At 57.9% G+C, this 57671-nt stretch carries 48 protein-coding genes and 1 tRNA gene (1 of these 49 running past the window's edge); 21 read left to right on the plus strand and 28 right to left on the minus strand.

What is annotated here, in order from left to right; genetic code table 11:
• Positions 1-248: 248 nt before the first annotated feature.
• Both fis and dusB read right to left on the minus strand, forming a co-directional pair.
• Positions 249-548 (minus strand): DNA-binding transcriptional regulator Fis, encoded by a 300-nt coding sequence (gene fis / locus ACFOSS_RS14735; protein ID WP_377153964.1) that lies wholly within the window; start codon positions 546-548, stop codon positions 249-251.
• Complete coding sequence (gene dusB / locus ACFOSS_RS14740; RefSeq protein WP_377154760.1) at positions 541-1533, minus strand: tRNA dihydrouridine synthase DusB; 993 nt, start codon at positions 1531-1533, stop codon at positions 541-543. Before dusB ends, fis begins: the two co-directional genes overlap by 8 nt.
• A gap of 356 nt (positions 1534-1889) precedes the next feature.
• On the opposite strand from dusB, the gene ACFOSS_RS14745 reads away from it, so the two are divergent.
• Genes ACFOSS_RS14745 through ACFOSS_RS14760 form a run of 4 tightly spaced genes read left to right on the plus strand, consistent with a single transcriptional unit; the run spans position 1890 to position 6489 of the window.
• Complete coding sequence (locus ACFOSS_RS14745) at positions 1890-3266, plus strand: TolC family protein (protein ID WP_377153966.1); 1377 nt, start codon at positions 1890-1892, stop codon at positions 3264-3266.
• Positions 3263-4249, plus strand: a complete 987-nt coding sequence (locus ACFOSS_RS14750; protein ID WP_377153968.1) for an HlyD family secretion protein — start codon at positions 3263-3265, stop codon at positions 4247-4249. The genes ACFOSS_RS14745 and ACFOSS_RS14750 overlap by 4 nt, the downstream gene beginning before the upstream one ends.
• Positions 4242-5372 (plus strand): ABC transporter permease, encoded by a 1131-nt coding sequence (locus ACFOSS_RS14755; RefSeq protein ID WP_377153971.1) that lies wholly within the window; start codon positions 4242-4244, stop codon positions 5370-5372. Before ACFOSS_RS14750 ends, ACFOSS_RS14755 begins: the two co-directional genes overlap by 8 nt.
• A complete protein-coding gene (locus ACFOSS_RS14760; RefSeq protein WP_377153973.1) occupies positions 5365-6489 on the plus strand; it encodes an ABC transporter permease in 1125 nt (374 codons plus the stop codon). The genes ACFOSS_RS14755 and ACFOSS_RS14760 overlap by 8 nt, the downstream gene beginning before the upstream one ends.
• A 19-nt stretch (positions 6490-6508) precedes the next feature.
• Here the strand turns inward: ACFOSS_RS14760 and prmA are convergent, their stop codons facing one another.
• From prmA to ACFOSS_RS14775, 3 genes are all read right to left on the minus strand, one after another.
• Positions 6509-7384 (minus strand): 50S ribosomal protein L11 methyltransferase, encoded by an 876-nt coding sequence (gene prmA / locus ACFOSS_RS14765; RefSeq protein WP_377153976.1) that lies wholly within the window; start codon positions 7382-7384, stop codon positions 6509-6511.
• A gap of 59 nt (positions 7385-7443) precedes the next feature.
• Positions 7444-8829, minus strand: a complete 1386-nt coding sequence (locus ACFOSS_RS14770) for a PTS transporter subunit EIIC (RefSeq protein ID WP_377153978.1) — start codon at positions 8827-8829, stop codon at positions 7444-7446.
• A 101-nt stretch (positions 8830-8930) separates the two neighbouring features.
• Entirely contained in the window at positions 8931-9713 is a 783-nt protein-coding gene (locus ACFOSS_RS14775; RefSeq protein WP_377153980.1) for a hypothetical protein, read from the minus strand.
• A 195-nt stretch (positions 9714-9908) separates the two neighbouring features.
• Between ACFOSS_RS14775 and recJ the strand changes: the two genes are divergently transcribed.
• Entirely contained in the window at positions 9909-11630 is a 1722-nt protein-coding gene (gene recJ, locus ACFOSS_RS14780; RefSeq protein WP_377153983.1) for a single-stranded-DNA-specific exonuclease RecJ, read from the plus strand.
• A gap of 44 nt (positions 11631-11674) precedes the next feature.
• Here recJ and ACFOSS_RS14785 read toward each other — a convergent pair whose 3' ends face one another.
• Positions 11675-13540: a methyl-accepting chemotaxis protein gene (locus ACFOSS_RS14785; protein ID WP_377153985.1), complete on the minus strand. Its 1866-nt coding sequence runs from the start codon at positions 13538-13540 to the stop codon at positions 11675-11677.
• A gap of 484 nt (positions 13541-14024) precedes the next feature.
• Between ACFOSS_RS14785 and prfB the strand changes: the two genes are divergently transcribed.
• Positions 14025-15123, plus strand: a protein-coding gene (gene prfB, locus ACFOSS_RS14790) for a peptide chain release factor 2 (protein WP_377153988.1) whose coding sequence is annotated in 2 segments (ribosomal slippage) — positions 14025-14099 and positions 14101-15123 — 1098 coding nt in all. Because the reading frame shifts where the segments join, the coding sequence is not laid out codon by codon here.
• Positions 15124-15141: 18 nt separating this feature from the next.
• Positions 15142-16674 (plus strand): lysine--tRNA ligase, encoded by a 1533-nt coding sequence (lysS, locus tag ACFOSS_RS14795; RefSeq protein ID WP_377153990.1) that lies wholly within the window; start codon positions 15142-15144, stop codon positions 16672-16674.
• A gap of 71 nt (positions 16675-16745) precedes the next feature.
• Here the strand turns inward: lysS and ACFOSS_RS14800 are convergent, their stop codons facing one another.
• Complete coding sequence (locus tag ACFOSS_RS14800) at positions 16746-18608, minus strand: amidohydrolase (protein WP_377153992.1); 1863 nt, start codon at positions 18606-18608, stop codon at positions 16746-16748.
• Between the two features lie 32 nt (positions 18609-18640).
• Positions 18641-20050: an APC family permease gene (locus tag ACFOSS_RS14805; protein ID WP_377153994.1), complete on the minus strand. Its 1410-nt coding sequence runs from the start codon at positions 20048-20050 to the stop codon at positions 18641-18643.
• 118 nt (positions 20051-20168) lie between these two features.
• On the opposite strand from ACFOSS_RS14805, the gene ACFOSS_RS14810 reads away from it, so the two are divergent.
• Positions 20169-21059 (plus strand): LysR family transcriptional regulator, encoded by an 891-nt coding sequence (locus tag ACFOSS_RS14810; RefSeq protein WP_377153996.1) that lies wholly within the window; start codon positions 20169-20171, stop codon positions 21057-21059.
• A gap of 10 nt (positions 21060-21069) precedes the next feature.
• Here the strand turns inward: ACFOSS_RS14810 and ACFOSS_RS14815 are convergent, their stop codons facing one another.
• On the minus strand, positions 21070-22596 hold the full coding sequence (locus ACFOSS_RS14815) for a methyl-accepting chemotaxis protein (RefSeq protein ID WP_377153999.1): 1527 nt from the start codon (positions 22594-22596) through the stop codon (positions 21070-21072).
• Positions 22597-22808: 212 nt separating this feature from the next.
• Between ACFOSS_RS14815 and ACFOSS_RS14820 the strand changes: the two genes are divergently transcribed.
• Positions 22809-23324, plus strand: a complete 516-nt coding sequence (locus tag ACFOSS_RS14820) for a cupin domain-containing protein (RefSeq protein ID WP_377154001.1) — start codon at positions 22809-22811, stop codon at positions 23322-23324.
• Positions 23321-24226 carry a Gfo/Idh/MocA family protein gene (locus tag ACFOSS_RS14825; RefSeq protein ID WP_377154003.1) on the plus strand — a complete coding sequence of 302 codons (906 nt, stop codon included), beginning with the start codon at positions 23321-23323 and terminating at the stop codon, positions 24224-24226. The genes ACFOSS_RS14820 and ACFOSS_RS14825 overlap by 4 nt, the downstream gene beginning before the upstream one ends.
• A gap of 7 nt (positions 24227-24233) precedes the next feature.
• Here ACFOSS_RS14825 and ACFOSS_RS14830 read toward each other — a convergent pair whose 3' ends face one another.
• The 8 genes from ACFOSS_RS14830 to rpsU all read right to left on the minus strand — a co-directional run bounded on the left by ACFOSS_RS14830 (position 24234) and on the right by rpsU (position 33041).
• A complete protein-coding gene (locus ACFOSS_RS14830; RefSeq protein ID WP_449301182.1) occupies positions 24234-24629 on the minus strand; it encodes an NUDIX hydrolase in 396 nt (131 codons plus the stop codon).
• A gap of 135 nt (positions 24630-24764) precedes the next feature.
• The gene (locus ACFOSS_RS14835; protein ID WP_377154006.1) at positions 24765-25379 is read right to left on the minus strand and encodes a DVUA0089 family protein; all 615 of its coding nucleotides are present in this window, start codon (positions 25377-25379) and stop codon (positions 24765-24767) included.
• A 355-nt stretch (positions 25380-25734) separates the two neighbouring features.
• Positions 25735-27618, minus strand: a complete 1884-nt coding sequence (locus ACFOSS_RS14840) for an alpha-amylase C-terminal beta-sheet domain-containing protein (RefSeq protein ID WP_377154008.1) — start codon at positions 27616-27618, stop codon at positions 25735-25737.
• 605 nt (positions 27619-28223) lie between these two features.
• Positions 28224-28299 (minus strand) — tRNA-Ile (locus tag ACFOSS_RS14845).
• Positions 28300-28389: 90 nt separating this feature from the next.
• Positions 28390-30375 (minus strand): RNA polymerase sigma factor RpoD, encoded by a 1986-nt coding sequence (gene rpoD, locus ACFOSS_RS14850; protein WP_377154010.1) that lies wholly within the window; start codon positions 30373-30375, stop codon positions 28390-28392.
• A 121-nt stretch (positions 30376-30496) separates the two neighbouring features.
• Positions 30497-32278, minus strand: coding sequence for a DNA primase (gene dnaG, locus ACFOSS_RS14855; protein WP_377154012.1), 1782 nt, complete (start codon positions 32276-32278; stop codon positions 30497-30499).
• A gap of 79 nt (positions 32279-32357) precedes the next feature.
• Positions 32358-32801, minus strand: a complete 444-nt coding sequence (locus tag ACFOSS_RS14860) for a GatB/YqeY domain-containing protein (protein WP_377154014.1) — start codon at positions 32799-32801, stop codon at positions 32358-32360.
• 24 nt (positions 32802-32825) lie between these two features.
• Positions 32826-33041, minus strand: coding sequence for a 30S ribosomal protein S21 (rpsU, locus tag ACFOSS_RS14865; protein WP_377154016.1), 216 nt, complete (start codon positions 33039-33041; stop codon positions 32826-32828).
• A 178-nt stretch (positions 33042-33219) separates the two neighbouring features.
• Between rpsU and tsaD the strand changes: the two genes are divergently transcribed.
• Positions 33220-34233 carry a tRNA (adenosine(37)-N6)-threonylcarbamoyltransferase complex transferase subunit TsaD gene (tsaD, locus tag ACFOSS_RS14870; protein WP_377154018.1) on the plus strand — a complete coding sequence of 338 codons (1014 nt, stop codon included), beginning with the start codon at positions 33220-33222 and terminating at the stop codon, positions 34231-34233.
• A gap of 28 nt (positions 34234-34261) precedes the next feature.
• Here tsaD and plsY read toward each other — a convergent pair whose 3' ends face one another.
• On the minus strand, positions 34262-34867 hold the full coding sequence (gene plsY, locus ACFOSS_RS14875) for a glycerol-3-phosphate 1-O-acyltransferase PlsY (protein WP_377154020.1): 606 nt from the start codon (positions 34865-34867) through the stop codon (positions 34262-34264).
• A 125-nt stretch (positions 34868-34992) separates the two neighbouring features.
• Here plsY and folB point away from each other — a divergent pair, with 125 nt between their 5' ends.
• The 3 genes from folB to ACFOSS_RS14890 are packed head-to-tail and all read left to right on the plus strand — an operon-like array spanning position 34993 to position 36654.
• Positions 34993-35346, plus strand: coding sequence for a dihydroneopterin aldolase (gene folB, locus ACFOSS_RS14880; protein WP_377154022.1), 354 nt, complete (start codon positions 34993-34995; stop codon positions 35344-35346).
• Positions 35346-35852 carry a 2-amino-4-hydroxy-6-hydroxymethyldihydropteridine diphosphokinase gene (folK, locus tag ACFOSS_RS14885; RefSeq protein WP_377154024.1) on the plus strand — a complete coding sequence of 169 codons (507 nt, stop codon included), beginning with the start codon at positions 35346-35348 and terminating at the stop codon, positions 35850-35852. Before folB ends, folK begins: the two co-directional genes overlap by 1 nt.
• Complete coding sequence (locus ACFOSS_RS14890; RefSeq protein ID WP_377154026.1) at positions 35845-36654, plus strand: undecaprenyl-diphosphate phosphatase; 810 nt, start codon at positions 35845-35847, stop codon at positions 36652-36654. The genes folK and ACFOSS_RS14890 overlap by 8 nt, the downstream gene beginning before the upstream one ends.
• A 172-nt stretch (positions 36655-36826) precedes the next feature.
• Here the strand turns inward: ACFOSS_RS14890 and ACFOSS_RS14895 are convergent, their stop codons facing one another.
• Entirely contained in the window at positions 36827-38059 is a 1233-nt protein-coding gene (locus ACFOSS_RS14895; RefSeq protein WP_377154028.1) for a multifunctional CCA addition/repair protein, read from the minus strand.
• Positions 38060-38241: 182 nt separating this feature from the next.
• On the opposite strand from ACFOSS_RS14895, the gene ACFOSS_RS14900 reads away from it, so the two are divergent.
• Positions 38242-39864 carry an ExeA family protein gene (locus ACFOSS_RS14900; RefSeq protein WP_377154029.1) on the plus strand — a complete coding sequence of 541 codons (1623 nt, stop codon included), beginning with the start codon at positions 38242-38244 and terminating at the stop codon, positions 39862-39864.
• The gene (gspB, locus tag ACFOSS_RS14905; protein WP_377154031.1) at positions 39864-40583 is read left to right on the plus strand and encodes a type II secretion system assembly factor GspB; all 720 of its coding nucleotides are present in this window, start codon (positions 39864-39866) and stop codon (positions 40581-40583) included. The genes ACFOSS_RS14900 and gspB overlap by 1 nt, the downstream gene beginning before the upstream one ends.
• Positions 40584-40802: 219 nt before the next feature.
• Here the strand turns inward: gspB and ACFOSS_RS14910 are convergent, their stop codons facing one another.
• The 3 genes from ACFOSS_RS14910 to ACFOSS_RS14920 form a co-directional block, all read right to left on the minus strand.
• On the minus strand, positions 40803-41462 hold the full coding sequence (locus ACFOSS_RS14910; protein ID WP_377154033.1) for a TIGR04211 family SH3 domain-containing protein: 660 nt from the start codon (positions 41460-41462) through the stop codon (positions 40803-40805).
• Between the two features lie 98 nt (positions 41463-41560).
• The gene (locus tag ACFOSS_RS14915) at positions 41561-42826 is read right to left on the minus strand and encodes an inorganic phosphate transporter (protein ID WP_377154035.1); all 1266 of its coding nucleotides are present in this window, start codon (positions 42824-42826) and stop codon (positions 41561-41563) included.
• Positions 42827-42843: 17 nt separating this feature from the next.
• Positions 42844-43524, minus strand: a complete 681-nt coding sequence (locus tag ACFOSS_RS14920; RefSeq protein ID WP_377154038.1) for a TIGR00153 family protein — start codon at positions 43522-43524, stop codon at positions 42844-42846.
• A 162-nt stretch (positions 43525-43686) separates the two neighbouring features.
• On the opposite strand from ACFOSS_RS14920, the gene ACFOSS_RS14925 reads away from it, so the two are divergent.
• Together ACFOSS_RS14925 and glnE are read left to right on the plus strand one after the other, a co-directional pair.
• Positions 43687-45222: a CYTH and CHAD domain-containing protein gene (locus ACFOSS_RS14925; RefSeq protein WP_377154040.1), complete on the plus strand. Its 1536-nt coding sequence runs from the start codon at positions 43687-43689 to the stop codon at positions 45220-45222.
• A gap of 108 nt (positions 45223-45330) precedes the next feature.
• Entirely contained in the window at positions 45331-48192 is a 2862-nt protein-coding gene (glnE, locus tag ACFOSS_RS14930) for a bifunctional [glutamate--ammonia ligase]-adenylyl-L-tyrosine phosphorylase/[glutamate--ammonia-ligase] adenylyltransferase (RefSeq protein ID WP_377154042.1), read from the plus strand.
• Between the two features lie 65 nt (positions 48193-48257).
• On the opposite strand, the gene dsbD is transcribed toward glnE, so the two are convergent.
• The 3 genes from dsbD to aspA form a co-directional block, all read right to left on the minus strand.
• Positions 48258-50111, minus strand: coding sequence for a protein-disulfide reductase DsbD (dsbD, locus tag ACFOSS_RS14935; protein ID WP_377154044.1), 1854 nt, complete (start codon positions 50109-50111; stop codon positions 48258-48260).
• Positions 50092-50424: a divalent-cation tolerance protein CutA gene (cutA, locus tag ACFOSS_RS14940; protein ID WP_377154046.1), complete on the minus strand. Its 333-nt coding sequence runs from the start codon at positions 50422-50424 to the stop codon at positions 50092-50094. The genes dsbD and cutA overlap by 20 nt, the downstream gene beginning before the upstream one ends.
• A gap of 100 nt (positions 50425-50524) precedes the next feature.
• Positions 50525-52009 carry an aspartate ammonia-lyase gene (gene aspA, locus ACFOSS_RS14945; RefSeq protein WP_377154048.1) on the minus strand — a complete coding sequence of 495 codons (1485 nt, stop codon included), beginning with the start codon at positions 52007-52009 and terminating at the stop codon, positions 50525-50527.
• A gap of 266 nt (positions 52010-52275) precedes the next feature.
• On the opposite strand from aspA, the gene ACFOSS_RS14950 reads away from it, so the two are divergent.
• From ACFOSS_RS14950 to groL, 3 genes are all read left to right on the plus strand, one after another.
• Positions 52276-52782, plus strand: a complete 507-nt coding sequence (locus tag ACFOSS_RS14950) for an FxsA family protein (RefSeq protein WP_377154050.1) — start codon at positions 52276-52278, stop codon at positions 52780-52782.
• Between the two features lie 137 nt (positions 52783-52919).
• Positions 52920-53213: a co-chaperone GroES gene (locus ACFOSS_RS14955; protein ID WP_377154052.1), complete on the plus strand. Its 294-nt coding sequence runs from the start codon at positions 52920-52922 to the stop codon at positions 53211-53213.
• A 55-nt stretch (positions 53214-53268) separates the two neighbouring features.
• Positions 53269-54906 carry a chaperonin GroEL gene (groL, locus tag ACFOSS_RS14960; RefSeq protein WP_377154054.1) on the plus strand — a complete coding sequence of 546 codons (1638 nt, stop codon included), beginning with the start codon at positions 53269-53271 and terminating at the stop codon, positions 54904-54906.
• Between the two features lie 370 nt (positions 54907-55276).
• On the opposite strand, the gene ACFOSS_RS14965 is transcribed toward groL, so the two are convergent.
• The 3 genes in view from ACFOSS_RS14965 to ACFOSS_RS14975 are tightly spaced (at most 56 nt apart) and all read right to left on the minus strand, a layout consistent with a single transcriptional unit that may run on beyond the window.
• Positions 55277-56014 (minus strand): hypothetical protein, encoded by a 738-nt coding sequence (locus tag ACFOSS_RS14965; RefSeq protein WP_377154056.1) that lies wholly within the window; start codon positions 56012-56014, stop codon positions 55277-55279.
• A 56-nt stretch (positions 56015-56070) separates the two neighbouring features.
• Positions 56071-57450, minus strand: coding sequence for an alkaline phosphatase (locus ACFOSS_RS14970; protein ID WP_377154058.1), 1380 nt, complete (start codon positions 57448-57450; stop codon positions 56071-56073).
• A 23-nt stretch (positions 57451-57473) separates the two neighbouring features.
• Positions 57474-57671, minus strand: the end of a protein-coding gene (locus tag ACFOSS_RS14975) for an alkaline phosphatase (RefSeq protein WP_377154059.1). The gene runs 1209 nt beyond the window's last position; the window shows 198 of its 1407 coding nt (coding positions 1210-1407); the start codon falls outside the window, past its right edge; it ends in the stop codon at positions 57474-57476.

The raw sequence follows: 57671 nt of genomic DNA on the forward strand, positions 1-57671 counted from the left end.
ATACCTGCCTGTCACGCAGGGGGTCGCGGGTTCGAGTCCCGTCCGTTCCGCCACTACACAGCAAAGCCCAGACTTTCGTCTGGGCTTTTTGCTTTGCGTTTCCTGGGGCTGTGAATATTCGCGCTAATTGTCAGCATCTTCGTCGTTGTTGGATGCGACAGAATAGGGTGTCTTGGGCGCGGGTTGTACTTAATAGCAGGACAAAAAAAGACGCCATCAGGCGTCTTTTTTATTTTTTGGCATAGTAATCAATTCATGCCGTATTTCTTCAGCTTCTTGCGCAGCGTGCCGCGGTTAATGCCCATCATGATGGCGGCGCGAGTTTGATTACCACGAGTATATTGCATGATGATATCCAGCATTGGCGCTTCGACTTCGCTCAGTACCATTTCATAGAGTTCAGCGACATCCTGGCCATTGAGCTGGGAGAGGTAATTACGCAGTGCCTGTTGGACAGACTCGCGCAGCGGACGCTGCATGGGTTCGTGAGTGTGAGCATGAGTGGTCGTGGTAACCAATGCGTCAGAAGTCAGGTTTTGTTCAAACATATGCTGTCTGCTCTTCGTTATGCTGTTGCGTGTCAAAAAAATACTTCAATGCATCTATTTGGGCGTTTGCCTTCTCTAATGCATTGAAACCTCTACGAAAATCTTGATTTTTTGCTATCCGCTCCAGATACCAGGCAACATGCTTGCGAGCAAATCGAACACCCTGATATTCACCATAGAAGTGATGCAGCGCGTCAATATGCTCTAGCACCAAGGCACGAACCTCTCCCAGGGAAGGGCTGGTTGTGGCCAGGTTCTGCTCCAGATAATGGCGGATTTGGCGAAAAATCCATGGCTGCCCCTGTGCGGCGCGTCCGACCATGATGGCGTCAGCGCCAGTGTAATCCAGCACATCACGTGCCTTCTTGGCTGAGTCGATATCGCCATTGGCGATGACAGGGATGGATACAGCCTGTTTGATAGCCTTGATAGTGTCATACTCGGCCTGTCCGTTAAAAAGACAGGCTCGGGTTCGGCCATGTACAGTCAGTGCCTGAATACCCGCCTGTTCTGCCAGGCGAGCGATCTGGACACCATTACGATGCTGCGGATCCCATCCAGTCCGGATTTTCAATGTCACCGGCACTGCGACCGCGTTGACCACGGCCTGCAGGATGCGCTCAACCAGTTCTGGATCCTGTAGCAGGGCAGAACCAGCTAATTTTTTGTTTACCTTCTTTGCCGGACATCCCATGTTGATATCAATGATCTGGGCTCCCGCGTCGACATTCAGCCGTGCGGCTTCAGCCATCAGTTCAGGATCGCAACCGAGAATCTGGACGGAGCGAATGCCCTTCTCATCACAGTGATACCGGCGTTTGCGCGACTTCTCCGTGTCCCAGGTATCGGGATTAGCCAACATCATTTCAGAGACTGCCATGCCGGCACCCATTCGCAGACAAAGCTGCCGAAAAGGGCGGTCTGAAATACCGGCCATCGGGGCCAGAATCAGCGGCGTCTCCAATTTGTAAGGACCAATCTGCATTACAACGACACAATCAACCATCGGCTCAGGGCGGCGTATATTACGCATTTTTTTCCGCACTGAAAAGGTTAGAAATTGAGCATGGGGCTTTTTTTTCTCCATTTGTTTTGGCCTAGGCCCTTGCAAAAAAAGATGTTATCTGGCTCACGCTTTGGCGGTATGGTTTGTGGTGTCGAAAGAGGCTTTTTTTGCTGATTTTTTTGCGATAAAAGCTGTGACGCATGTGTCAGCACCGGGGTGTGAGCGTGTTTAAGTCGCTCGGTGTTGGATAAAATAAAACGATAGTTGAGTCATCACTCGGTGTGGTCATGTTGGGGAAAAAGGGGAAGTGGGGGCGGTTTTACTCAGCGCTCCTAATGTGGTGGGCATCGAACGTCATGGCGGTGCCGTTGAGTTTCGATGAAGCATGGCAGCTCGTTTTGAAGAACAACTCCGGCTTGGCGGCGTCGCAGTCCGGAATTATACACGCCTCACATCTGTCTGATGCGGCTCAAGCGCTCAATTTGCCCCAAGTCACCCTGCAGGGCAGCTATACCCATCTCGATAAAGCAGTTGAACTTGATCTGATGGACTTGAATCCGATTGCCAGCAATAAAAACAATCCATTGTTATCCAATCCGGCCGTACAGCAGCTGATTCAGGGATTGGGTGGGTCATCGGCGTTTGTTACAGCCTTCACCGAACAGGATCTGGTTACCAGTTCTGTACAGGCGTTGTGGCCCCTGTATGCCGGAGGCCGAATAGATGCTGCGCAATCCATACGGCAGGCTCAAGTTGACGAAGCCAAACAGCAATATGCTCTGAAGCAACAAGCGGCCTTCGAAACACTCACTGAACGCTATTACGGGTTAGTGTTGGCTCGAGCTGCTGTCGGCACGCGACTAAGCTTGGAGCGGGCTTTAGCGGGGCATCTGCTACGCGCACAAAAGATGGAGTCTCAGGGGCAGATTGCCCGTGTTGAGCGCCTGTCTGCTGAGGCTGCATACCAACAGGCTCGTACCGATACCCTTGCCGCGCAGCGACAAGCCGAGATCGCGGAGCTGGCTCTTGCCAACCTGACGCAGAAGTCGGGTGGCATTGAGCCAGGTGACGGGTTATTTCTCCATAGCCAGTTACCGCCTGTCGAGACATTTATTCAACCTATGCTTGCGTCGCATCCCGGATTGTCACTATTGCAGACCAAGTTGACTCAAGCCGATGGTTTGCTGACGGCTGAACAGGGCAAGCGTCTGCCAGAACTGTTTTTGTTTGGCAATTACGCCTTGTATGAACAAGACACATTAGCTGCCAAGATGGCGCCAGACTGGTTGGTCGGTGTCGGCGTCAAGGTGCCGCTGATTTCGCGTGACGGAATATCGGATACCACTGCGGCGGCGGTTGCGACGCAAGTGCAAGTCAAGCAACTGACGGCTCAGTTGCGACAGGATCTGACATTGCTGACCGAAAAGAGCTGGCGTGAAGCGGATCTGGCACGCGAACAATACCAACACCTCGCCAGCACGGAACGGTTGGCGCAGGAGAACGTCCGCTTGCGCGAAAAGGCGTTTCAGCAAGGACTGGGGACGTCACTGGATGTTGAAGATGCGCAAAGCCGTCTGGCTGCCGTACAAACCCAGCGCCAGGCTGTGGCCTATCAATATGTGGTTTGCCTGGCAAGATTGCTGGCGCTTAGTGGCCAGTCGGCACACTTTTCTCAGTTTCAAACACAAAACCGTATCGAGGTCGCATCATGAGTCGGGTTCGACAGACGCTATTCCTGGGAATTTTTCTGGCTCTGGTTCTTGGACTGGCGTTGGGATTTTGGTCGGCTTACCGCCCTTCAGCGGAGCGGTTGCAGGGGCAGATTGAGGCACAAAGTTATAGTGTGTCATCGAAAATTCCCGGACGGCTGGCAACCGTTGCGGTCAAGAAAGGACAGCAACTGACAAAGGGCGATCTGGTATTTACCCTCGTCAGTCCTGAGCTGGAGGCAAAATTGGCACAGGCCCAAGCCGGTGAGGCCGCGGCCGGTGCCTTGGCGCGAGAGGTCGAGCTTGGCGCACGACGCCAGCAAGTTGCGGCGGCCCATGCGCAATGGCAAAAGGCGCTCAGTGCGGCAGCTCTTTATGAAAAGACGTATCGTCGACTGGATAGTCTCTATCGCGATGGTGTATTGGCCTTGCAAAAGCGCGATGAGGCGTACACCCAGTGGCAAACCGCGCAGCTTACGGCCACAGCCGCACAGCAACAGTTTCTGTTGGCCGAGGAGGGGGCACGGGAAGAGCAGAAGCTGGCTGCCCATGAGAAAGCCAGAATGGCCGCCGGAGCCGTGGCAGAGGTTCAAGCTTATGCCAATGAACTTAGTGTTGTGAGTCCGGCACAGGGTGAGGTGACCCAAGTGTTACTTCAGCCTGGCGAGCTGGTGCCACAAGGCTTTCCTGTCGTATCGGTGACTGATATGAGTGATGCCTGGGCGTTGTTGCATGTCCGTGAGGATATGCTGCAGGCATTTGCCCCGGGCACTGTCTTTGCGGCCCAGATACCGGCATTAGGGCCTCAGCCCGTGCGGCTACGGGTCACGCATGTTGCGGTGATGGGCGATTTTGCGACCTGGCGAGCTACAGATAGCCGTCAAGGTTTTGATATGCGGACATTTGAGGTCGAGGCGCGGCCAGTCGATCCGATTAAGGGGTTGCGGGCCGGAATGAGTGTGGTGGTGGAGCTGCCGGATGCCTAGTACCGGCCGGGCAGTGGAATGGCGACTGATTTGGTGTGACCCCTGGCTGCGCGCACTGACGTGTTGGCTACCGCTGTTGCTATGCGGTTGGATGACCTGGCTGTTCAGCGATGGATTGATTCGCGAGCTGCCTGTGGGGGTAAGCGATCAGGATCACTCTGCGTTCTCGCGACAATTATCCCGCGCGGTGGATGCCCATCCTGCGATGCAATTGCGAGCCCAATTCAATGCAGTCGAACAAGGAACAGCCGCGTTGCGACGCGGTGACGTCTATGCGTTGGTCTACATTCCGGCCGATTTTGAAAAGCAGGTTCGCCTGGGAAGACAGCCGCAGATTCACGTTTTTTTCAATGCGCAGATGCTGCTGGTTGGACGGCTATTGAGTGGCAGTCTGCAGCAGAGCCTGGGGACGGTGGCTGCTCAGTGGGGTGTCGGTCATAGTCTGATCACGCATCCGGTGCCTGGAGCTGCACTGGGCGATGCCGTGCCACTGAACAATCAGTTGACGTCGTTGTTCAATAATGGCGGAAATTACGCCCAGTTTCTGGTTTCAGCCTTGTTGCCGGCCTTGTGGCAAATTCTGATTCTGGTCGCCGCTATCAGCCTGCTGGCACGACGTCATCAATTAGGGCTGGAACCATGCTGTCGCTGGTCGGATGCCGGCTGGCGGCTGATTCGCTGCTTTTATCCTCTGTGGCTGCTCTATAGCATCTGGGGGGCGCTGATGTTGTTATGGTTTTACGCAGTGCAGGGGTGGCCTCAGGTCGGTAGTCTCTGGCTGCAATTGCTGGCCCAGGGGTTCATGGTGCTGGCTTGCCTGGCAATGGGGGCACTGTTTTTTGGGGTGACGCGTGATGGTCCTCGAGCCATGAGTCTGGCGGCAGGGTATTCTGCGCCAGCGTTTGCCTTCATGGGGGTGACCTTTCCGGTTCAGAACATGGATCTGCTGGCGCGTGCTTGGCGTAGCCTGCTGCCAGTGGCGCACTATACCGAGTTGCAAATTGGTCAGGCGAGCCTGGGCATCACCGGTTTCGCCGCATGGTTGCCGTTAGGCTATCTGCTGTTATTTCTGCTGGTCTGGCCATTGGTCATGGTTTTGATGTGCCGGAGGCCGCATGTCTAGGCTCAAAGCGCTGTGGCTGCAGGAGTTGAGTTCGCTGCTAGCTGATCGCGCAGTCCTGCTGACGTTGTTTGGCGGTATTCTGTTTTACGCTTGGTTATACCCGCTGCCCTATGCCCAGCAGGTCGCCAGATCGTTGCCGATTTTGGTGGTTGACGAAGACAACAGTGTCCTCTCTCGGCGGCTGGCATTTATGGCCGATGCCACCCCCCAGTTGGTATTGGTCGGCCAGGCGGCCACCTTGCGCGAGGCTGAAGCACGCATTCGACAAGGAGAGGCGAGAGGCCTGTTGCTGATCCCGCAACATTTTTACCGCGATGTACGTCTGGGCAGGAGTGTCACCCTCAGTCTGGCTGGGGATGGTGCCTACTACCTGATTTATGGTGCCATAGCCGAGGGGCTAAGCAGCGCTGCGGCGACCCTGGGGGCGCTGGTGCGGATTCAACGCCTCTCTGCCGAGGGTGGTGGCCCCATGGTATTACAGCACTGGAGCCCATTTTCGCTGCAGATGCAGCCAGTTTTCAATCCGACATTGGGCTATCAACAGTACGTCGTCCCGGCCGTATTCTTGTTTATCCTGCAGCAGACGTTACTGATTGGTTTGGGTCTCAGAGGGGTTAGCGAGCGAGAGCAAGGGCTGCACCTGCGCGGGCAGGGCCGGGTGCGATTATTGCTGTTCATGCTGCTCTATTTGATCTTTTTTATGTTCTATTTTGGCCCCTGTATGGCCTATTACGGTTTGAGTCGCGATGCCCAGCCCTGGCAACTGCTGGCATTTGTGTTGCCATTTTTCCTGGCTGCGGGCTTGCTAGGCCTGCTGTTGGGGTGCGTAACCGCGCGGCGCGAGATGGTGACACCGATGGTCATTCTGTCGTCGTTACCATTGCTGTTTGCTTCGGGATTTATCTGGCCGACGGAAATGTTACCCGGTCCACTGCAAGTGGTGATGTCGCTGTTGCCGACCATGCCCGGCATTAACGGGCTATTACGGTTGAATACGATGGGGGCCGATTGGTCTGCTGTGAATGGATTATGGTGGCAGCTGTGGGCCCAGGTGATCACCTATGGCGGCCTGGTGTGGTGGATCCGTCGGCGGACGAAGAGCAAGCCCGTCGCATGACGGGCTTGGTGTACCTGGTTTAACGCTTGGTGCCTGAAAGGCGGCACCACTCCTCATGAGTGACGGTTGGGTCCATGTCGAACCATTGCCCGTATATTTGTTCCAGCTCTGGCGCCTGGGTCTCCAGCACGCCCGAGAGCGCCAGTTTGCCCCCAGGCCTGACTAACTGGTTCATCAAGGGAGCCAGCTCCCGTAACGGCCCCGCGAGAATGTTGGCGACCAGAATATCCGCCTGAAGCTGTGTTGGCTGCTCTTCCGGCAGGAAGAGCTCCAGACGATCAGCCACTCCGTTGCGCTGGGCATTGTCGCGGCTGGCCTGGATGGCCTGCGGATCGATGTCGATACCGACAACACGTTCTGCTCCCAGTTTCAGCGCGGCAATGGCCAGGATCCCCGAACCACAGCCAAAATCGACCACGGTTTGGCCCTGTAATGCTTGGGCATCAAGCCAGCGCAGGCAGAGTGCCGTGGTCGGGTGGGTCCCGGTACCGAATGCCAGGCCAGGATCCAGCATGACATTCACCGCCTCGGGATCCGGCACTTCGCGCCAGCTAGGGCAGATCCACAGCCGTTCACCAAACTGCATCGGGTGAAAGTGTTCCATCCATTCGCGCACCCAATCCTTGTCTTCGAGTTGTTCAACTCGGTATGGCATATCAGCACCGAAATGGCGTTTGAAGAATGCAACGATAGGTGCAGGATCCACTTCGGCATCAAACAGCCCGGTCACCATGGTTTCACCCCAGAGCTTGGTTTCACCGGGTAGTGGCTCATAGACAGGGTTGTCGTGGGCATCCATATAGGTGACCGCCTGGGCACCTTGTCCCATCAGCATGTTACTGAGCTTATTAGCACTCTTGGCAGTGGCGTAGAGTCTTATTTGAATCCATGGCATGGTGCGATCTCATTTCATGTGGCATGCCGGCATTGTATCACAGCCGGCTAACTGCGCCGTTACCGCAACGAAAATGGCTCGATGACAAATTCGCGGGGTTGCAGATCTAATGACTGGCGCGCCGCCAGCGTCTGGATTTTGTCCGCCAAGGGTTCGGCGATGGGGCCAACCAGCAATTGCAGCTTGCGATCATCGAGTTCAAAGCGAGTGATGACCCCCAACTGTTGCAGTGCCGAATTGTCCAGTAGCAATGGATTGTCTACTTCGATCGTCAAATAGGTCAGACTGGCATGCATGCTGATCAGGTTACCCATTCCGCCCAAGGCCTTCAGGTAGCCAATCGCCAACACGCTGAGATCGCTGTCTGGGGCAAGGTGAGCCACCGGCTCGGCAGCATGCGAGTTCATCCCTAACAGACGAATGGCATTCGGCCATATGGTGAGCAGCAGGCGACAACAGACGTAATAGACACTAAAGGTGAGCATCACCAGCCAGAAGAACTGCAGGTTGCCAAACGGTAGTGTGTCGATGGACAGCGGTACCAGATCCCCCGGTAGACCAGGCAGAATGAAGTGTAATTTAACCTGCAGACAGAAGGCCATGATGAGTCCGGCCAGCAGGGCATGAATGAAGAACAATGACGGCGACACCAGCAGCAAGACCAGCAGTAACGGGCTGGTGACACCGCTGAGCAGCGAGGTCAGCATCAAGACAATGGCGGCAGCCAGTGCGGCACGTTTGATGGGCTGTGGCGGGTGCTTGAGGATTGCCAGAGCCATACCCGGTAAGCCGAACAACTGGATGGCATAGTGCGCGGCCAAAAAACTCAACTGTGGTTGATTGAGGGCCGCATGGTTGCTCAGCAGATCATGAAAAAGTTCGTTCAGGCCCAATGGCGTCAGGAGCTGATAGATAAAACCGAGTGCAAACCCCTTGTCGGGGCTGGTCAGCCAGTGATGCCCCAGGCGTAACAACTCGGGTTCAAGCCACAACAGCACCGGAATCAGCGGCAGCAAGGTCAGCAGACAGACCAGACCGTTGAGCATCAGTATGATTGCCGGCCCCTTGAAGGAATGCAGCAGCGGAGGGAGACGAAGTCGTGCCAGACGTGGATAAAGCCGGGCGGAGATGATGCCGGTCAACAGCGCGGCTATCATGTCACTGTGATTGAGTTCCGGTGCCAGTTGCTCCAGAGTGGAGGAGAGCAACAGATAGCCGAGGGCGGCGTTGAGCGCCTGCAGGGGAAAGGGTTCCGGTTGCAGGGCGCGAGCCAGTTGAATGGCCAGCAACAGAGGTAATAGGGCAAACAGCGTCACGCCGCATTGCCAGCACAGCGCCTGTAGCAAACTGTTGCCGTCACCCAACCAGCACATCAATGACGCAACCGGCATCAGGGCGATGGGCAGTAACAGATGAACAGCCAGGGGCGATCTGGAACAGGACATGAAACAGCTCTATAAAATGTGATGCGCCGCACATTCTAGCCCAGGGAACTGCAAAATAACAGTGTCAAGCAGAGCCGCCTTGCTGAATCGGTTCTCCCAATTCAGTGGGCTGTGCCGCCCTGAGACCAGGCGATCAGTGCGGTACTCTCGGTCACGGCCTTGCGAAAAAAGTGGTGATAGATACGCTGATATTCCGTCCTGGATACCGTGATCCGATGTTGCGCATACTGCAACTCTGTTTGCCCAAATGCGCTGAACAGCGGGCCGCGCCGGCCGAACCCGAGCCACCTGGTTTGGTCGGTTGAGGGAGCCTGCCAGAACAGGTTGCTGGGCAGAGGGAAGGGGCTGCCGTCACAGTCGCCGTGCAACATGGCTTCGTCACTGGCCAGCCAGGCAAGGCTAGCTTGCGCGGCGTCCGTATAGCGTTGTAAGGCATCCAGTTCTTCTCCAGGCGACAGAGATGTATCGAGGGCGAGGTGTTGCCAATTGGGTTGATAGGCTGTCATCGCAACCTCATAGGCATCGGCAAAGCAGGGATCGTGATAGACGGGAATGACGTGGCTGGGAGTGCTCATGTCTTGCAGGTGGTGTAGCAGCCGACCCAGATAACCCCAGTGCGCCGCTTGTCCTCTGGATGTGAGCAGCGCCTCTTGTAACTGGCGGACACGGCGTTCCGATGTCAGGTGCAGCCAGCGCCAGTCGGCAATCGCCGCCTGGCTGCGGTAAAAGTGCCAATGTTGCAGTCGCGACCACGTCGGCGCATCCTCCTGGCTGCTGCCTTGAATGATCAGAGCCATGGTTTCGGCACTGAATTCGACACCGGATATCCGCTGCCAACGCTGCAGCGCGGTGCGAGTAATCAGTTGGTGGAATTTTGGATACACATGGCGCTCCTGAGGTTTGTCTAGCATGCTAGCCGAGGACGGGAGTCTGGCTCAAGTCTGTCGTGTTAGCCCCCTCGTGTGCTGCTTTGAACTGGACGCTAGACGAAGCTTTGCCACAGGGACGGCCAGTACCGGTTGCCAACGACGCCGCTTCTCGCTAACGTCTCGGCCGCCATGTTTTAGCGGAGAGCCCCTTTGAAGATAATCCGTCGCCCTCATGTCCCGGATGCACACCTGTCGGTGATCGTCTCGCCTCGACTGCGTCAGATCTATGCCAGTCGGGGAGTCGAGGATGCACAAGCCTTGTCACTCAGTGTCCAAGGCTTGTTACCACCTGGCGGCTTCAAGGGGTTGGCGGCAGCGCTTGAGTTGTTGCTGGATGCATTGCAACGCCAGCAGCGGATCCTGATCGTTGGTGACTTCGATGCCGATGGTGCCACCAGCTCGGCATTGATGGTGCTGGCGTTGCGAGCGCTGGGAGCAAGATATGTGGATTATCTGGTGCCCAACCGTTTCGAATACGGCTATGGCCTGTCGCCAGAAATTGCGGCGCTCGCCGCACAACGTGGAACTGACCTGCTGATCACCGTCGATAACGGCATCTCGAGTTTTAGCGGGGTCGCTGCGGCGCAACAGGCCGGCATGCGTGTGCTGGTGACGGATCACCACCTGCCAGGGGCCGAGCTACCGTCGGCAGACGCCATCATCAACCCCAATCAACCGGGCTGCAACTTTGGCTCTGGCAATCTGGCCGGGGTTGGGGTGGCCTTTTATCTGATGGCGGCTTTGCGCTCTCGCTTGCAACAGCTGGGGTGGTTTCAACAACAGGGCCTGGCCGTACCCAATATGGCTGACTATCTCGACCTGGTGGCATTGGGAACGGTGGCAGACGTGGTGGCACTGGATGCGAATAACCGTATTTTGGTGCATCAGGGCCTGCAGCGGATCCGCGCCGGCAAATGTCGGCCGGGGATTCGGGCGTTGTGTGAGGTCGCGAAGCGGGAGCTGAGCCAACTGACCGCCAGCGACCTGGGCTTTTTTCTCGGCCCCCGTCTGAACGCCGTTGGGCGTTTGGATGATATGTCTCTGGGTGTGGCGAGTCTGCTCTGTCCGGACCTGACGTTGGCTCGCCAACTGGCCAGTCAGATGGATAACCTCAATCAGGAACGCAAGGAGATCGAACAGGGGATGCAAAGCGAGGCGCTTGCCGCCCTGGATGCTCAGATTCGTCAGCAGGGCGATTTGCCATCCGCACTTGTGCTCTATCAGGATGACTGGCACCAAGGGGTAGTAGGGCTCGTCGCGTCACGTATCAAGGAGCGTTTTTTCCGTCCGGTGTTTGCGTTTGCCGATGCCGATGAACAGGAGGTAAAGGGATCCGGGCGCTCCATTCCTGGCTTGCATCTGCGTGATGCACTGGAACGGATTGACTCCCGGCACCCTGGCTTGATTTCACGATTCGGTGGCCATGCCATGGCGGCCGGATTGACGTTGCCCCGAGCTAACTTGCCTCAATTTGAGTCCGCATTGGTAGCGCTGGTGGCGGATTGGCTGGCACCCGAACAGCTGACCGGAAGCTGGTTGTCGGATGGCGAGTTGACAGCCGAGGAGTTTTCGCTGGAGTTGGCTCAGCAATTACGCGAGGGGGGGCCCTGGGGACAGGCTTTTCCGGAGCCCTGTTTCGATGGCCGCTTCCGTCTGTTGTCACAACGACTGGTGGGTGGCAAACATTTGAAGATGGTTGTGCGTCCCGATGTGGGTGGGCCTGAGCTCGATGCTATTGCCTTTAATGTTGATCTAGCGCGTTGGCCGGACGCCAATGTGCAATGGGTAGAGCTTGGCTACCGGTTGGACATCAATGAGTGGCGGGGGCAGATCCAACTACAGCTTTTGGTCAGCATTCTGACCGCGTTATAGCGCGCCCGGAAGTGGGCGCGCTAGTTACCTGTAGTCTGGCGGGTTTACAGCTCGAAACGTGCCACCATCTGGTTCAACTGGCTGGCCTGCTGCTGCAATCTGTCCGATTCGCTCTGTTCCTGTCTGGCGCCTTCGGCCAGTTCGTCGCCTACCTCCTTGATGGCCGTGACGTTAGCCGTAATCTCTTCGGTAACCTTGGTTTGCTCTTCGGCGGCGGTGGCAATCTGGGTCGACATATCCGAAATCAGGGCTATCGCCCGAGTGATTTCATCCAGTGCCGCCGATGCAGCTTCGGCATCATTGACACTGTGCTCGGCCAGCATGCGGCTCTTCTCCATCAGGGTAACGGCCTGCTGTGTGGTCTTTTGCAGTGTTTCGATGGTGTTCTGGATCTCGGTGGTGGAGGTTGCCGTGCGCTTGGACAGCACCCGGACTTCATCGGCGACAACGGCGAAGCCACGCCCCTGCTCGCCAGCCCGAGCGGCCTCGATCGCGGCATTCAGAGCCAACAAGTTGGTCTGCTCGGCAATCCCTTGAATGGTGGCCAGTACGCTGGAGATGTCGTTGGCATGGCGACTCAGTTCGGCAATCACCTCGGTGGTTTCACCGACCTCGTTGGCGAGGCTAGTAATGGAGCCGCGCGTCTTGTTGACCAGATTGCGTCCCTCTGCACTGCTGCTGGTCGATTGCTGCGCGGCCGTTGCCGTGTTCTCTGCGTTATGGGCAATCTCCTGAGTGGCGGAGGCCATCTCGGTGACGGCGGTGGCGACCATGGCGATTTCCTGCTGCTGGCGACCCAGTTCGACCACGGTTTCGGCACTGCGCTGTAGTCCATGCTGGGCCGCGATTCCCAGCTGTTCAGCTTCCTTGCGGATGCGGCTGATCAACTCATGCTGACTGTCGACAAACTGGTTGAAATTGGCCGCCAACTCACCGATTTCATCTTGATTGCTGATGCGGATGCGTTGGGTTAAATCGCCGTTACCGCTGGCGATGCGTGCCAGTGCAGTGGAGACAACGCCCAACGGGCGGAACAGCAGTCCGACCAAACTGCCAATTGCAAACAGGCTGCCTGCCAACACTAAGGCGGCTATCACTATCTGTTGCCACAGATCACTCTTGAGGGGGGCAAATAACGTCGCATCATCGAGGACAAACAGCAGTTGCCAGTCGCTGTGGGGCACGTCGCAAGCCCAGATCAGCTTGGATACACCCTGCCAGGCGATCGGCATCAGCGTATTACTTTGTTTCAGCTGATTCACAACACTTGGGGTCAGACTGCTATCCAGCGCGGTTAGCGGCTGCAGCACTTTCTCCTTGTCGCTGTAGGCGATGATTTGCCCTTGACGATCCGTGAGGATCGCAAAGCCACTGGCAGGCAACTTGAGATCATTGACCGTATTGAGCACTGTGGTGATGGTCAGATCTGCGCCGACGACGCCATTGGCCACCGGTTTGGCCAGCGTGATCACCATTTCCTTGGTCGTCACGTCAATGTAAGGTGCCGTGGTGATCATATCGCCCTGCTGTTTGGCCTGCTGGTACCAAGGGCGCGTCCGTGGGTCGTAGCCGCTGTAATCAGACTGCGGATTTTCATCCCGCATACCGCCCTGTTCATCCCCCAGGTAAACGGCCAGGAAACCATTGGCCTGTTTGGTCAGCGACAGTTCGCGGGCTGATTCTATCTGGCTTTGCATCGTCAGCGCCCGAACGGCCTGGCGTTTGATCTCCAGCCAGCCACCGATATTCTGGCTGCCTTCATGCGCCAGACTTTGTAGTTGCAGGAAGCCATCAGTTAGCAACTGCTGGCGGGTGTTGTAATAAGCAAAGCCGGAGAGCAGCAAGACGGCACAGGCGAGTGCCAGACTGACTGAAACCAGGATTTTTTGTTTGAGCGTGCGGATCTTCATCACGTGATTCCTTAAGGCTGCGGTCTGTCCCTAATGATGTTTTTCGGGTGGGTTGCATACGTTTCCAGGTATATCCAGGCGACCCTTCTGGGTTATGACTTGATTACGAGCTCTTCAGTACCTGACGCAGGGCGAGGATAATAGATCTAAATTACGCTCAAGCCACATGCTAATCATTAGAAAACTCTGTATTTGAGCTATTGCTCGTTTTTTATCTCCACCGATGGGTCCCTTTAATTAAGTTGTCTCTTTTGTGTGCGACCATGTTAGTGGCTTGTGCTGTTGTCTGGTTGTGGTCGCACATCCTTGAGTGTCGTCCGGTTGTGCGCGGCAAGCTGTGGTTGCCAGCAAATTACTCCCGGCCGTAACTGTATATTCGCTGTCCTTTCGGGTAAAATATCGCGCCTTTATGCGCGGTCTTAAATTGAGATCGTCGTTCCTCTGGCCGAGTCTTTCGGCCCGCACTTAGATGAGAGAGTCCTTCATGTTTGAAGTGAACCCGGTATTGAACCAACTCAAGGAGCTGTCTGCACGGACGGAACTCCTGAGGGGGTACCTTTGACTACGACGCCAAGAAAGAGCGTCTGGAAGAAGTAAGCGCCGAGCTGGAGCAGCCGGATGTCTGGAATGAGCCGGAACGGGCCCAGGCCCTTGGCAAAGAGCGTTCCTCTCTGGAGATGGTGGTGGCCACCATCGACACCCTGACCCAGGGGATTGAGGATGTCGAGATGCTGGTGTCGCTAGCGGTGGAAGGTGAAGATGAAGAGACCTTCCATGAAGCAGAAGCCGAAGCAGCCGAGCTGGAAAAGAAACTCGCCGAACTCGAGTTTCGTCGCATGTTCTCCGGTCAGCATGATGCCTCCGATTGCTACATGGATATCCAGGCCGGTTCCGGTGGCACTGAAGCCCAGGACTGGGCCAACATGTTGTTGCGCATGTACCTGCGCTGGGGTGAGGCGCATGGTTTCAAACCTGAGCTGATCGAGTGCTCTGAGGGTGAAGTGGCCGGCATCAAGTCAGCGACCATCAAGTTTACTGGCGAATATGCGTTTGGCTGGTTGCGTACCGAGATTGGTGTTCACCGATTGGTGCGAAAATCCCCGTTTGACTCGGGTGGTCGTCGCCATACCTCGTTCTGCTCCGCCTTCGTCTATCCGGAAATTGACGACGACATCGAGATCGAAATCAATCCGGCCGATCTGCGTATTGACGTTTACCGGGCCTCTGGCGCGGGTGGACAACACGTTAACCGGACCGAGTCTGCCGTGCGGATCACCCACGTGCCGACCAATACGGTGGTGCAGTGTCAGAATGACCGTTCCCAGCACAAGAACAAAGATCAGGCGATGAAGCAGCTGCGTGCCAAGCTCTACGAGCTGGAGATCATGAAGCAGAATGCTGAAAAGCAGGCACTCGAAGAGACCAAGTCGGATATCGGCTGGGGCAGCCAGATCCGTTCCTATGTGCTCGACGATGCACGGATCAAGGATTTGCGTACCGGTATCGAAACCCGCAATACTCAAGCGGTGCTCGATGGCGATCTGGACAAGTTTATTGAAGCCAGCCTGAAGTCCGGGCTGTAAGTCAAAGCAGGAATCATCATGTCAGAACAGAATCAAGCTCCGGAGCAGGACGTTCAGGAATTCAATAACGAGATGGCACAACGCCGTGCCAAGCTGGCCGCGCTGCGTGAGCAGGGCAATGCCTTCCCGAACGATTTCCGTCGTGACCACATCTCCAGCGATATTCATGCCGCCTTCGGTGACAAGAGCAACGAAGAGCTCGAAGCCCTGGGGGCCAAGGTTAAAATTGCCGGCCGTATCATGACGCGCCGCATCATGGGTAAGGCTTCCTTTGCCACGCTGCAGGACATGGGTGGCAAAATTCAGGTCTACGTGACCCGCGATGACCTGGCAGAAGGGTTCTATAACGAGCAGTTCAAGAAGTGGGATCTCGGCGACATCGTTGGCGTCGAGGGCACTGTATTCCGGACCAATGCCGGTGAGTTGTCGGTCCATGTTTCCGATATCCGCCTGCTGACCAAGGCTCTGCGTCCGTTGCCAGAAAAGCACAAGGGTCTGACGGATCAGGAAGCGCGTTGCCGTCAGCGCTACCTGGACCTGATTGCCAACGAAGAGTCACGCAAGACCTTCAAGATCCGCAACCAGGTGGTTAATGGTATCCGCAACTTCCTGAACGCGAAGAACTTCATGGAAGTAGAAACCCCGATGATGCAAGTCATTCCGGGGGGCGCCTCTGCGCGTCCGTTCATCACCCACCACAATGCGCTGGACATCGACATGTATCTGCGCATCGCTCCGGAGCTCTACCTGAAGCGTCTGGTGGTGGGCGGCTTCGAGCGTGTGTACGAAATTAACCGTAACTTCCGGAACGAAGGGATCTCGGTGCGCCATAACCCCGAGTTCACCATGCTCGAGTTCTATATGGCCTATGCCGACTACCGTGATCTGATGGACCTGACCGAGGAGATGCTGCGCACCCTGGCACAGGATATCCACGGCACCACCAAGATCCGCTATGCCAAGGAAGGGGAAGAGGGCTTCGAAATTGACTTCGGTCAGCCGTTTGCCCGTCTGACCATGGTCGAGGCGATCCTCAAGTACGGTAATGATGTGAAGCCGGAAGAGTTGACCACGCTGGAAGGTGCCAAGGCGGTGGCCAAGCGTCACCACGTTGAGCTGATGAAGAGCTGGGAGCTGGGTCATATCATCACCGCCATCTTCGAAGAGACGGCTGAAGCGCAACTGATGCAGCCGACCTTCATCACCGAATACCCGGCTGCCGTGTCGCCGCTGGCTCGCCGTAACGACGAGAACCCGGAAATCACTGACCGCTTCGAGTTCTTTATCGGCGGGCGCGAGCTGGCCAACGGCTTCTCCGAGCTCAACGATGCCGAAGATCAGGCCGAGCGCTTCCAGGCTCAGGTGCAGCAGAAGGAAGCCGGTGATGACGAGGCCATGTTCTATGACGCCGACTTTGTCACTGCGCTGGAACACGGTCTACCGCCGACAGCCGGTCAAGGCATCGGTATCGATCGTCTGGTGATGCTGTTTACCAACAGCCACACCATCCGTGACGTCATCCTGTTCCCGGCCCTGCGTCCGCAGAAATAGTCCGCGAATAAACGTGAAGAGCCCCGACATGATATCGGGGCTCTTTTTTTTGCGGCTACATAAAGCGCTCGTTATCGGGCTGCCTGATACTTGGCGAGTTCATCATTCGCCATCACTATTTTACCGCCCACCATGGTCAGCAAAACCTTGTTCCGGGCCAGCTCCTCTTCTGGTTCGGTCATAAAATTCTTCTCCAGAACGATCAGGTCAGCATATTTTCCTGGCTCGATAGACCCTATTTTGTCCTCCATTCGCAGTTGGTAGGCTGAGTTCATCGTAATGGCTCGGAGGCTCTGAGCCCGGGTCAGTGCGGGTTCGGCATTCAGTTTGCCTTCATATTCCGCAGATAGGAAAGCGGCACTGTTCGGATTGGTGTTATCACCCGAGCGAGTCACTCCTGCCTTGAGCGCCAGGAAGATATCATGTGGATCAATAGGCCAATCGCTTCCATAGGCGACGCGAGCGCCTGCATTAGCCAAGCTTCCCGAAGGTTCCATGCGAGAGAATCTATCTGGCCCCAAATGATTTTCTGTGTCGCCAATAGAGTAAGGTGCTCTTACGCCCCACTGAAATGACATGGTCGCTGTTACATCCAACGGAGCGAAACGGGCATAATCTGCAATGGTCACGCTCTCATCGTGAGCAATCGACGGGCGAAAATCGAGCTTGGGCCGCTGTTCTCGTTCATAGGCTATTGCATTAAGCATTTCGCGCACTGAACGTTCACCGGTTGCATGGATATGCAGATCCATGTTCAGGTCTGCCGCCGCCAATGTGAGTGGTTTTAGGATTTCTGCTGGGTAGTAGAGTGAACCATGATTAGTTCCTGGCTCCCAGTGCGCCAATGAATCAGTCCCTGTATTGGTGTAATAGGGCGTAAGCATGGCACCCGTATCTGCGGGAGCATTGATGACACCATCAAGGAAGATCTTGATCATTCTTGAGTTGATGCCGGGCGTTGGGCTGGGTTCTCCTTCATCTAAACGCTTGGCCACTTGTGCCGCTGCCGCCATGGCTTTGGCGGGATCCGCTGTGACTTCTTCCGTGGAGGTACCAATGGCCAGGAAGGTCCGAGCCGTCAATTTCCCCTGTTCCCGCAGCGTTTTGAATGCTTTGCCTTGGGCTTCTCCTGCTGCGGCATCCATAAAGGTGGTCACCCCCTGATTCCGCAGGGTTTCCAGCGCCGAGCTGGCTTGTTGCACCTGATCGGCATCACTATCCGCTGGGATAAAACTTTTTATCTGGAAACCGGCATTATCTTCGGCGATGCCTGTTAGCTCGCCGTTTTCATCGTGAGCAAAGGCACCGCCAGCCGGATCGGCTGTCTCAGCGGTAATTCCGGCGATAGCCAAGGCTCTGGAGTTAGCGAGAACCGAGTGGAAATCACTCGCCGTAATCACGATCGGACGCTGGGTTTCCAATGCATCCAGGAGCGCCTTGGTTGGATCACCATCTTTCGCCGCGGTGGAGTAACGATCCCAATTAACCACCTCCAGCCAACCATCCGGCTCTTTGCTGGCGCTGGCGTCCAGACAGGACTGGATCGTATCCCTCAGCTCTGCCTGTGACAGCGGTGCGTAAGCTAAGTTGCATTGGAGTTGTGCCCGGCCACCGGCTAAGGCATGCAGGTGGGCATCAATGAAGCCGGGCATCAACATCTTGCCAGCCAAGTCGATCACCTCGGTGTGTTTATCGATCAGATCATCCACCGAATCATTGGTGCCAACGGACACTATTTTCCCGTCTCGAACGGCTACGGACTGCGCGACGGTGTCCTTCGTATCGACTGTATAGACATAACCATTTTTAAAAACGATATCCGCAGTGTTGTTACTATCACTGTTACACGCGATGAGAAACAGGCTTGTTCCCAGCGTCACGGCACTCGCAAGCAGTGCTCGTATCTGGAGGTGAACGGAGTTTATATGGGGCATCATTTTCGTCCTTGATTGATGGTTATAAACACTTAATTCGTTTGAGCATCCAGCTGTTGGGTGGTTGAGGTCGCAAGCGAACGGCTGACCAGCCATTCACCCACTCCCAGCGTCAGTAGCAGGCCGATGAGTAACGGGGCACTGGTCTGCCACTCGATCTGGCCTTCTGGCAGTTGCGGGAACAGGAACAGCAGCAGGGCGCCCAACACAAACAGCAGGCCGCTGGTGGTCATCATGGCCATCACGATCCGGTTACCGGGAGCTTTGAAAGCGCGTGGCGTAAGAGGATCCTGACGACGCAGGCGTAGAAACGAGGCAAACAACAACAGATAGGGCATCAGGAAAATGGTGCTGGAGAAGGCAAATACACTCCAGAACAGTTCATCATTGCTCTGCGCCAGCAGGGCATAGGCCAGGATCACCAGCGTCGCGACAATACCGGTCACCGTGTTGGCACCCACCGGGGAGCCGTATTTCGGATGGCGACGGGCAACATAGGCAGGCAGTTCACCGGCCTCGGCGGCTTCGGCCGCGGCACGACTGGAACCCATGGTCCAGTTCACCATGTTGCTGATGAGTGTGAGCAGTACCAGGATCCCCAGTCCGCTCACCAGGGCATCGGCCCAGGGGGAATCAGCAAACAGGATGCGTGAAGCATCGGTAATGCCGGCAATCAGCCCCACCTTTTCTACGGGCAAGGCGGCCAGGATCCCCAGGGTGCCGAACAGGTAGAGGGCGGCGATGATGATGCTGGCTCCGATCATGGCCCGTGGCATGGTGTGCACCGGATCCTTGAGGGTTTTACCCAGACAGGCGATGAGCTCCAGCCCCAGCAGGTTGTAGATGATGGCGGGCAGGAAGCTGACGCCGCCTTCCAGGGAGGGCAGCATGCTGCGCAGGGTCAGATCATTGGCCATGCCATGCTGCATGGCATAGTAAAAACCGGTGCCGCCCAAGGTGGTGATGACGATGATTTTGAGCAGGGCTCCCAGCTGACTGACCCAGACTCCGACATGCACCGAGACATTACAGAATCCGACCGTCAGCCAGATAAGGGCGATGCAGATGGCGACGCGCCAGCCCAGGCTCAGATCGGGCAGAAAGAGCTCTGCTACCATACCCGCGAACAGGATATAGACTGCGGGCATCCACAGGCCGACGTTGATCCAGTACAGCCAGGTGGTGCGAGCGGCCATCTTGAGGCCAAAGGCGCGTTTGACCCAGGAATAGATGCCACCATCCGAGGGATAGCTGGTGCCCAGCTCGGCTGCAATCAGGGCGTAGGGGATGACGAAAAACAACAGTGTGACGATCCACCAACCGATCACTCCTGTCCCCAAGGCGGCGGCGGCGGTGAGGGTATCGATGATGAGTACAGAACAAAGAATAAACAATATTTGACTGACCAGACCCATTTGTCTGGTGGTATTGGATGTAGGCATATAAGTCCCTTTTGCCGAAAGAGGTTCGGTTCCTTAAAGGAAACTAATACCGAGTTTGGTGATATGATTGAAATGCAATATTTACATCATTTGATGAAATTAAATCATAGAGATGTCTATGGACCTGAATTTATTGAAATTACTCCCGGTCCTTGCCGATGAGAAAAGTGTCACCAAGGCGGCCGAACGTTTATTTATGAGTCAGTCGGCCTTCAGTCATGCCCTGAACCGGGTGCGTGAACAGTTGGATGATCCGTTGTTTATCCGCACCAGTCAGGGGATGGAGCCGACACCAAGGGCGCGACAGTTGATTCCGGTCATCCGCGAGTCGTTGGGGCGTCTGGAGCGGGGCATGAGTGGCAGTCGGCTGTTTGATCCGGCGACGTCGGCTCGAACCTTCTACCTGGGGGCAGTCGACTATTTCGAGTTTCTCGGGCTGCCGCGTCTGGTATCCAGGTTCAAACGCGAAGCGCCGAATATTCGCCTGAGTGTGGATATCCTGGCGGAGAAGATCCAGCATGAGGGCGTTGAGTCGGGTCAGCTGGATGTTTTCGTTGGCATCGATTCTCTGCAGTACGTACCGCACTATTTTAACAAGCGGGTCTGGTTGCAGGATCGCTTTGTGGCGATCACGGCGCGGCACCGAAAGGATCTTCCGGCGCAACTGACGCTGAAACAATTTCTGGCGGAGCCGCAGATTCACCTGCCGGCGGTCAGCTCGGGAGCGGATCTTATCGAGCGCTGGCTTTCGGCTATGCATCTGTCGCGAACGTTGGCGACGGTCGTGCAGAGTTACGCGGTAGGTGGCCGCGTGGTGGCCGCATCTGGCTATCTGATGTGTGTGCCTTATCTGATTGCGCAGGAGCTGGTGGAAATGCTGCCATTACGCATTCTGGAGCTACCAGACGGTGCTCCGGATATGACCTTGTCGATACTCAGCCATTCGTTGTATGACCATCAATCAGACATACGCTGGCTGATCGAGCAGATCAGCCAGTCGGTAGCATGAAGTGCCATGCTCATGACGAAGAGCCCTGCCGTTGGCTGCCAGCACGCAACCGGAAGCAGGAGATCATCTCTCGCAACAACATCGCCTGTTGTGTCATCTGTTCGGCCGTTTCGGCCAACAACTCGGAGCTGGTGGCACTTTGCTGGGTGATCTGACTGAGCTGGTTCATCGCAATATTGATCTGGCTGACGCCCGTGCTTTGTTCTTTCGACGCTGAGGTAATCTCCTGTACCAGATCCGAGGTGTGTCGGATGTCGGGCACCATCTTTTCGAACAGCTGACCGGCATCCTCGGCCAGCGTCACGCTGCCGGCGGCGACTCGCCCTATCTCCTGAGCGGCCACCTGACTGCGCTCTGCCAGTTTGCGAACCTCTGCCGAGACAACCGCAAAGCCCTTGCCATGCTCACCGGCGCGAGCCGCTTCAATCGCGGCATTGAGAGCTAACAGATTGGTCTGATAGGCGATGTCATCAATGATGCCGACTTTATTGGCGATCTGTTTCATGGCCAAGACGGTCTGGCGTACTTTATCGCCGCCTTTTTGTGCATCATCTGCCGCTCGGATGGCAATTTCGTTGGTGATCTGTGCACTCTCGCTGTTTTGTGCGATAGAGGCCGCCATCTGCTCCATGGACGCTGAGGTTTCCTCGACGCTGGCTGCCTGAGCGCTGGCGCCGCGACTCATATTGAGGGCTGTTTGCGTCAGATGTTCCGATGAGCTAGAGAGCGCCTGGCTGGCTTCAGAGAATCGACCAAAAATGGCCAGCAGACGAGACTGAATCATACGCGCCGCCAACATCAATTGACCCATTTCGTTTTGCGGCATATCGGGCAACTTGGCCGTCAAGTCGCCATTGGCAATGTTGATTAATTCTTGTCGGCACAGGTGCATGGGGCGGAGAATGCGGCCATAGACCATCAGAATCAACAGCGCTGTGGTGACGACATTCAGCATATGCAACCAGGTAGCGGCATTCTCGACTGCCGGGACTTGCCAGTCAAAGCGGGCGGCAATGTCCTCAAGCAGCAACATCAGCGCTGAAATCAGAGCCAGACCGCCCCAGAGCAAGCTGCGTGTGATGAGTGATATATCCGCCCAGCGTTTGGGTTTGGGCAAGGGTTGATCTGGCCGCTGACGCAGCCGTGAATAGAGTGACTCTGCGGCTGCGATTTGTTCACGGGATGGCTTGCTGCGTACCGATTGGTAGCCGATGGTCTGACCATCCTGGACGATTGGCATCACATAGGCGTCGACCCAGTAATGGCTACCGTTTTTACAACGATTCTTGACGATTCCCCGCCATGTCTGACCTGCACGGATGGTCTGCCAGAGATCGGCAAATGCCGCCGCCGGCATATCTGGGTGTCGAACCAGATTGTGGTGGCTACCCAATAACTCCTGCTCGCTGAAACCACTGACGCGGACAAAATCCTGGTTGACGAACGTGATGTCACCTTGGAGATCGGTCATCGAGACAAGGCGGACGTCGTGGTCGAACTCAATCTCTTTTTGTGTGACAGGTTGGTTGTTACGCATCTTTTGCTCCTGCTGCATCAGGCTTCACTCGGCTCACTTTGCAAAGCATAGAAAAAGAATGCCGTTTTGTATTTCTGAAACCGCATTCCGGCTCATTAATCGGGATTCGGTTACGATTGTCTGCCGACAGCACTTCCACCTCGAATCTCCATCTCCTCACCCAGGCTGGGGACGAGTAGTCTGTGCCCAGATACGATAGCTGGAGTGACCAGATGCAAGACATCAGCAATGAAGCGCCACTGTACGACGGGCAGACATTTCATCAGCACTCGCATCCTGTATATCGTCGTCCCCTGGCAGAAGATGCCCACATGAAGCTTTCTAAGCATATGGCCCTGGTCTGTTATCAACCGGCACACCCCAACGCCGAATATACTGGTGCTCAAGGCGGCACGGGCCGCAACGAGTGTCGTTGGCTGGCCTGTGAACAGGGAACTCAGCGCGAAGGCATCAGCAAGGGACGACTCGATGCCTTGCTGGATAGTAAATTGGATCCCCATGCCAGTATTGGCTGGCACACGCATGCGGATACCGAGGAGTACTACTACCTGCTACAGGGGCAGCTATGGGTCGAGTGGCAGGGAGATGCCATTCCGCGGCAAGGCCTCTGGATGCAGGAGGGCGATTGCCACCGCCTGGGACCAGGTTTGCAACACTGGGCCCAGGCTGGGGAATCGGGTGCGCGGTTTATTGCGCTGAGTCTGAAATGCAGCCCGGAGGTTGAATGAGAGCGGTTGTGGTCGGCGCGAATTGGGGGTTGGTTCATGTGTATGCATTGCGTGCGGCCGGTGTCGAGGTGATTGGCCTGGCCGGGCGCAATCAGGATGAATTGTCCGGTTTGGCCTTGCAGCATGAGATACCGCATGTGCTTGATAGCTATCCCGCTATTCGTGAGCTGGCCCCCGATCTTGTGACGTTGGCCACGCCGGCCGCAGCCCACCTTGAGGGGTTACAGGCACTACGCGATATGGCAGTTATCTGTGAAAAGCCGCTCTTTGGTGCACAAGGGGGGGAGGAGGCCTTGCAGGCGCTGGGCAATACGCTGTGGGTCAATTACGCGTTTGCCTTTCTGCAGCCGGCACAGCAGCTGCTATCGCTAAGGGGCCGGCTGGGCCGCGTGCATGCGGTGGAAATGACATGTGAATATGAGTTGCCGCGCACCTTTTCGGTACAGCAGGGGTGGTTTGAGGTTGGTAGTCACCCCTTGTCGTTTCTGACACTGCTCTGTGGTGAGCCGCGTTGGGATGCGCACTGTCGGCGTGATGGCGATGTGCTCCATTGCTCGCTGGGGGGAATACCAGCTCAGCTACAGTGTAAGGAACGGTCGGGACAACAGGGTATCGCACAGCAATTGCGGCTGCATACCGATGCCGGTTTGGTCGAGCTATCAGGGGCTTTTCGCAACGGCCAGCCTTGGCACTATGCTCCGTTGCGGTTGGCAGGCAGCGAGCTATGCCCCGCCACGAGGCTGGGTGAAGACGCCTGGATACAGGCCAATCAGCGTTGTATTGCCACCATGGTCCGTCACCTGGCTGGCGAGCTCTCTTATCTGCAGGCAGTTCAAGCCGGTCTTTTCCCTGCCAGTCGCGCCTGGCCAATTGACCGACTATTGATTGAGGCATGGCGATAATTAATCGTCAGTCGATTAACCGTTGCTGCAGGAGCCAGTCCAGCACTAATTGTGCCGCCAGCGAGCAACGCGGTCGATCGGCCGCATCAATCCACGCCAGTTCGGCAATCTCGTTTGCCGGGCGCAACTCGCCACAGAACAGGGCCTGGTAGCAGGTTAGCTGAACCAGGGTCCCTTCCGGCTTACCATCCGCTTGCGCGCTCAAGCGGGTCAATAGGTGGGCGCTGGATGGCTGTAATTGTACACTCAGCTCTTCATGGATCTCGCGGGTCAGTGCCTGGATATCACTCTCGCCGGGCTCGCGCTTGCCGCCGGGCAGGTAGAACAGTGTTTTACCATGAGAACGTGTGACCAGCAGCTTGCGTTCGTGAATGGCGATCCAGGCCAGTTTGTCGATCAGCATGTGTAGCTATCCCATCTAGATTGCACGTGGCGGATACCTTGGCAGAAGTGCTGGCGGATGTCACCCAATGAAAAAACCCCGCATTGGCGGGGCTTCGGTGATTGCACATCAGAGGGTCTGACTATCAGGCCGCGATTAAGCTTGCAATTGAGGCGTAATACGGCGTTGACGGCTTCTCATTACGCGCATACCAAGAAGCCCCATACCCAGCAGTGTCAATGCATAGGTCTCTGGCTCCGGTACTGGCGCGATCGCAGAGTCGACACCTGACAGATGTACACTCCAGGCATTGCCCATTCCAGCGTGGTTAGCTGGTTGAGTCCAGTTGGCCAGGGCAATCGGTGTCTGGTTGTCGAAGCTGAAGCCGTCGCTCAGGTTGTTGCTGACCGAGAAATTGTTATAGGTCGCAATCGTGAACAGATAGTCGCCGCTCTCCAAACTGGAAAAGGTCAGGCCTGAATCATAAATGGTTTGACCCGCAGCGATACCGGCATTGTCGTCATTCTCACCCACTTTGCTCCAGGATCCGGCGATGTTTTTCCATACCGCAGTGATCGGATCAAAGTTCAGCCCGTTCAGGAACGAATCGGTCCAGACCTTGACGTCTGATGAGGTGTTGATGAGTGAGAACGGAATTCGAATCACATCATTGTGATTCGAGATAGTACCGGTAAAGTCAAAGGTGGCAGCCTGAGCCGCTGAACCCATAGTCAAACCAAGTGCTATCAACAGGGTACTAATCTTTTTCATTGCATCTCCTTTGGATTGATCAATGCCAGCTCATTCCTCGAATTGGCAGCCGCAGTGTAAATAGCAGGCAAAAGAGTTCAATATGAGTCTTTATTCCATTTTTTTTACAAATCAGAAACATCTGTGGTCAGAAAACACTCTGTACGGAATATTTCCGTACGAATCCATGCCAAGGTCCGCAGATTGCTTGTAGAAAGCGTTTTCTAACCGAGGAGAATAATTTGCATGTGATGTGATCGGGATCTCATGCCAATTTGAAGCGGCTATGGCGACTAAATCCAAAAACGAGAGAGGGGCCTGGCGGCCCCTGGGTTAATACTCGTTCGAGAATTCGAAATAGCGGGTATGGTCCGGATTAGGGAAAATCATGAATGCTGATCGGGGTACTGACACCACGTTGGTAGACGTTGACCTTGCCACATTTGGCGAAATGATTGCCACTGGTGTATGGCGAATCTGATTGGCTGACATCAGCCTCCCATCCGGCACCGTTCTTGATGTAGGTCTTGAACTCAAACCAGACACCGTTCACGGCTTTGGAGCAGTCCATCTGTACGTCCAGCATCCAGTAGTGCTGGCCATAGGTGTTCAGCGTTTCGACACCATAGCCATCAGTGGTGACCGTCTTCTCGGTTCCCCAGCTGGATGGCCAGGTATTCGTGGTCCAATCCATGGCCGTACCCACGGCCGTACTGCTCTGGGAGGACTCGGTACCATACCAGTCCAGATAGTTATCGTTTGCCTTCCATGGGGCCGTGGTGGCGTTGCGCAAGTTATTATGCGTGATGGGGATGGCGCAGTTGTAGTTGCTGGTGGTACAGGTCAGCCCCAGGCTATTGGCCGCATAGGTATGATCAATTCCGCCGCGCACAAACATATCTTCACCGGAAGCCGTTTGCCCATAGACCAGCAGAACGGTGCGTTGATAGTCGCTGCTGGTCGCTTCGTCATCGTCCACCTTTTGCCACACGGCCCAGTCGGTACCAGACTGGTATAACTCCCAGTTGTCACCGCTCGGTGTCCAACTGGTACTACCCATTTTCATGGCGATCTTGTCGTCGATGTAGGCGGCGTATAATCCCTGGGTTGCGGTATCAATGGTGACGCTTGAGTTGGAGTTTATGCCTTGTGACTTGCGCAGTGTCATCAGGCTCTTGATCTGGCTTCCCAATCCCCAATTAAAGTAGTGGGCGTAGTAGACAGATGGCACGCCTGGATGGGTCAGGATATACGCATAAGCCTGCATCACCTTGGCACAGGGGACTGGCCAGTAGTTCTGACCGCTGCTGCAGCTCTCGCTGGGGCCGGTGTCATGGTTATCGACAAAGGTTACGGAGTGCGATGGCCACCAGCCAATTGCCCCCTGTGGCTTGCCGCTGGAGTCTTTCAGGACCGCGTAATTGTAGGTTTCCAGCGCCCGGTTCAAGAGCCCCTTGGTTGTAAAGTCAAAAACGGCACTGGTCCCCCCGGTGGCCGTGATCCAGTTCATCAACAATTGACGATGGGCATCCGGATAACTGCCGCTGGAACAGCTCTCGCCTGTGTAGCACAGCGTGCTCCAATATTCGCCAACGCTGAAATAGGGCGACGTCGCATTATTGTAGATCCCGACATAGCTGCCACTGTAACCCTTGACGTAATCATATCGCCAGCCATCGAAACCGACGCCTTTGAGGGTGGTGTTCATCCAGTCCTCAATACTGGTCTGTACAAAACTCTGGCTATGATCGATATCCCGGGCCGCTGAATAGCCATCGCCGGAGTCGGTGTTGCCACGAGTCCCACTGCAGTTGGAGCCTGAGGCTGTCCAGGCTTCATCATCTGAGGTAATAGCCTGCATGCTCCAGCTGGGGTTGGCAAAACTACACCAGCTGCCGGAACCGTTGCGGTGGTTGATCACTATGTCTGCCAGGACCTTGACACCCTTGTCGTGCAATGTGCTGATCAGGCTGGTGAGTTCAGTCTCGGTACCATAGTTGGAGTTGAGATCATTGAGTTGCTCTGGCAGGTAACCTTCATCCGAGCCTGCTTGTGAAGGTGGGGGCAGCCAGATCATGTCAAAACCTGCGTCGGCAATTTCGTCGGCATTGGCTTCAACCTGGGTATACCAGTTACCGGAAGAGGCCGAGGTCCAGTGAAACCCCTGCAGTAGTATGTCGGTGTTGTTTTCCGGGATATCGGCGTGGGCATGCAACGCTGTAGCCAGTAGCACACTCAGGGCAAGACTTCGTAATTTCATAGTGAGACATTCCTTCTGTCACTCGATAACGTGTGGTTTGTATCGTTATGATTGTCTGCATCGTGTTGTAGCCGGATAAGGCCGCATGGCGATGCTTTCTCCTGACAATCGCGGTGCGTAACCCGCGCGCTCATTGCACATTTTATGACCGGTCACGACAACGCTAGAAAAGAATAAATGTGAAGGAGCTCAGTAGTGGATGCTGGCGCTGTGAAGGCGGATACTCTTTGTTTTCATTGGTTTACAAATCACTACACACCTTAACGTTGAGATTACCTTACTTTTCGGATTCGTTTGAGTTGCCTTGTTGGGGGCAATTTGAGGCTACTCCAATGGATAGTTCCTCTGAGAAAAAGTGCGTATGGCCGCGCTTGAAATGCGCAAGAGAGGGGTGTGTGACGCCGAAATGACGAAGAAGAACAGTGGTGCTATGCCTCCTGCTGGAGGCTGTGTCCTGGCATCGAAATAAGATTGCGGTGTGGGCGGATGGCTGAAACCACAATGCGTTCGATATATGGCAAGGTGCGGCAAGTAGCGAGCGTGATGTCGCCATGGGTGATTGGCGCGGCGTCGGTAGCAAACAAACTGGCTACGCAACGAGAAAATGGTGGCCCCTCCCAGGTTTGAACTGGGGACCAAGCGATTATGAGTCGCCTGCTCTGACCGCTGAGCTAAGGGGCCGAATGTGGAGAGGATTATAGAGATCCTCTCCTTACACGTCCAGATATCAATAGGTTAGGTGCTTATAAATGCACCAACCTGATGATGGCATTACTCGTCCAGGAAGCTGCGCAGCACTTCGGAACGGCTTGGGTGACGCAGCTTACGCAGTGCCTTGGCTTCGATTTGACGAATACGCTCGCGGGTGACGTCAAACTGCTTGCCGACCTCTTCCAGCGTGTGATCCGTGTTCATATCGATGCCAAAGCGCATACGCAGTACCTTGGCTTCCCGAGCGGTCAGACCGGCAAGGACATCACGCGTTGCGGCTTTCAGGCTCTCAGCGGTAGCCGCATCGGCCGGTAATGCCAGCGTGGTGTCTTCGATGAAATCACCAAGATGTGAGTCTTCATCATCACCGATGGGGGTTTCCATCGAGATGGGCTCCTTGGCAATCTTCAATACCTTGCGGATCTTGTCTTCCGGCATGCCCATGCGCATTGCCAGTTCTTCTGGGCTCGGCTCCCGTCCCATCTCTTGCAGCATCTGCCGTGAGATACGGTTCAGCTTGTTGATGGTTTCGATCATGTGGACCGGGATCCGGATGGTCCGAGCCTGATCGGCGATAGAGCGGGTGATCGCTTGGCGAATCCACCAGGTAGCATAGGTCGAGAACTTGTAACCGCGACGGTATTCAAACTTGTCGACGGCCTTCATCAGACCAATGTTGCCTTCCTGAATCAGATCCAGGAACTGCAAACCGCGGTTGGTGTATTTCTTGGCAATCGAGATCACCAGACGCAAGTTGGCTTCCACCATCTCTTTCTTGGCTCGACGGGCTTTCGCCTCACCGATGCTCATGCGCCGGTTGATATCCTTGATTTGGGCGATGGACAGTCCGGTCTCATCTTCTACCTGTTGCAGTTTGGTGACGGCACGCTCGACGTCTTCGGCTACATCTTCCAGCGCGACCGACCAGCTCTTGCCGGCGGCACGGGCTGCGAGGAACCAGGAGAGATCCGATTCTTTGTTGGTGAACAGCGCGACGAAGTTTTTCTTCGGCATTTTGGCGCGTTCAACGCAGCCCTTCATGATGATGCGTTCCTGTACGCGGACGCGCTCCATCATGTCACGCATGTTGTTGACTAGGCGATCAAACTGCTTTGGCACCAGACGGAATTGACGGAACACATCGGCCAGCTTTTGAATTTCGAGCTGAGTGCGTTCATCTTCACGTCCGTAGGCTTTAATCGAGTCACGAGTGACGTCGGATTGAGCTCGCAGCTCGCCAAATTTTTCACGAGCCAGCTCAGGATCCGGACCACCATCGTCGTCACTGTCGTCGCTATCGCCGTCTTCGTCTTCGTCTTCGTCTTCGTCGTCTTCGTCCGCCAGCTCCTCTTCATCCAGCTCGGAGCCGATGTGGGTGGCGGTCGGAGGCATATCGTCTGCTTCATCAAGACTGACAAATCCGGAGATGATGTCTCCCAGACGAATCTGTCCGGCCTCGTGCTTGTCATATTGATCCAGCAGATAGGTGATGGCTTCCGGATATTCGGCGACGGAGCTTTGAACCTGGTTGATGCCATCTTCGATCCGCTTGGCGATGTCGATTTCGCCCTCACGGGTCAGCAATTCAACTGTACCCATTTCACGCATATACATGCGAACCGGGTCGGTTGTCCGGCCAATTTCGGACTCTACTGATGCCAGTACCTGTGCGGCGGCTTCGGCGGCATCTTCATCTGCTGCAGGTTCAGTCAGAATCAAGTCATCGGCATCGGGGGCGCTTTCCACCACCTGGATACCCATGTCGTTGATCATCTGAATGATGTCTTCGATCTGATCCGAATCAACAATGTCTTGCGGCAGATGATCGTTCACCTCGGCGTAGGTCAGGTAACCCTGTTCCTTGCCTTTGGTAACGAGGAGTTTAAGCTGCGACTGCGGGGTATGCTCCATAGAACTCATCCGGTTGGTGTTGCTAGTGTGCGCGAGAATGCGCGTGAGTGCGCAAACCGCCGATTTTAGCAAAAATCGACCAGTTTTGCACACAGACCATGATGAATGCGTAAAAAGACCATAGCCCGGCGACATAGGTCAGGCTAGTTGGTCTTTGTGATGCTGTTATCTTCAATTTCAGTTGATATTCCCGACTGTCGGGCGTGCACATGATATAGGGTCTGGTATGGGGGTTTGCAACCCCCGAATGCAAAAATCAGTGACTTTTTTGTTTGGTCTCGTTCAATAGCAACAGCAGTTCCTGTTTTTCGTCGTTACTGAGCGTCCCCTGACTGGCTCTACTCTGTAGTTCAGACAAGCGTTGTTCGAAATAGCGATTGATGAAACCAAGCAGCGTGTCCTGCAGTTCCCCCAGAATGTCCGGGCTTTGGTTGAGATTGCTGTCAAACAGATCCAGCATTGCCAGCTGGGCCAGAATCTCTCCCTCTTTGCTGCCTCGCCATTGTTCCAGCAGGATGGCGGTAGTCGCCTCGGGGGAGGCTCGCAGACGCGTGAGCAGCTGCAACAGAAAGCTGATCCCTGGTTCACGCAGCTGGGCCAATTCGTCTGGCAACGGTGGTAGCTGAGCCGCAATCTGCGGGTGTTGGATGATTAACGCCAAAGCGCGCCGCACCGGTGTCAGCTTGATTTTGGGCATCCCGGGATTGGGCTTTTGTTCTTCCTTTTCCTGACGCGCGAAGATTTCACGCAGTCGACGCTCGTTCTCACCCCAACGCAGGTGTTGTGAAAGCCGCGTGATCAGCCCTTCGCGGGTAAAGCCTTCCGGCACGCGACGAATCATGGCCGCGGCCTTGTTCGCCAGTTCATATTGACCAGCTTCTCCGGACAGGTTCAGGTCACGGCTCAAGCGCTCAAACAAAAATTCGCCAAACGGTTGGGCGGCGTCCAGATAACGTTCGAAGGCCTCGCGGCCGTTGGCGCGCACAAAGCTGTCCGGATCATGTTCTGGCGGCAAGAAGACGAACTTCAGACTGCGGCCATCCTGCAGGCAGGGCAATGCATTCTCTAGCGCTCTCCATGCTGCTTCTCGACCTGCGTTATCGCCGTCATAGCAACAGATGACTTCTGGGGTCGCCCGAAACAGCAATTGCATGTGATCGGCGGTAGTCGAGGTGCCCAACGAGGCGACGGCATACCGGATGCCAAATTGTGCCAGTGCCACGACATCCATATAGCCTTCGACAATCAGTAACCGGGCTGGATTGCGATCGGCCTCCTTGGCTTCGAACAGCCCAAAAAGCTCGCGTCCCTTATGGAAGATAGGGGTTTCCGGAGAGTTCAAATATTTGGGGGTGCCGTCACCGAGGACGCGACCGCCAAAAGCGATGATGCGTCCTCGCCGATCGCGGATTGGAAACATGACCCGGTCGCGGAAGCGGTCGTAACTGCCACCTTGATCCTTGGCAATCAGCATGCCGAGCGTTACGAGCTGCTGTTCCTGTTCGCGATTGCGCACCAGTAACTGCCGTAAGCCGTCCCAACCGGCTGGCGCATAGCCGATCCCGTAAGCTTTGACGATTTCACCGCTGAGTCCCCGACCCTTGAGATACTCGATAGCCGTAGGTGATTGACGCAACTGTGCCTGGTAAAAACGGCTGGCGTGCTCCATCAATTGGTACTGGTCGGCGGTGACTGCCGGCTGTGGTGCGGAGTTGCCATGGCCGGCATTGCGACCCTCTTCCCGAGGAACAGGGATGTTGAATTGGGCTGCCAGTTCTTCGATCGCATCCGGAAAATTGAGTCCGTCGTACTCCATCAAGAAGCCGATGGCATTACCATGGGCTCCGCAACCAAAGCAGTGATAGAACTGTTTTTCCTGACTGACCGTAAAAGAGGGACTTTTTTCGTTATGAAAAGGGCAGCAGGCCTGGTAATTCTTACCAGCCTTTTTCAGGCGGACACGGCTATCAATCAGTTCGACGATATCGGTACGCGCGAGCAGTTGCTCGATGAATGATTGGGGGATCTTGCCTGCCATCCGGACTCCGCAAAAAAGAACAAGCCGCGGCTCGTTTCCGAGGCGCGGCTCATCGTCGCTATGTCGTCACGCTATGGGGTTAGGCCAGCCGCGCCTTAATCTTGGCACTGACGGCCCCCATGTCGGCGCGTCCCTGTAGCTGTGGGCGGAGTGCGTTCATCACTGCTCCCATCGCCTGCATGCCACTGGCACCCAGTTCTGCGATGGTTGCGGTAATCAGGGTATCGATCTCTTCCTCGCTCAACGCCTGAGGCAGGAATGCTTGCAGCACAACGAGTTCGGCCTGCTCAACGTCGGCCAGATCCTGGCGACCAGCGGCTTCGAACTGGCTGATGGAATCCTTGCGCTGTTTGACCATCTTGGTCATAACGGCAACGATTTCGTCATCGCTCAGCGTGGTGCGGGAGTCGACTTCCTTCTGTTTGATCTCGGCCATGATCAGACGAATGGCACCAAGGCGCGCCTTATCTTTGGCGACCATGGCAGCTTTCATTTCACTCTTCAGTTGTTCCTGCAGAGACATGACCGAGGCACTCCGTCAGCGGGATTAGTACAGACGGTTACGACGTGCGTTTTCGCGAGCCAGCTTCTTGGCGTGACGCTTGACTGCAGAAGCCTTGGCGCGCTTGCGAATAGTGGTCGGCTTTTCGTAGAACTCACGGCTACGAACGTCGGCCAGGATACCGGCCTTTTCGCAAGAACGCTTGAAGCGACGCAGAGCAACGTCAAACGGCTCGTTTTCACGTACTTTAATTACTGGCATGTGCCTCTCACCTCAGAGATATAAGAGCGACTGGCCGCGTGCGGGCAGTCCGAATAAAAATGGTGCGAAATTCTAATCCGATCATCATGGGCCTGTAAACCCTTATCGGAATAGGCTGGTTTAAAAAACCGGCGAAGGGTAACATACCGGCCTCGATTTGCCACCGATTTTTCCCGTCATGCGAGTTCTAGGTATTGAAAGTTCCTGTGATGAAACCGGCATCGCCATCTATGATGACGCGCTGGGCATCCTGTCTCATCAACTGTATAGCCAGGTCAAGCTACACGCTGATTATGGCGGTGTTGTTCCCGAGCTAGCCAGCCGAGACCACGTGCGCAAAACGCTGCCGCTGATTCAAGCGGCACTGGCTGAGGCGGGCTGTGGTCCGGAACAGATCGACGGCATCGCGTATACTGCAGGCCCCGGTCTGGTCGGCGCCTTGCTGGTGGGGGCCACCGTTGGCCGCAGTCTGGCAATGGCCTGGAATAAACCCGCCGTGGCCGTGCATCACATGGAGGGGCATCTTTTGGCTCCCATGCTCGAGGCGCGGGTACCGGCGTTTCCGTTTATTGCGCTGCTGGTGTCAGGGGGGCATACCCTGCTGGTTCAGGTGGATGGCATTGGTCGTTACCAGATCCTCGGTGAATCGATCGATGATGCGGCCGGTGAGGCGTTTGACAAGACAGCCAAGCTGTTGGGGCTGGATTACCCCGGTGGCGCGGCTCTGGCCCGTCTGGCCGAGCAGGGCACGCCGGGGCGTTTTATCTTCCCGCGACCGATGACGGACCGTCCGGGGCTGGATTTTAGCTTCTCCGGTTTGAAGACCTTCGCCGCGAACACCATTCGCAGCGAAGGGCATGATGAAAAGACCCGGGCTGATATCGCGCATGCCTTCCAGTGCGCCGTGGTGGATACGCTGGCCATCAAATGCAAGCGCGCGTTGAAACAGACCGGGCTTAAGCGGCTGGTCATTGCGGGTGGTGTCAGTGCCAACCGGCAACTGCGGGAGCAACTGCAGACCCTGATGCTGGAGTTGAAGGGCGAGGTGTTTTACCCGCGCCCCGAGTATTGCACCGATAACGGCGCCATGATTGCTTATGCAGGGTTGCAACGACTGAAAGCGGGGCAAACCGTTGGCTTGGCAATACAGGTCCAGCCACGCTGGAGTCTTGAGTCGTTGCCGCCCGTCTAGACAGTCCGCCGTCAGCCGACGCCGTCCCTCATGGGCGGCGTTGTTTTTTTCGGTTCCAGATGCGCTTTTCCTGGCCGCTGAGCAGACGCTGTATATTTTCGTGATGCCGGTAGATGATAAGAGCGCATAGCATGGCGACCGGCAGCGTAAACTCGGGTTTCAGCCAGTAGGTATACAGCGGTGCCAGCAGGGCGGCGATTAGGGCCGCCAGCGATGAATAGCCAGAGGCGAACAATACGATCAGCCAGGTGCCGAGCATCATGGCGCCCATGTCCAGACCGATCGGCATCAAGGCTCCGAGCGCAGTGGCGACCCCCTTGCCACCGCGGAAGTGGAAGAAGATGGGATACATGTGCCCCAGGCAGGCCGCGATGCCGATCAGTCCAAGGAAGAAGGGGCTGATGCCAAGATACCAGGAGAGATACACAGGTACCGTTCCCTTGAGCATATCTGCCAGCAGCACCCAGACTGCGGCGAGGCGTCCACCAAGCCGCAGTACATTGGTGGTTCCGGGGTTGTGCGAGCCATGTTCACGGGGATCGGGCAGCCCATACAGACGGCAGACCAGCACGGCGCTGGAGACAGAACCGCCCAGATAGGCAAGCATGATCATGATGATGGCTAATGGAGTCATCCGTCGGCTCAGGGTTGTGTTGGGGCGGCTGTGCGGTAAGATCCGCCGCTAATATGGCCGGATCATAGGCTCAAATGAGCAAAATAGGTATCCGACCTGTGATGCATTTTGACGGAGAGATGACGATGGACAAGGTATTTGTCTCCGGTTTGGAGGTGATGTGCACGATTGGCGCCTATGACTGGGAGAAGACGATCCAGCAGAAACTGATCTTCGATCTGGAGATGGCGTTCGATAATCGCCCTGCTGCTGCGACAGATGATCTGTCTCTGGCGTTGGATTACGCCCGTGTCTCGCAGAGCGTCATCGCCCTGGTGCAGTCGGAGCCGATCGAGTTGGTGGAGACGGTTGCCGAACGGGTTGCTGCGCTGATCCTGGCGGAATTTTCGCTGCCCTGGGTCAAGGTGCGCGTCACCAAGCCCCATGCCGTGCTGGCGGCGCGGGGCGGTGTCGGTGTTGAAATCATCCGGGAGGCCTGATGGCGACCATCTATATCGGCATCGGCAGCAACATTCAGCGCGACGAACACATCAATGCTGGGTGCCGTTCGTTGGCGGCGGCGTTTTCCGCGTTGCGCTGCTCTGCCGTGTACGAGAGTTCGGCCGTCGGCTTTGATGGGGATCCGTTTTATAACCTGGTGGCGGAGGCGCAGACCGCACAGTCTGTGGCTCAGGTCTGCCAGACGTTGCGCGCCATCGAGTTTCGCCATGGCCGACCAGCAGATGCCCGCAAATTCTCGTCGCGCACCTTGGATTTGGACCTGTTGGCCTATGATGCCCTGTGTTTGCGCGACCCACTGGTGCTGCCACGCGAAGAGGTGCTGACCAACGCGTTTGTGCTGCGGCCGTTTGCCGAACTCTCGCCAGCGTATCGTCACCCGGTGGCTGGGTTGACGTTGGCCGAGTTATGGCATCGTTTTGATGCGGCTCAGCAGCCGCTGCGCCAGGTGGATTTCCCTTGGTCGCAGGAACGGGTCTATGTCTGATTGGCAAGCGCTGATCCTGGCGCTGCTGCAGGGGCTGACGGAGTTTTTGCCGATCTCCAGTTCGGCCCACCTGATTTTGCCGGCGCAGTTGTTCGGCTGGCCGGATCAGGGACTGGCCTTCGATGTGGCTGTGCACGTCGGCACCCTGGTGGCGGTCATCAGTTATTTTCGCCATGACCTGCAACAGATGCTGACGGCCGGCACCACTGCGCTGCGCGGTGGTGAGGTTCGCCCGGAGGCTCGACTGCTGGGGGCTATCTTGCTGGCGACCCTGCCGGCGCTCGTCCTCGGAGGGGTGGCCAGCGAGCTGATTGCCTCCGCACTGCGTTCGACCTGGGTGATTGCCGTGACCACGCTGTTGTTTGGGGTGCTGATGGGGATCGCGGACCGGTATGGGCGCAAACAGCAACCTCTGTCGGCGCTGACATGGCGTCAGGCATTGTGGATTGGCCTGGCTCAGGCGCTGGCGTTGATTCCAGGCACTTCGCGCTCGGGGATCACCTTGACGATGGCCCTGGCGCTGGGGCTGCAGCCACAGGCCGCCGCACGATTCTCATTTTTGTTGTCCATTCCGGTGATTCTGCTGGCGGGGGGGTACCAGGCACTCGGCGTGTGGAACCAGGCCGAGCCGTTAGCCTGGCGGCCGCTGATGATCGGTGTGCTGGTCTCGTTTTGCAGCGCCCTGCTGGTGATCCACCTGTTTCTGCGCGCCTTGGCGCGTATCGGCTTGTGGCCCTTTGTGCTTTATCGTTTGGCGCTGGGCATATTTCTGTGTCTGTGGTTGGCCTGTTCGGCCGGGTGAGGAATCGGACCATCACGGATCCATGAACTCTGTTCTTGCGGGGCGGACTATACCAGATGCCGCCCCTGCTTATTTCGGTGCTCCGCGGGAGCGGAGCAAGGCACCAGGTGCGCGGATCGAGCCGGGGGATGCGCGTGGCTTCGCCTCGTTGAGGGACGAACACAGAGGCGACTCAGCGTTCCAGCCAACGGCAGCGGACCTCACGGATAGCTTTTTGCCGCGCGCGCGCCAGCTGTTGGCGGATGGCTTCGCCACGGTAACCGGCTTCGATGATCGGTTGTACCGGCACGGCTTGCGCAGCGGCAAAGGCTTCGGCGACATAGTCCGGTTCAGGATAGGCTTTGTCGGCAAAACCGAGGCGGCCGTGGAAGTCGGCACGACAGCAGTCGAGCAGATGACGCAGCCGGTGAGGTCGACGCCAGGCATCGACGCGATCAAACAGCCGCAGCAGCGTCACGGTGCGCAACTCGGGGGCGATGTGCACCAGACAGTGCAGTTCGCTGACCAGCAGTGCCAGCTCTCGCAGCTCGTTCGGTACGCGGTAGCGCTCACAGAAGGCCTGGATCGGTACTAGGCCTCGTTCACCGTGACCGTGGTGACTGGGCAGTATCTCCGCTGGCGTCAGGGCTTTGCCAAAGTCATGGCACAGGGTGGCAAAGCGCACTGCCAGTTCATCGGAACGCAGCGCTGCCTGCTCGATGGCCATCAGGGCGTGGATGCCGGTGTCGATCTCCGGGTGCCACTGTGGTCGTGCCGGAACGCCAAACAGCCGATCCAGCTCGGGGAACAGCACGGCAAGGGCTCCGCACTCCCGCAGCACTTGAAAAAAGACCTGCGGGTTAGCACCGCTTAACACCTTTTCCAGCTCTTTCCATACCCGCTCCGCGGTCAGATGTTCAAGCTCGCCACTGTGGCTCATTTCACGCAGCAGTTGCCGGGTCTCGTCGGCGATCGAAAAACCGAGGTGATGAAAACGGGCTGCAAACCGCGCCAGGCGCAGCACCCGCAGTGGGTCCTCGCGGAACGCCGGGGAGACATGACGCAAGCAGCGGGCGTGCAGATCCTTCACGCCACCGTAGGGGTCGTGCAGCGTGCCGTCAGCGGCTTCGGCAATCGCGTTGATCGTCAGATCGCGTCGCAGCAAATCCTCTTCCAGCGTGACTTCCGGCGCCGCGTGGCAGGCAAACCCGGTGTAGCCGTGGCCCTGCTTGCGTTCGAGGCGGGCGAGGGCGTACTCCTCCTTGGTGTGTGGATGCAAAAACACCGGGAAATCCCGGCCGACCGGCTCAAAGCCTTGAGCCAGCAGCATCTCGGCAGTCGCGCCGACCACGACATAGTCGCGCTCATGTACTGGTAGCCCCAGCAAACGATCGCGCACCGCCCCTCCTACCAGATAGATCTGCACCCACGCCTCCGAATCGCTGTTATCAACGCTCTGCCGAAGTTTCGACCAGAGCGCATTGGCACGTTGCCGACAGTATATCCGCTTTGACATCAATGTACGCTGGCTTTAACCTGCCGCCTGTTATGCCATCCGATGAGCACAGTGCCGTGTCCTGCGTCGGACGCAGAGCCGGGAGAGTCAGCATGTACAAAGCGTTTTTCGGCCTGACCGAGAGTCCGTTCTCGATCTCGCCGAACCCTAAATACCTCTATATGAGTGAACGCCACACCGAGGCGTTGACGCACCTGAATTATGGTCTGCGCGAGGGCGGGGGCTTTGTGTTGCTGACTGGCGAGGTGGGTACCGGCAAGACCACGGTATCGCGCAGCCTGCGTCAGCAGTTACCGGAAAACACCGACCTGGCGCTGGTGCTCAATCCGACGCTGACCGAACGCGAACTGCTGGCGGCCACCTGTGACGAGTTTGGTGTCAGCTACCCGGCGCAGGCCGGTCTCAAGGAACTTGGCGATGCCCTGCGTGCCTACCTGATCGCCAACCACGCATCTGGACGGCGTTCGTTGCTGTTGATAGACGAGGCGCAGCATCTTAGTGCCGAGGTGCTGGAGCAGTTGCGACTGCTGACCAACCTGGAAACGGATGATGCCAAGTTATTGCAGGTGGTGTTGATTGGTCAGCCCGAGTTGCAGGCCTTGTTGCGTCAGCCTTTGCTGCGCCAGCTGGCACAGCGTATCACGGCACGTTATCACTTGCTGCCGTTGTCGCGGGAGGATGTGGATGCCTATGTGCGCTTCCGCTTGCAGGTGGCGGGCTGTGTGCAACCCATCTTCACGGCGGCGGCCATTCGGGCCCTGCACCGTCTGAGCGGCGGGATCCCTCGTTTGATCAATCTGATTGCCGAGCGTGCCTTGTTGGGGGCCTTTGCGGCGAATGCCCATCGCATCGATGACAAGCTGGTGGTGAAAGCCGCCTATGATGCGCTGGGCGTGGAAGATCGCGGCACCAGCGGTTGGGGCATGTTGGCATATACCTTCTGCGGATTGCTGATGCTGGTCGCCGGCTGGTTTGGCTGGCAGCACTGGGGGTGGTTCCCGAGCCCCAAGATCACGCGCATCGAAGTACCGGTGACCCTGCCGCCGGATGCCAAGGTCATGAAACGCTTCGAGACAGCGCTGGCGCAGGCCAGTTACCAGGACGAGGCGATGTTGACGCTGTTCCGCATCTGGGGGTTCGAACCGTCGCTGGATGAGGCCAACTGTGATAATGCCAGCCGGGTGGGCCTGCTCTGCCAGCAGGGAACGGGCAAGCTTGAGGAGCTGCAGGCGCTCGATCATCCGGCGGTAGTGCGACTATTTGACGAGAATGCCAGCGAGTTTTATGCCGACTTGCTGCGTCTGGACGACAAGAGTGCCGACCTGCTGATCGATGGCGAGACCTGGACCGTGACCCGCGCCTGGCTGGAGCAGGCGTGGGGAGATGAATATACCCTGTTGTGGCGTTTGCCCAAGAGTGGTAGCCGCAGCATTACACCGCGTAGCGGCAAGGCCGATGTGCAGTGGCTGGAAAACGCCCTCAGTCGTGCGTTCAAGGAGCGGCCGCGCAAGATCAGCAAGTTTGACAGCCAGTTGGCCGACAAGCTCAAGCGCTTTCAGCAGGCGGAGGGGCTCAAGCCGGACGGTGTGGCGGGTACCCAGACCTTGATTCGCCTCAATGCCCGCAGCCGCGAGCCTATGCCCCGTCTCGATCGCCCGGCCGAAGTGGCCGTCCAGGATGAAGATGAGACCGCCGTCGAGAGGAGTGCCAGCTGATGTCGATCCTGCTTTCTGCCAAACGTCAACATGAAAGACCCAGTTCAGCCTTTGAAGCCAGCCTGGGGCTCGGCGTCGAACGTGAGCGTCGATGGCTGGGGCCCTTGCTGGCCTGGGTGATCGGCATGCCGCTGTGTGTGGTGCTGGGGGCTGGTGCCAATTATGGTTGGCACTGGTGGAATAACAAACCGCGCGAAGAGCGCATCGAAATCCGCAAAGTGACGCCGTTGCCGTACCAGGTCGCGCAACAGCAGCAGGAATTTACGACGATACCGTTCCCGGCACCGGCTGAGCCCGAGATCACGACTGTGATGCCGACGCCACAGACTGTCCAGGCTGAACCGGATCCGCTAAACGGTGTCGATATGAATGGCATCTCGCCTGCGCTGGCGCAACGTTTCCGCCAGGCCGTGGAGACAGCACCTGGTGCCGAGGAGGTGCAACCGTTGCCGGACGCTGCCCCGCCAGCGGCTACGCCGCTGGCCGATCTGCCGACAGCCGTTGCCCGTCAGGTGCCACCGTTGCGTTATAGCTCCCACGTCTACTCGTCGACGGCGGCGAATCGCATCATCACCCTGAACGGTCACGATTACCGTGAAGGTGAAGAGGTGGCTCCCGGGGTCAGGCTGTTGCAGATCCAGGCTGATTACAGCATCTTCCGGGTTGGGGGGCAGAGCTTCAGCCTGGCGTCGCTCACAGACTGGAGTGGCGTGCAATAACCGCCATGCCGGTTGTGCACATCGGGGCCCAGATTGGGTTCGCTCGATATGTTAAGGCGCCACTGGCGCCTTAACTGTTTCTGTCACCTGACTTAACCGTCTCTTTCGATGCCATGCAACGCACAGTGCCGCCCTGTCGATTCATGGAGCGGCACTGTTTTGGCGGTCGGCTGTCGAGGCGCATAAGTCCTCAGGATACGCGCGTCAGCGTCTGGTGACTCAATTCATCCAGCGATCCTTGCGACGACGCTGTGGTCGCGGTAGCCATGGCAGCAGCAACCCCAGCAGCAAACCGACACCGGCAATGATTGCGCCTTCGCGCCACCAACGATACTGAGCATCCTGTTCGCGGGTATCGAGCCGGGATTTCAGCGTCTGATTCTCTGCGTGTAATTGACTTAACTTGGCGCTCTGGGTCTGGAGTTGCTCGGCCTGCTGCTGATTTTGTTGTTTGAGCTGGTTGAGTTCGGCAACTTGCTCCTTGATCTGGCGCGCCTGCTCGGTATCGAGGTTGTCCAGGGTGTGCTGTAAGGCGTCCAGTCTCTGTTGCAGTTTGGGCGCCAGTATCTTGAAACTCTCGCCGCTTTGTAGCGATTCACTGGCGATCCAGGCAGTGCGCCCCTTGGGATCGATGATTTGGCTGTATTTACCATCGTCACTGAGTGCCAAAAACTGTACCGCGTCACCAGCCTTGATGCTGCCTAGGATGCGGTACTGCTTGCCCGGTCCGCCGTGCAGAAAGGTGTAGAGATTATCGGAGACATACCGGGTGGCATGGGACTGTGCCGGCGCCGTCTCAGGTGCGGCCGGCGGTGTTGTCAAATCAGCGGCTTGCGAGAGGAGCGGCAACAGAGCCAGTAACAGCAGAGGACGTTTCACGTTCAGTACTTCCATCAGTAGGGGAAGGCTCCAGCATAAACAGGCGCCCGGGGAAGGACAACCTCACCCGGGCGCAACATATGACGGATGTGACGGATTTACAGGAACATCCAGCGCAACAGATAGAAAATGCCAATCGCCAGCGCGGCACCGGCAGGCAGTGTGATGACCCAGGAGACCACGATGTTGCGTACCACGCCGAGGTTGATCGCGGCGATGCCGCGGGCCAGGCCCACTCCCATGATGGCTCCCACCAGGGTCTGGGTTGTGGAGATCGGCAAGCCGGTACCAGAGGCGATCACCACAGTGCTAGCGGTCGCCAGTTGGGCGGCAAATCCACGGCTCGGTGTCAGCTGGGTGATACCGCTACCGACGGTGGCCATCACCTTGTGCCCCATGATGGCCAGACCCAGGACGATGCCGACAGCCCCCAACGGCAGTACCCACCAGTCGATGTGGCTTTTGGCGGCAACGGCGCCGGCCTGGCTGACGGTGGAGACCACGGCCGACAACGGACCGATGGCGTTGGCTACGTCGTTCGAGCCATGGGCAAATGCCATGGCACAGGCAGTGACGATCATCAAGATGGCGAACACCTTCTCGACATTGGTGTAATGCATCTGCAGGTCGGCCTCCGGGTTGAAGCGCAGGCGCTGGATGATGACCCAGCCGAGCGTCCCGATCAGCAGCGATATCACCAGCGAGAGCAACAAGCCTTCCGCTGTGCTCAGGTGCAGTCCTACGTGCTTGAGTCCTTTTTGCAGCGTGACGATGGCGATCACCAGCGCGGTCAGGAAGATGTAGAACGGGCCGACACGCCGCGCGCTCTGCAGCGGATCCTGGGTGTTGAAAATCCACTTCTGCACACTGATAAACAGGCCATAGGCCAGCAGGCCGGAGATGGCAGGGGTGATGATCCAGGAGCCGACGATACCGCCGAACTTGCCCCATTGCACGGCCTCGGCGCCGACGCTGACGACGGCAAAACCGACGATGGCGCCTATGATGGAGTGGGTGGTGGAGACGGGCCAGCCGTAATGGGAGGCGAGGACCAGCCAGATTCCGGCGGCCAGCAGTGCCGAAATCATGCCCAGGATCAACCATTCCGGATGGCCGGCGAACGCCACTGTATCTATGATGCCGTCCTTGATGGTCGAGGTCACCTCGCCGCCAGCCAGATAGGCACCGGCAAACTCGAAGATCATGGCGATGATGATCGCCTGGCGTATGGTCAGGGAGCGGGTTCCGACCGAGGTGCCCATCGCATTGGCGACGTCATTGGCACCGATCCCCCAGGCCATCAGGAAGCCGAACGCAGCGGCAATCAGCACCAGCGTGGTGCCATAGTTAGCAATCATGTCCATCTGTGGGCTCTCTTCGGTTAGCGGCGGGCGAGCATCAGCTCAAGGCGGGCGCCGACACGATCGGCCTGATCGGCCAGATCGCCGATGTTTTCCAATACCTTGTACAGGAACATCACATCAACAGGGTTGAGGCTGGACTCCAGCGTGTAGAGTTTTTGACGCAGCCGGATCTGCAGGCGATCGGTGTCGTCCTCGATCTCGTCCAGCTGGTGCACCATCTGCTCGACCAGCTCGATTTCGCGACCGCGGAAGCCGGTTTCCAGCAGATCATCCAGTTCGTTGATCGCCTTGGTTGCCAGCGCGGTCGCGTCCTGGCAACGCTGCAGGTAGGTGCGCAACTCCGGGCCCAATTCGGCAGGAAAGCCAAGCTGCCGGCCGAGCATCAGGCCGGCGATGTCCTTGGCGCGATTGGCAATCTTGTCTTGTTGGGTCAGCAACTCGAGCAAATCCGTGCGGGCCAAAGGCATTAACAGACCATGGGGCAAACGGAGGCGGATACCGCGTTTGAGCTGATCAGCCTCGCGCTCCAGGTGATCGATACGCTGCTGTAACTCGCTGGCGGCTACCCAGTCGCGGGCCAGAATGGCATCAAAAAAAGGCAGCAAATAGCCGGAGCACTCATGCACCTTGTTCATATGCTGCTGCATCGGTTTCAGCGGAGACTTGGCAAACAGTCCCAATATGGTATTAACTGGCATCTCATGCACCCATGTTGGTGAATTATTATTCATTCGACTTGCGGCGGCGCGCAGGATAGCCGATGAGGTCAAGGGTGAATACCGCTATACCCTCTCGTCATTATATGCGTTTAACTGCCGTTCAGTTTCGTCCTGCCATTCGGCTTTTAGACGGATCCTCCGATGACCACAGAAGTAGAATTGAAGTTTTTTGTCAGTCGCGATCTGCAATCAGACCTGATGGAGTGGATCGCGCATCAGGCGATCCTTTCTGCCAGCGATTGCCAGTTGGGGAATATTTATTACGACACCGATGACCGATTGTTACGTAGTTGGCGTTGCGGCTTGCGCATTCGCAGTCAGAACGGTCAGCGCGAGCAGACCATCAAGTGTGGTGGTCAGGCGGTGGCCGGCTTGCATCAACGCCCGGAATACACCACGGCCGTGAACGGTGAGTGGCCTGAACTCGCGGCCTTTCCGGCCAGCCTCTGGCCTGCTGGCACCGATCTGACACAGCTGCAAGCTGCTCTGCGGCCGCAGTTTCGGACCGATTTTCGCCGCCAGGCCTGGCGCATCAGCCCGAGCGCCGGTACCGAAATCGAGCTGGCCTACGATCGGGGCGTGATCGAGGCCAATGGCCGGCAAGCGCCGCTGAATGAACTGGAGCTGGAGGTGGTCAGCGGCGATCCGTCGACACTGTTTGCGCTGGCTCGATCGCTGCTGTCGCTGGGCGGGCTGCGTCTGGGGAGTCAATCCAAGGCCCAGCGCGGTTACCGGCTGGCAGGATTGACGCCGGAGCCGGAGGTGCGGCGCATGGGCTTTGTACCCGTCACTGCCGACATGACCGTCGGATCGGCACTGCTGGCGGTATTCGGCTTTGCTCTGGAGCAGTGGCAGTACCATGAACAGTTGCTGCTGGAAACCCCGTCACTGGCGGCGTTGACCCAGGTGCGCAATGGCGTGGCGCTGTTACAGCAAACCCAGCAGTTCTTTGCCGATCTCCTGGTCGAGCTGGCTCCCCGCACCTGGCAGGATGAGCTCGGCTGGCTGGAACAATCGCTGGGCTGGCTCGATGAGGCGCAGGCGCTGGAGCGCTTGGCCTCAGAACGGGGTCACTACCTGCGCAGCCTGCAGGGGCATGATGCGGTACTGGCAGCCTTGCAGGCGCGTCAGCAGGCATTGCCCTCGTTGGCGGATATGCAGACGTTGTGCCTCTCCTCGCGCTATACCGCCTTGTTGCTGGAAATCAGTGCCTGGCTATGGCAGGTACAGCAGCAAGTGCTCTCGCTTGGCCAGCAGCCGCTGGCGGTCTTTGCCTGCCAGGTGCTGGAGGAGAGCTGGCAGGAGCTACACGCGCCTGAGATGCAGGAGCCACACCTGGATGAGGACAGCTATCTGATGCTGGTCGGCAAGCTCAGGCGCAACCTGTTGGCGGGGGTGAGTTTTGCGGCGTTGTTTGATGTTGACGAGCAGCAGGGTTTTCGTCTGCCCTGGTTGAACCTGTTGCGGCGGATGGAGGAGCTGGAGCATTTTGCCGTGCTGGATGCGCTGGCTTCCACGCTGCCGACCTCGGCCCGACTCGAGCTCGGTGAGTGGCTGACCGAGCGGATTGCCCCACGATTAATCGAGCTGGATCAAGGGCGTCTGCAGGCGCTGGACATGGTGCCGTATTGGCGCAATGGTGAACGCCTCGCAGATAGCGAGCCCGGCGCAGTCTGAGGGCTGGGCAACGCTTTTCTGTTCCTGTCGCTGCCGGCGGCAAATCAAGGTGCTAGATTGATGCTCGGGCGGACGGTTGCTGCCGCCTGAGCCAAGGAGTCTTTGTCGATGCACGAACTTCCCCCTCTGCTGCTGGCCCTCGCCGAGCGTCAATGGCAGCGTTTCCTCGCGGTGCTGGATGCGAGTCAGCAGGCCCAGATCCAGCCCCATGTTGCGGAAGTGCAACGCGTGTTTGCACTGTCCGATTTTATTGCCGAGTCTGCGATTCAGTTTCCTGACCTGCTGTTGCAACTGCTGGCCAGCGGTGAGCTGCAGCAGGCTTGTCGTCATCCGTCTTATGGCTCTGAGCTGGCCGCTCTGCTGCATACCGTAAGCGATGAGGAGGGCCTCAAGCGTCAGCTACGGCTATTTCGCCGCCGAGCCATGCTGGTGATTGCCTGGCGTGAGCTACTGGGCTATGCCGAGGTCGAGGAGAGTTTCATTCACCTGACCCGCCTGGCGGATACCCTGATTAGCCAGGCGCGTGACTGGTTGTACGCGCGGGCCTGCAAGGAGTGGGGGACCCCGTATGATGAGGAGGATACCCCGCAGGAGCTGGTGATCCTCGGCATGGGCAAACTGGGCGGGGGAGAACTCAATTTCTCATCGGACATTGACCTTATCTTCTGCTATCCCGATAACGGCCAGACCCGCGGCGGGCGGCGGGCGCTGGAGAATCAGACCTTCTTTATCCGCCTGGGGCAACAGCTGATCAACGTGCTGCACCAAATGACCAAGGAGGGGCAGGTCTTTCGTGTCGACATGCGGCTGCGCCCCTTCGGCGACGCCGGCCCCCTGGCGATCAGCTTTGCGGCGATGGAGGATTACTACCAGCATCATGGCCGCAGCTGGGAGCGCTACGCCATGGTCAAGGCGCGTGTGATCGGGCCCATGACTCCGGCTGGCGAGAGCCTGCAACAACTGCTGCGCCCCTTTATCTATCGGCGCTATATCGATTTTGGTGCCATCGACGCACTGCGCAAGATGAAAGCGATGATCGAAGCCGAGGTGCGGCGCAAGGGGCTGAAGGACAATATCAAACTCGGTGCCGGTGGTATTCGCGAGGTGGAGTTCATCGCTCAGGCTTACCAGCTGATCCGCGGTGGGCGCGAGCGCAGCCTGCAGATCCGGCATCTGCCCGAGGTGTTGACCGAGCTGGGACGCAGTGGGGCGCTGCCTGCGTCCACGACCCGCTCCTTGCTGGCCGATTACCGTTTCCTGCGCCGGGTGGAGAACCTGTTGCAGGAGTTTGCGGATCAACAGACGCAGACGCTTCCGGACTCGGAGCGTGACCGTTGCCGTTTGGTGACGGCGCTGGGATTCACGGACTGGGAGACGTTCTACCAGCAGCTCGGTGCAGTCATGGCCCGCGTGCGCACTGAATTCGTCGCTGTGGTCGGCGATGATGAGCGCGAGCAGGATGATGTGCCGCAGTTGTGGGAAGACCTGTGGTTGACCCCCCTGTCTGAGCCGGAGGTCGCGCCGTTGCTGGCCCCCGTCTGTGCCGGCGAACCGGAGACGATGAGCAGCTTGTGGGTGCGGTTTCGCAGTGAGTGCCAGCGACGGGCCATCGGCCCGCAGGGGCGCGAGGCGCTGAATCGGCTGATGCCGCGCCTGTTGATGCTGATCTGTCAGCAACCGGCACCGGCTGTGCTGCTGGAGCGGATTCAGGGGCTGCTGCTGCAGATCATCACGCGTTCGGCCTACTTGCAGTTGATGGTGGAGAACCAGGGTGTACTCAATCAACTGTTGCGCTTGTGTGCCGCCAGCGATGTGGTGGCGCGGCAGTTGGCCCGCTATCCCATCCTGCTCGACGAACTGCTGGATCCGCAGCACCTGTATCACCCTACGCCACTGGAGCAGTACCGCGACGAGCTGCGGCAGTATCTGATGCGGGTACCGGAAGAGGATGTCGAGCAGCAGATGGAGGCGCTGCGTCAGTTCAAGCAGATCCAGCTGTTGCGCATCAGTGCCGCCGATATCGCCGGCGCCCTGCCGTTGATGAAAGTCAGCGACCACCTGACGTGGCTGGCAGAGGCCATTCTCGACGAGGTGGTGTCCCAGGCCTGGACTCAAGTGACCGAGCGATATGGGGTGCCTCCGCATACGGTTCTCAGTGGCGAGCGCGGCTTCTGCGTCGTGGCCTACGGCAAACTGGGTGGCATCGAACTGGGTTATGGTTCGGATCTGGATCTGGTGTTCCTGCACGGTGGCGATCCGTCCGGCGTCACCGACGGTGACAAACCAATTGATGTGCGCCAATTCTATGTCCGGCTGGCCCAGCGCATTCTGCACCTGTTCAGCACCCGGACTCCGTCCGGAATTTTATACGAAGTGGATATGCGTTTGCGCCCCTCCGGCGACGCCGGTCTGCTGGTTTCGTCGCTGCATGCCTATGAGCACTATCTGCACCATGAGGCGTGGACCTGGGAGCATCAGGCATTGGTGCGGGCCCGGGCCGTGGTCGGCGAGCCGTCGCTGGTGGCCGAGTTCACGCGCATTCGCGCCGAGGTGCTGGCAAGCCGGCGTGAGGCATCGACATTACGTCAGCAGGTGGTGGAGATGCGGGACAAGATGCGCAGCCATCTGCTGCGGGGCGGTGAGGGCGAATACGATCTCAAACAGGGGGTCGGTGGCATGACTGACATCGAGTTCATCGCCCAGTATCTGGTGCTGGCACACGCCCATGCCGAGCCACAGAACATGACGCGCTGGAGCGATAACGTGCGGATCTTCGAGGCCTGTGTCGACTGCGCGCTGCTGACCGCGGAACAGGCCCGGCAATTGAAGGCCGCCTATCTGGCGATCCGCGATCTGGCTCACCGCTGCACCCTGTCCGGTCGCAGCCGGATTGTGGCCGACTGCGAGCTGCAGACAGAGCGTGGCTGGGTTGCCGCCTTGTGGCAGCAGTTGCTGGGCTCCGGCGGTTGAGCAACCGGGACCGGCCACCGCGGTATGCCGTGGCCGGTCTGGCGATGGCCGGATCGCGCAGCGAGCTAGCAGGACTGGCGTTGCTCGCAACTTGGCAACGCATCCAGAAAGGCCTCGGCATTCAGGAAGCCATCAATCCGTCCTTGGGCTTCGCCGTCGTCATAGAACAGGATCGCTGGCAAGCCTGGCACCTGCAACTGACGCAACAGGGTGGTTTGCGCATCGCCCGGTGCCGAGACATCGGCGCGCAGTAACAGATAGCCGGACAGGGACTGGTGTACGCGCGGATCGCTGAAGGTTTCCCGCTCAAACTGATGGCAGGCGCTGCACCAGTCGGCATAGAGATCGACCATCACCGGTTGCCCCTGACGTTGGGCTTGAGCGAGCCGCTGCTGCAGCTGTGGCCAGTCCTGAACCGTCTCAAACGGCAGCCGCTCAACCGGGCTCGGCCACAGCTGCCACCCGAGCAGCAACGCCAGCAGTGGACCCAGAGCCAACCCGGCCAGCCGCCACTGTCCGCCAGGCAGGCAACGCAGGGCGACGAACAGCAACAGCGCCAGCAGCCACAGGCTCCACATCAACGGCGGCAACCACGCCGGCATCAGCCGCGACAGCAGCAACAGCGGTGCGGCCAGCAAGACAAAACCAAACACCTGGCGTACGCGGACCATCCACATGCCACTGCGCGGCAACCAGCGGTTGCCCAAGGTGCCGAGCAGCAGCAGTGGCAGCCCCATGCCGAATGCCAGCAGATAGAGCAGCAGGGCCCCCTGGCGCCAGTCTCCCCCCTGGGCGACATAGAGCAGGGCGCCGGAGAGCGGGGCCGTGGTGCAGGGCGAGCAGACCAGGGCGGACAGGGCTCCCATCACCAATACGCCAGGCAGGGAGCCGCCCTGTTGGCGGCCAGCCAGCTGCTGCAAGCGGGTTTGCAGGCTGGCAGGCAGTTGCAGTTCAAACAGCCCGAACATCGGTAGCGCCAACAGCAGGAATAACAGACTGAAGGCCAGCAGGACCGGCGGCTGTTGTAGCCAGATCTGCAGTGATGCGCCCACCGAGGCAACGGCGAGGCCAAACAGCGTATAGGTCAGGGCCATGCCTTGCACATAGGCCAGCGACAACGTGAACGCCCGCCGGCCGCTGAGCCCGCCACGGCCGAGAATGATGGCACTGAGGATGGGGTACATCGGCAGTACGCAGGGGGTAAATGCCAGCCCGATGCCAAGCAGCAAAAATAACAGCGCACTGCGCCAACCGCCCTGTGCCGCCTGGGCGGTCATCGGTGCGGTGCCGCTTGTCGACGTGAGGGGGGTATCCTCTGCCGCCTCAGGCATCGCAGCGCTGTCCGCGGCCACTGGGGATGTGGCCTGTCCCACGTCTTGGGCGGCGGGGCGGGCGGGCGCACCGCTGGTCTCGCTCTCCTGGCTGGCCTGCAACGAGATGCGGACCTGCCGTGGCGGGTAACACATGCCGGTGGTGCAACCCTGATAATGCAGCGTCAGCTGGTCTGAACCCTGCCGGACCGGCAGCGGGATATCGAATTGCAGCACCTCGGTGTAGACCTCGGTGGTACCAAAAAACTCATCGGCATGCGCTTGGCCCGCGGGGAGGGTGACCTGTGGTGCGGCGCCGGATTGCAGGCGCCAGCTGAGTTTGTCGCGGTACAGATAGTAGCCGGGGGCGATGTCGATTGTGACGGTGACGTGATCCGGATAGGCCTGCAGCTGCACGGCAAAGGCTTGTTCCGCAGGCAGGAAACGGGGCGTGGCGGCCGGTTGGGCGACGCCCAGTTGATTGAGCAGGTCGTCGGCAGAGGGAGCGGTCTGGGCGAAGGCTGTGATTGCCCACGGACTCAAGATGCCGAACAGCAGGGCGCTGACGAACTGCCGCAGCGCCCCCGAGTTAAATAACCTCAGAAACATCAGTTACCTCTTGTAGCCATGCCAGATAGTCGTCGTCGATATCGGCGACCGGCAGGGCAATGATTTCGGGGATCTCGTACGGATGATGCTGGCGAATAAAACGGCGCAGCGGAGCGAACAGACTGGCGCGAGTCTTGATCGTCATCTGGCACTCCTGACTCTCCTCGACTTTACCTTGCCACAGGTAAATCGAGCGGGTGTCCGGTATCAGATTGACGCAGGCGGCCAGGCGATTTTCGATCAGCTGACGGGCCAGCAGCGTGGCGACACCCTCATTCGGGCTGGTGCAGAGCACCAGGATTGCATCGTGCATAGCGGATCTCCAGTGAGGAACACTGGGAAGCCACTATAGCCAAGGCGGATGACAAAATCACGGCAGTTGCGCAATCCTGCCTGCACACTTCTGCTCCGGCTCATTCGGTGCGAAAGCGGCGCGCCTTGTAGGCCGGGTGTTTCATGTTCTCGACGGAGAAGACTTCATCGAGCTGCTCGGCGCTCATCAGCCCCAGCTCCAGGACCACATCACGCACACTGCGCCCGGTCGCGGCACAGATTTTACCGATCCGATCCCCGGCCTGATGACCGATAAACGGATCGAGCAGTGTCACTATGCCGATCGAGGCAAAGACATACGCCTCACACACCGCCGGATTGGCGCTGATGTCGCGCACGCACTTTTCGTCCAGTGTGCGACAGGCTTGTTGCAGCAACTGCAAGCTCTCGAACAGGCTCTCGGCGATCACCGGCTCCATGACATTGAGTTGCAACTGGCCGGCTTCTGCCGCCAGCGTGATGGTGACATCATTGCCGACCACCTTGAAGCAGACTTGGTTGACCACTTCCGGGATCACGGGGTTGACCTTGGCGGGCATGATGGAGGAGCCGGCCTGGCGCTGCGGCAGGTTGATTTCGTTAAGCCCGGCCCTTGGCCCCGAACTGAGCAGGCGCAGGTCGTTGCAGATTTTCGACAACTTGACCGCCAGCCGTTTCAAGGCGCCATGCAACATCACGTAGGCTCCGCAGTCCGAGGTTGCCTCAATCAAATCTTCGGCGGCCACAAAGGGGTGGCCGGTGAGGCGTGCCAGGTGATCGATGGCCAGCGCCGAGTATTCCGGCGGGGTATTGAGGCCGGTACCGATGGCGGTGGCGCCGAGGTTAACCTCCAGCAGCAGGGCCTGGGCGCGGCGAATGCTTTTGATCTCCTCGCGCAGCGTGACGGCAAAGGCATGAAACTCCTGGCCCAGCGTCATCGGCACCGCATCCTGCAACTGGGTCCGTCCCATCTTCAGGATGTTGTCGAACTGGTGTGCCTTGTCATCCAGCGCGTCGATCAGTTGCTGCAGCACCGGCAACAACTGGCTGGTGGTGTCATACAGCGCGACGCGCAGCCCGGTCGGGTAGGCGTCGTTGGTGGATTGGCATTTATTAACATGATCATTCGGGTGCAGGTACTGGTACTCGCCTTTGACGTGCCCCAGCTGTTCGAGCGCTATATTGGCCAGGACTTCATTGGTATTCATATTGACCGAGGTGCCGGCCCCGCCCTGGAACAAATCGACTGGAAATTGATCCAGCCCCAGGCCGGTCTCCAGCAAGGTGTCGCAGGCGCGGACTATGCTGGCGGCAATTTCGGCGGGCAAGGTGCCCAGCTCACCGTTGGCCAGGGCCGCCGCTTTCTTGGTCACGACCATGCCTCGAATCAGGGCCGGGATCTGGCTGATGCAACGTCCGCTGATGTGAAAGTTCTCGAGGGCGCGCAGCGTATGGATACCGTAATAGCAAGCGGCGGGGACCGGCAGGGTACCGAGCAGATCCTCCTCCAGGCGGTAATGTTGCGCATCGAGCAGCGCATGCAGCGTGGTGCTATCGATGGGGGTTAGGACGTCAGACTCATGCATGGGACACCTCGACGACAGCCCCGACCTGAAATGACGTTCCGTTGTCCGCATTCCTTACTGGACGGGGTTAAGAGCAGTGTAGTCGCTGACAATGAGCTCACCTGCGAGGGCGATCATATTGTCGTGAAATCGTGCATTCAGTATGAATCATTAATGTTCTGGCTGCCGAGCGGATTAAAAAACGCCTGATCCCTTGAAATAATCGAATTCGCCCCCATTTTGATGACACTGGCGGGCCCGTTACCCGCACTCGCGATGAGGTGACCATGGGTAAAATGCTGCTCGGCCTGCTGGGGCTGTTTTTTGTCGAAATCTGGGTGCTGATCAAGGTCGGTGCGGCCATCGGTGCCGTGACGACACTGGTGCTGATGGTGGTGGCCGCGGTGCTCGGTGCCCAGCTGGTGCGTTCGCAGGGCATCATGGCGCTGCTGAAGCTGCAACCGCGTCTGCAAGCCGGAGAGGTGTCGCCGACCGAGCTGCTGCAGGGCATCTGGTTACCGGTTGCCGGTTTCCTGTTCATCTTCCCGGGTTTCATCAGCGATTTGCTGGCCCTGGTGCTGTTGCAACCTCTGGTGCGCAAAGCGTTGACGGCCTGGGTGTTGAGCCGGGGTGTCCGCCTGTTTTCTAATCTCAGCGCCGGGCGCTCCCCGCGCTCGGCAACGCCGCCACCGTTTGAGCGAGTCGAACCCGATCAGCGCGCTGCGCCGTCGGATCGCAACGCGCGTGGGGGCACCACCATAGAGGGTGAGTTTGAGCGCAAGGACCAGGAGTAAGCTCCAGGGTAAAAAAAATTTGGCGATGCCCCTTGAAGCTGGGAAAAGTGACCCCAGATCGGGAGGCGTCAGTGAATATCGAATTCGGCCATAGATGGCCGTTGTTAAGGTAACAACACTCATTAGGAGAGTTATCGATGAAAATCCGTCCATTACATGACCGCGTCATCATCAAGCGTACTGAAGTCGAAGCCAAATCTGCCGGCGGCATCGTCCTGACGGGCTCTGCAGCCCAGAAGTCCACCCGAGGTGAGGTTCTGGCGGTCGGTACGGGTCGTATCCTGGACAATGGTGACGTCAAGCCGTTAGCGGTCAAGGTCGGTGACAAGGTGATCTTCAACGAAGGTTACAGCACCAAGACCGAGAAGCTGGATGGTCAGGAAGTCCTGATCCTGTCCGAGACCGACATCCTGGCGATCGTCGAAGAGTAATAGTCCCCTGGGGACATCTTTCTCTTAACTCTTACCTATTTAAGGATTGTGAAACATGGCTGCAAAAGACGTTCTGTTCGGTAACGATGCCCGTGTGAAGATGCTCGAGGGTGTCAATGTTCTGGCTAACGCTGTCAAGGTCACCCTGGGCCCGAAAGGCCGTAATGTGGTGCTGGACAAGTCCTATGGCGCTCCGCTCATCACCAAAGACGGCGTAACCGTTGCCAAAGAGATTGAACTGGAAGACAAGTTCCAGAACATGGGCGCCCAGATGGTCAAGGAAGTCGCTTCCCAGGCTAACGACGCCGCCGGTGACGGTACCACTACCGCAACTGTGCTGGCACAAGCCATCGTCACCGAAGGTCTGAAGGCCGTTGCCGCCGGCATGAACCCGATGGATCTGAAGCGCGGTATCGACAAGGCCGTGGAAGCCGCTGTGGGTGAGCTCAAGACGCTGTCCGTGCCTTGCGCGGATACCAAGGCCATCGCACAAGTCGGTACCATTTCTGCCAACTCCGATGCCACTGTCGGCAACCTGATCGCCGAAGCAATGGAGAAGGTTGGCCGCGATGGTGTTATCACCGTCGAAGACGGTACCGGTCTGCACGACGAGCTGGATCTGGTGGAAGGGATGCAGTTTGACCGCGGCTACCTGTCACCCTACTTCATCAACAAGCCGGATACCGGCTCTGTCGAACTGGAAGATCCGTTCATCCTGCTGGTAGACAAGAAGATCGCCAACATCCGTGAAATCCTGCCAGTGCTCGAAGGCGTGGCCAAGGCCGGCAAGCCGCTGCTGCTGGTGGCTGAAGACGTTGAAGGCGAAGCGCTGGCGACCCTGGTGGTCAACACCATGCGTGGCATCGTCAAGGTAGCGGCTGTCAAGGCTCCGGGCTTCGGCGATCGCCGCAAGGCCATGCTGCAAGACATCGCCATTCTGACTGCCGGTACCGTGATCTCTGAAGAGATCGGTATGGAGCTGGAGAAGACCACGCTGGAAGATCTGGGCCGTGCCAAGCGCGTGGTGATCACCAAGGACAACACCACCATCATCGATGGTGCCGGTGAAGTCTCTGCCATCGAATCCCGCGTTGCGCAAATCCGTCAGCAAATCGAGGAATCTACCTCCGATTATGACAAGGAGAAGCTGCAAGAGCGTGTGGCCAAGCTGGCTGGCGGCGTTGCGGTTATCAAGGTCGGCGCGGCCACCGAAGTGGCGATGAAAGAGAAGAAGGCCCGCGTCGATGACGCCCTGCACGCGACTCGTGCTGCGGTCGAAGAGGGTGTGGTCGCCGGTGGTGGTGTCGCCCTGGTACGTGTTGCGGCCAAGCTGGCCGAGCTGAAGGGTGACAACGAAGATCAGACCGTTGGTATCCGTGTGGCCCTGCGCTCCATGGAAGCCCCGCTGCGTCAGATCGTCGCCAACGCCGGTGAAGAGCCGTCAGTGGTCGCCAACCGTGTGCGTGAAGGCGAAGGTAACTTCGGTTACAACGCCGCCACCGAGGTCTACGGCGACATGCTGGAGATGGGTATTCTGGATCCGACCAAGGTCACCCGTTCTGCGCTGCAGTTCGCCGCTTCCGTGGCTGGCCTGATGCTGACCACCGAGTGCATGGTCACCGACCTGCCGAAGAAGGATGCCCCGGCAGCCCCGGATATGGGCGGCATGGGTGGCATGGGCGGCATGATGTAATCAGCCCGCTCAGGCAAAAACATGAAAAAGGCCGGTTAAAAACCGGCCTTTTTTTATGTCCTGCTGCCAGGCTGTCTGGCGGCGCATGTCGCTGATGCCATGCCCTTGACCATGCGACACGCCGGTAGTCTCCCGGTGCAATAATCCGGCTACTGACGGCAGACGTTGCCGCATCCATCCGGTTAACTCGCCGGCATCCTCTTCATCCTGTTTATCCGGCCCATGGCCCCAGCTCCCGGTGTGATGGCTGGGCTGCAATGGCCCAGGTGAACACAGTACGGGTTGCGGCTGCGGGCTCTGTGTCGGTGTGGTGGCCGGTGAACACGCGGCGAGGGGGAGTATGGCCGCACCCGGCGGCCGAGCGGGGGCATCAGTCGAAGAAGTCGCTGATCTCCTTGTTGTTGTAATCGGCCAGCTGCTGCCAGGGGCGCGGAGTGGGCAGGCCAGGTTTAAGCGTCACATTCATCCGGTACTGCTTGTAGCCATCGCGGGTGTGGCGCTCTACCGCCAGCGCCAGCTGCCACTCTTGCGACCAGAGTACGCGCAGGATCTGGTTGTTCTGCTCCAGGCGGTACCAGCGAGCATCGCGGGCCAGGTCCGGCAAGGTGTCCTGCGCAGGTGACTCCGCCTCCGGCTGCATCAGGGCCAGGGTGCTGGGCGCAATCAAACGGTTCAGGCGTGGCCAGTCGGGCACAAACCCGGATTGGCTGTACTCGATGGGCGGGTAGTGCACCAGATTGCGGTGGTAGGCGTCGGCATAGTTCAGTTCCAGCGAGCCATCGGGCTGGCGGCTGACCCAGCGTGCGGCCATCTGGTACATGAAGTGTTTGTGCGGCGTCTTGGCCGTGTCGTGTTGCAGATGGAAGGCACGAGCTACCGGTAACGGAATCAGGCGTTCGCTCCACAGCATGTCGCCATCGCGGATCCAGCGCTCCTTGTAGCTGTGTTGTTGCGTGATGCCATCCGGACTCACTTCAAGGGTAACATAGGAGATCAATGCCTGGACCGGGGGGAGCGGGCTCTCTTCGCCCGGCTCCGGCGTGTCGGCGGCGAGGCAGGAAAATGGCAGTAAGATCGCCAGCAGCAGCGCGAACTGGAAAGGGTTCATGTCGACCTCTAAGACAAAAAGGCAGGCCCTGCGGGCCTGCCAAGACACGGATACTGTTACAGGCCGAGCGCAGTTTTAACCTTGTCGAACACCTTGGTGTTATCCAGTGTGCCCTTGAACAGGTCGGCGTTGATTCCCTTGGCGAACAGCATGACATCGCCGCCACCGTGGGTTTCAGAGCCCAGCTTGACGCCACTCTCTTGCAGGTAGCTGTCGGCCATGACTTGCTCGCTGGTCAGATCCTCGCGCACCTGTTTGCGGTTCGGACCGTTACCAAATGCCAGTGTGGTGATGGCATTGCCGTTGATATCGCGTTTGATGGTCTTGTCACTGCCTTCCTTGACCAGATCCAGCACATTGTTGCCCTTGGCAGAGTAACCGTTGATGGTCATGGTGTGGTCATGGTCGGCGGTGACGACGATCAGCGTGTTTTTCAGATCTACCTTGCCCAGTGCCGTCTTGATGGCATCATCGAATGCCGAGGCGTCCTGCAGCGCGCGCTTGGCATTGGTGCCGTGCAGCGCATGGTCGATGCGCCCGCCTTCGACCATCAGGAAGTAGCCGTCCTGGTTCTTGGACAGCAGGTCGATGGCCTTGCTGGTCATCTCGGACAGTGAGGGTTGGGTGCTGGCGCTATTGGCCTGACGATCGAGGTCATAGTCCAGGTGCGAGGTTTTGCTAAACAGCGCAATCAGCCGTGAACTGCTGGCCGGATCCACGGCCGCCAGCTCACTCTTGGTGGTGGCGGTGGCATAGCCCTGGGCCTTGAGTTCGGCCATCAGATCGCGACCATCGGCGCGGCCGCGCTTGTTGTTGTCCTTGTCATAGGGCGTCCAGTAGTTGGCCCCGCCGCCCATCAGGACATCGACACCATCGCCAAGGGCGCTGTTGAAACCGGCACCGCCAGGGATGGCCTGGGCCGCGATGTCATAGGCGGCATCACGGTGACAGACGTGGGCATAGGTGGCGGCCGGCGTGGCGTGCGTCAGCTCCGTGGTGGTGACGGCGCCGACGGCCTTCCCTTTGGCCTTGGCCAGCTCCAGCAGGGTGCTGACGGCCTGACCATTGCTGCTGGCACAACCACTGAGGCCGTTGTTGCCATTGGCATCCTTGACCGGGGATTCGGCGACGGTATCGGCACTCATCGAGATCACTTCGTTATTCATCTTGACGCCGGTCATGTAGGCCGACATCGATGGTGCCGAGTCGGTGGTTTGGGCGTCATGGGAGAAGGTCTTGATGCGCGCTGTGTGGTCCAGCGTCTCCATGGTCAGTTGACCGGCTTCTCCCACCTTGTACAGGCGGGTGGCGGTGACCGTAGTCGGCCCCATGCCATCGCCGAGGAAGAAGATGACGTTTTTGGCCGTTGCCGCCTGGACACCGGTGGAGAGAAGGGCCATCAGGACGGCACTGCTGAGTATCATGGGTTTGAACATGTCGTGGACTCCTTGTCTGGCGCTTACAGGCCGGCGGCGGTTTTGAGTTTGTTGAAGACGGCGGTATTTTCGATGACACCGTGGAAGCTGTCGGCATCGTGACCGATGGCGCCCAGGAAGACATCGGTGCCACCGTGGGTCTCGCTGCCCGGGCCGCCGATGTTAAATACGACTTCCTGGCGGTAGTCATCGGCGCTGGTCATGGCGTCGTCGATGGCGGT

Origin of the sequence: Pseudaeromonas sharmana (assembly GCF_042649925.1) — a bacterium.
In the GTDB taxonomy this organism is placed as follows: Bacteria; Pseudomonadota; Gammaproteobacteria; order Enterobacterales; family Aeromonadaceae; genus Pseudaeromonas; species Pseudaeromonas sharmana.

What these genes read in the sequence shown, in the direction of transcription:
- fis (WP_377153964.1), bottom strand. Translation starts at nt 548, where the DNA reads ATGTTTGAACAAAACCTGACTTCTGACGCATTGGTTACCACGACCACT.
- aspA (WP_377154048.1), bottom strand. Translation starts at nt 52,009, where the DNA reads ATGCATGAGTCTGACGTCCTAACCCCCATCGATAGCACCACGCTGCAT.
- ACFOSS_RS14760 (WP_377153973.1), top strand. Translation starts at nt 5,365, where the DNA reads ATGTCTAGGCTCAAAGCGCTGTGGCTGCAGGAGTTGAGTTCGCTGCTA.
- ACFOSS_RS14805 (WP_377153994.1), bottom strand. Translation starts at nt 20,050, where the DNA reads ATGCCTACATCCAATACCACCAGACAAATGGGTCTGGTCAGTCAAATA.
- ACFOSS_RS14890 (WP_377154026.1), top strand. Translation starts at nt 35,845, where the DNA reads ATGTCTGATTGGCAAGCGCTGATCCTGGCGCTGCTGCAGGGGCTGACG.
- rpoD (WP_377154010.1), bottom strand. Translation starts at nt 30,375, where the DNA reads ATGTCGCCGGGCTATGGTCTTTTTACGCATTCATCATGGTCTGTGTGC.
- ACFOSS_RS14770 (WP_377153978.1), bottom strand. Translation starts at nt 8,829, where the DNA reads ATGTCCTGTTCCAGATCGCCCCTGGCTGTTCATCTGTTACTGCCCATC.
- ACFOSS_RS14915 (WP_377154035.1), bottom strand. Translation starts at nt 42,826, where the DNA reads ATGGACATGATTGCTAACTATGGCACCACGCTGGTGCTGATTGCCGCT.
- ACFOSS_RS14835 (WP_377154006.1), bottom strand. Translation starts at nt 25,379, where the DNA reads ATGAAAAAGATTAGTACCCTGTTGATAGCACTTGGTTTGACTATGGGT.
- ACFOSS_RS14965 (WP_377154056.1), bottom strand. Translation starts at nt 56,014, where the DNA reads ATGAACCCTTTCCAGTTCGCGCTGCTGCTGGCGATCTTACTGCCATTT.
- ACFOSS_RS14950 (WP_377154050.1), top strand. Translation starts at nt 52,276, where the DNA reads ATGGGTAAAATGCTGCTCGGCCTGCTGGGGCTGTTTTTTGTCGAAATC.
- groL (WP_377154054.1), top strand. Translation starts at nt 53,269, where the DNA reads ATGGCTGCAAAAGACGTTCTGTTCGGTAACGATGCCCGTGTGAAGATG.
- ACFOSS_RS14785 (WP_377153985.1), bottom strand. Translation starts at nt 13,540, where the DNA reads ATGAAGATCCGCACGCTCAAACAAAAAATCCTGGTTTCAGTCAGTCTG.
- ACFOSS_RS14920 (WP_377154038.1), bottom strand. Translation starts at nt 43,524, where the DNA reads ATGCCAGTTAATACCATATTGGGACTGTTTGCCAAGTCTCCGCTGAAA.
- tsaD (WP_377154018.1), top strand. Translation starts at nt 33,220, where the DNA reads ATGCGAGTTCTAGGTATTGAAAGTTCCTGTGATGAAACCGGCATCGCC.
- ACFOSS_RS14755 (WP_377153971.1), top strand. Translation starts at nt 4,242, where the DNA reads ATGCCTAGTACCGGCCGGGCAGTGGAATGGCGACTGATTTGGTGTGAC.
- glnE (WP_377154042.1), top strand. Translation starts at nt 45,331, where the DNA reads ATGCACGAACTTCCCCCTCTGCTGCTGGCCCTCGCCGAGCGTCAATGG.
- ACFOSS_RS14745 (WP_377153966.1), top strand. Translation starts at nt 1,890, where the DNA reads ATGTGGTGGGCATCGAACGTCATGGCGGTGCCGTTGAGTTTCGATGAA.
- ACFOSS_RS14810 (WP_377153996.1), top strand. Translation starts at nt 20,169, where the DNA reads ATGGACCTGAATTTATTGAAATTACTCCCGGTCCTTGCCGATGAGAAA.
- ACFOSS_RS14800 (WP_377153992.1), bottom strand. Translation starts at nt 18,608, where the DNA reads ATGCCCCATATAAACTCCGTTCACCTCCAGATACGAGCACTGCTTGCG.
- dsbD (WP_377154044.1), bottom strand. Translation starts at nt 50,111, where the DNA reads ATGTTTCTGAGGTTATTTAACTCGGGGGCGCTGCGGCAGTTCGTCAGC.
- ACFOSS_RS14840 (WP_377154008.1), bottom strand. Translation starts at nt 27,618, where the DNA reads ATGAAATTACGAAGTCTTGCCCTGAGTGTGCTACTGGCTACAGCGTTG.
- ACFOSS_RS14900 (WP_377154029.1), top strand. Translation starts at nt 38,242, where the DNA reads ATGTACAAAGCGTTTTTCGGCCTGACCGAGAGTCCGTTCTCGATCTCG.
- ACFOSS_RS14750 (WP_377153968.1), top strand. Translation starts at nt 3,263, where the DNA reads ATGAGTCGGGTTCGACAGACGCTATTCCTGGGAATTTTTCTGGCTCTG.
- folK (WP_377154024.1), top strand. Translation starts at nt 35,346, where the DNA reads ATGGCGACCATCTATATCGGCATCGGCAGCAACATTCAGCGCGACGAA.
- rpsU (WP_377154016.1), bottom strand. Translation starts at nt 33,041, where the DNA reads ATGCCAGTAATTAAAGTACGTGAAAACGAGCCGTTTGACGTTGCTCTG.
- cutA (WP_377154046.1), bottom strand. Translation starts at nt 50,424, where the DNA reads ATGCACGATGCAATCCTGGTGCTCTGCACCAGCCCGAATGAGGGTGTC.
- ACFOSS_RS14825 (WP_377154003.1), top strand. Translation starts at nt 23,321, where the DNA reads ATGAGAGCGGTTGTGGTCGGCGCGAATTGGGGGTTGGTTCATGTGTAT.
- ACFOSS_RS14970 (WP_377154058.1), bottom strand. Translation starts at nt 57,450, where the DNA reads ATGTTCAAACCCATGATACTCAGCAGTGCCGTCCTGATGGCCCTTCTC.
- ACFOSS_RS14830 (WP_449301182.1), bottom strand. Translation starts at nt 24,629, where the DNA reads ATGCTGATCGACAAACTGGCCTGGATCGCCATTCACGAACGCAAGCTG.
- folB (WP_377154022.1), top strand. Translation starts at nt 34,993, where the DNA reads ATGGACAAGGTATTTGTCTCCGGTTTGGAGGTGATGTGCACGATTGGC.
- ACFOSS_RS14815 (WP_377153999.1), bottom strand. Translation starts at nt 22,596, where the DNA reads ATGCGTAACAACCAACCTGTCACACAAAAAGAGATTGAGTTCGACCAC.
- ACFOSS_RS14925 (WP_377154040.1), top strand. Translation starts at nt 43,687, where the DNA reads ATGACCACAGAAGTAGAATTGAAGTTTTTTGTCAGTCGCGATCTGCAA.
- ACFOSS_RS14955 (WP_377154052.1), top strand. Translation starts at nt 52,920, where the DNA reads ATGAAAATCCGTCCATTACATGACCGCGTCATCATCAAGCGTACTGAA.
- prmA (WP_377153976.1), bottom strand. Translation starts at nt 7,384, where the DNA reads ATGCCATGGATTCAAATAAGACTCTACGCCACTGCCAAGAGTGCTAAT.
- ACFOSS_RS14820 (WP_377154001.1), top strand. Translation starts at nt 22,809, where the DNA reads ATGCAAGACATCAGCAATGAAGCGCCACTGTACGACGGGCAGACATTT.
- dnaG (WP_377154012.1), bottom strand. Translation starts at nt 32,278, where the DNA reads ATGGCAGGCAAGATCCCCCAATCATTCATCGAGCAACTGCTCGCGCGT.
- lysS (WP_377153990.1), top strand. Translation starts at nt 15,142, where the DNA reads ATGTCAGAACAGAATCAAGCTCCGGAGCAGGACGTTCAGGAATTCAAT.
- ACFOSS_RS14860 (WP_377154014.1), bottom strand. Translation starts at nt 32,801, where the DNA reads ATGTCTCTGCAGGAACAACTGAAGAGTGAAATGAAAGCTGCCATGGTC.
- dusB (WP_377154760.1), bottom strand. Translation starts at nt 1,533, where the DNA reads ATGCAGATTGGTCCTTACAAATTGGAGACGCCGCTGATTCTGGCCCCG.
- plsY (WP_377154020.1), bottom strand. Translation starts at nt 34,867, where the DNA reads ATGACTCCATTAGCCATCATCATGATCATGCTTGCCTATCTGGGCGGT.
- gspB (WP_377154031.1), top strand. Translation starts at nt 39,864, where the DNA reads ATGTCGATCCTGCTTTCTGCCAAACGTCAACATGAAAGACCCAGTTCA.